57 protein-coding genes (1 of these 57 running past the window's edge) are annotated in these 55,463 nt (G+C 67.1%); 25 read left to right on the top strand and 32 right to left on the bottom strand.

Features of this window, described 5'->3' with window-relative positions; all coding sequences use genetic code 11:
* The 5 genes in view from gspD to gspG are tightly spaced (at most 8 nt apart) and all read right to left on the bottom strand, a layout consistent with a single transcriptional unit that may run on beyond the window.
* Nucleotides 1–223, bottom strand: the 5' end (the start) of a protein-coding gene (gspD, locus tag QMX96_RS16020) for a type II secretion system secretin GspD (RefSeq protein ID WP_282362049.1). 2,129 nt of this gene lie to the left of the window's left edge; only the first 223 of its 2,352 coding nucleotides appear in the window; the start codon lies at nt 221–223; its stop codon lies beyond the left edge, outside the window.
* On the bottom strand, nt 220–738 hold the full coding sequence (gspM, locus tag QMX96_RS16015; RefSeq protein ID WP_078481897.1) for a type II secretion system protein GspM: 519 nt from the start codon (nt 736–738) through the stop codon (nt 220–222). Before gspM ends, gspD begins: the two co-directional genes overlap by 4 nt.
* On the bottom strand, nt 728–1,675 hold the full coding sequence (gspL, locus tag QMX96_RS16010; protein ID WP_282362048.1) for a type II secretion system protein GspL: 948 nt from the start codon (nt 1,673–1,675) through the stop codon (nt 728–730). The genes gspM and gspL overlap by 11 nt, the downstream gene beginning before the upstream one ends.
* Complete coding sequence (gspK, locus tag QMX96_RS16005; RefSeq protein ID WP_282362047.1) at nt 1,672–2,631, bottom strand: type II secretion system minor pseudopilin GspK; 960 nt, start codon at nt 2,629–2,631, stop codon at nt 1,672–1,674. Before gspK ends, gspL begins: the two co-directional genes overlap by 4 nt.
* An 8-nt stretch (nt 2,632–2,639) precedes the next feature.
* On the bottom strand, nt 2,640–3,083 hold the full coding sequence (gene gspG, locus QMX96_RS16000) for a type II secretion system major pseudopilin GspG (protein WP_054916090.1): 444 nt from the start codon (nt 3,081–3,083) through the stop codon (nt 2,640–2,642).
* A gap of 139 nt (nt 3,084–3,222) precedes the next feature.
* On the opposite strand from gspG, the gene gspI reads away from it, so the two are divergent.
* Complete coding sequence (gspI, locus tag QMX96_RS15995; protein ID WP_043860346.1) at nt 3,223–3,606, top strand: type II secretion system minor pseudopilin GspI; 384 nt, start codon at nt 3,223–3,225, stop codon at nt 3,604–3,606.
* Here the strand turns inward: gspI and QMX96_RS15990 are convergent.
* A complete protein-coding gene (locus tag QMX96_RS15990) occupies nt 3,593–4,024 on the bottom strand; it encodes a type II secretion system protein N (protein ID WP_282362046.1) in 432 nt (143 codons plus the stop codon). The genes gspI and QMX96_RS15990 overlap by 14 nt on opposite strands.
* A 118-nt stretch (nt 4,025–4,142) precedes the next feature.
* On the opposite strand from QMX96_RS15990, the gene gspH reads away from it, so the two are divergent.
* Nucleotides 4,143–4,586, top strand: coding sequence for a type II secretion system minor pseudopilin GspH (gene gspH / locus QMX96_RS15985; RefSeq protein WP_054916092.1), 444 nt, complete (start codon nt 4,143–4,145; stop codon nt 4,584–4,586).
* Nucleotides 4,583–5,194: a prepilin-type N-terminal cleavage/methylation domain-containing protein gene (locus QMX96_RS15980; RefSeq protein WP_282362045.1), complete on the top strand. Its 612-nt coding sequence runs from the start codon at nt 4,583–4,585 to the stop codon at nt 5,192–5,194. The genes gspH and QMX96_RS15980 overlap by 4 nt, the downstream gene beginning before the upstream one ends.
* On the opposite strand, the gene QMX96_RS15975 is transcribed toward QMX96_RS15980, so the two are convergent.
* The 3 genes from QMX96_RS15975 to QMX96_RS15965 are packed head-to-tail and all read right to left on the bottom strand — an operon-like array spanning nt 5,187 to nt 7,318.
* Nucleotides 5,187–6,098, bottom strand: coding sequence for a DUF4880 domain-containing protein (locus tag QMX96_RS15975; RefSeq protein ID WP_196932333.1), 912 nt, complete (start codon nt 6,096–6,098; stop codon nt 5,187–5,189). The two genes, QMX96_RS15980 and QMX96_RS15975, sit on opposite strands and share 8 nt — an antisense overlap.
* Nucleotides 6,099–6,137: 39 nt before the next feature.
* Nucleotides 6,138–6,668, bottom strand: coding sequence for a sigma-70 family RNA polymerase sigma factor (locus tag QMX96_RS15970; protein ID WP_043860351.1), 531 nt, complete (start codon nt 6,666–6,668; stop codon nt 6,138–6,140).
* Nucleotides 6,669–6,688: 20 nt separating this feature from the next.
* Nucleotides 6,689–7,318, bottom strand: coding sequence for an STN domain-containing protein (locus tag QMX96_RS15965; RefSeq protein ID WP_229589303.1), 630 nt, complete (start codon nt 7,316–7,318; stop codon nt 6,689–6,691).
* Between the two features lie 138 nt (nt 7,319–7,456).
* Here QMX96_RS15965 and QMX96_RS15960 point away from each other — a divergent pair, with 138 nt between their 5' ends.
* Complete coding sequence (locus QMX96_RS15960) at nt 7,457–7,777, top strand: hypothetical protein (RefSeq protein WP_054916095.1); 321 nt, start codon at nt 7,457–7,459, stop codon at nt 7,775–7,777.
* Nucleotides 7,778–7,983: 206 nt separating this feature from the next.
* Here QMX96_RS15960 and QMX96_RS15955 read toward each other — a convergent pair whose 3' ends face one another.
* Together QMX96_RS15955 and QMX96_RS15950 are read right to left on the bottom strand one after the other, a co-directional pair.
* Complete coding sequence (locus QMX96_RS15955; protein ID WP_054916096.1) at nt 7,984–9,282, bottom strand: ATP-binding protein; 1,299 nt, start codon at nt 9,280–9,282, stop codon at nt 7,984–7,986.
* Nucleotides 9,283–9,297: 15 nt separating this feature from the next.
* On the bottom strand, nt 9,298–9,999 hold the full coding sequence (locus QMX96_RS15950) for a response regulator transcription factor (protein WP_043859689.1): 702 nt from the start codon (nt 9,997–9,999) through the stop codon (nt 9,298–9,300).
* A 155-nt stretch (nt 10,000–10,154) separates the two neighbouring features.
* Between QMX96_RS15950 and QMX96_RS15945 the strand changes: the two genes are divergently transcribed.
* Genes QMX96_RS15945 through mobA form a run of 3 tightly spaced genes read left to right on the top strand, consistent with a single transcriptional unit; the run spans nt 10,155 to nt 15,112 of the window.
* The gene (locus QMX96_RS15945) at nt 10,155–11,333 is read left to right on the top strand and encodes an efflux RND transporter periplasmic adaptor subunit (RefSeq protein ID WP_043859688.1); all 1,179 of its coding nucleotides are present in this window, start codon (nt 10,155–10,157) and stop codon (nt 11,331–11,333) included.
* A gap of 11 nt (nt 11,334–11,344) precedes the next feature.
* On the top strand, nt 11,345–14,473 hold the full coding sequence (locus tag QMX96_RS15940) for an efflux RND transporter permease subunit (RefSeq protein ID WP_282362044.1): 3,129 nt from the start codon (nt 11,345–11,347) through the stop codon (nt 14,471–14,473).
* Nucleotides 14,474–14,533: 60 nt separating this feature from the next.
* Nucleotides 14,534–15,112 (top strand): molybdenum cofactor guanylyltransferase MobA, encoded by a 579-nt coding sequence (gene mobA / locus QMX96_RS15935; RefSeq protein WP_258659337.1) that lies wholly within the window; start codon nt 14,534–14,536, stop codon nt 15,110–15,112.
* Nucleotides 15,113–15,292: 180 nt separating this feature from the next.
* On the opposite strand, the gene QMX96_RS15930 is transcribed toward mobA, so the two are convergent.
* From QMX96_RS15930 to QMX96_RS15840, 19 genes are all read right to left on the bottom strand, one after another.
* The gene (locus QMX96_RS15930) at nt 15,293–16,870 is read right to left on the bottom strand and encodes a diguanylate cyclase (RefSeq protein ID WP_282362043.1); all 1,578 of its coding nucleotides are present in this window, start codon (nt 16,868–16,870) and stop codon (nt 15,293–15,295) included.
* Nucleotides 16,871–17,127: 257 nt separating this feature from the next.
* Entirely contained in the window at nt 17,128–18,960 is a 1,833-nt protein-coding gene (locus QMX96_RS15925; RefSeq protein WP_282362042.1) for a long-chain-acyl-CoA synthetase, read from the bottom strand.
* 139 nt (nt 18,961–19,099) lie between these two features.
* Entirely contained in the window at nt 19,100–19,762 is a 663-nt protein-coding gene (locus tag QMX96_RS15920) for an iron-containing redox enzyme family protein (RefSeq protein WP_043859798.1), read from the bottom strand.
* 69 nt (nt 19,763–19,831) lie between these two features.
* Nucleotides 19,832–20,230: an ester cyclase gene (locus QMX96_RS15915; protein ID WP_043859797.1), complete on the bottom strand. Its 399-nt coding sequence runs from the start codon at nt 20,228–20,230 to the stop codon at nt 19,832–19,834.
* Between the two features lie 38 nt (nt 20,231–20,268).
* Nucleotides 20,269–20,898 carry a hypothetical protein gene (locus QMX96_RS15910; RefSeq protein ID WP_229589306.1) on the bottom strand — a complete coding sequence of 210 codons (630 nt, stop codon included), beginning with the start codon at nt 20,896–20,898 and terminating at the stop codon, nt 20,269–20,271.
* 335 nt (nt 20,899–21,233) lie between these two features.
* The gene (locus QMX96_RS15905; RefSeq protein ID WP_043859795.1) at nt 21,234–21,680 is read right to left on the bottom strand and encodes an HIT family protein; all 447 of its coding nucleotides are present in this window, start codon (nt 21,678–21,680) and stop codon (nt 21,234–21,236) included.
* A 319-nt stretch (nt 21,681–21,999) separates the two neighbouring features.
* Entirely contained in the window at nt 22,000–23,004 is a 1,005-nt protein-coding gene (locus tag QMX96_RS15900) for a CDP-6-deoxy-delta-3,4-glucoseen reductase (protein WP_078480815.1), read from the bottom strand.
* 14 nt (nt 23,005–23,018) lie between these two features.
* The gene (gene dmpG / locus QMX96_RS15895; protein ID WP_043859793.1) at nt 23,019–24,053 is read right to left on the bottom strand and encodes a 4-hydroxy-2-oxovalerate aldolase; all 1,035 of its coding nucleotides are present in this window, start codon (nt 24,051–24,053) and stop codon (nt 23,019–23,021) included.
* A gap of 10 nt (nt 24,054–24,063) precedes the next feature.
* Nucleotides 24,064–25,005: an acetaldehyde dehydrogenase (acetylating) gene (locus QMX96_RS15890; protein ID WP_043859792.1), complete on the bottom strand. Its 942-nt coding sequence runs from the start codon at nt 25,003–25,005 to the stop codon at nt 24,064–24,066.
* Nucleotides 25,002–26,861: a feruloyl-CoA synthase gene (locus QMX96_RS15885; protein ID WP_088515453.1), complete on the bottom strand. Its 1,860-nt coding sequence runs from the start codon at nt 26,859–26,861 to the stop codon at nt 25,002–25,004. The genes QMX96_RS15890 and QMX96_RS15885 overlap by 4 nt, the downstream gene beginning before the upstream one ends.
* 104 nt (nt 26,862–26,965) lie before the next feature.
* The gene (locus QMX96_RS15880; RefSeq protein ID WP_282362041.1) at nt 26,966–27,748 is read right to left on the bottom strand and encodes a fumarylacetoacetate hydrolase family protein; all 783 of its coding nucleotides are present in this window, start codon (nt 27,746–27,748) and stop codon (nt 26,966–26,968) included.
* A 29-nt stretch (nt 27,749–27,777) separates the two neighbouring features.
* Nucleotides 27,778–28,749, bottom strand: coding sequence for a nitronate monooxygenase (locus QMX96_RS15875; RefSeq protein ID WP_043861080.1), 972 nt, complete (start codon nt 28,747–28,749; stop codon nt 27,778–27,780).
* Nucleotides 28,750–28,780: 31 nt separating this feature from the next.
* Complete coding sequence (gene hcaB, locus QMX96_RS15870; RefSeq protein ID WP_054916105.1) at nt 28,781–29,593, bottom strand: 3-(cis-5,6-dihydroxycyclohexa-1,3-dien-1-yl)propanoate dehydrogenase; 813 nt, start codon at nt 29,591–29,593, stop codon at nt 28,781–28,783.
* Between the two features lie 10 nt (nt 29,594–29,603).
* A complete protein-coding gene (locus QMX96_RS15865) occupies nt 29,604–30,134 on the bottom strand; it encodes a 3-phenylpropionate/cinnamic acid dioxygenase subunit beta (RefSeq protein WP_043861078.1) in 531 nt (176 codons plus the stop codon).
* 10 nt (nt 30,135–30,144) lie between these two features.
* Nucleotides 30,145–31,494 (bottom strand): SRPBCC family protein, encoded by a 1,350-nt coding sequence (locus QMX96_RS15860; RefSeq protein WP_043861077.1) that lies wholly within the window; start codon nt 31,492–31,494, stop codon nt 30,145–30,147.
* Nucleotides 31,495–31,532: 38 nt separating this feature from the next.
* Nucleotides 31,533–31,886, bottom strand: coding sequence for a non-heme iron oxygenase ferredoxin subunit (locus QMX96_RS15855; RefSeq protein WP_043861076.1), 354 nt, complete (start codon nt 31,884–31,886; stop codon nt 31,533–31,535).
* Nucleotides 31,883–32,734 (bottom strand): protocatechuate 3,4-dioxygenase, encoded by an 852-nt coding sequence (locus tag QMX96_RS15850; RefSeq protein ID WP_054916106.1) that lies wholly within the window; start codon nt 32,732–32,734, stop codon nt 31,883–31,885. The genes QMX96_RS15855 and QMX96_RS15850 overlap by 4 nt, the downstream gene beginning before the upstream one ends.
* 4 nt (nt 32,735–32,738) lie before the next feature.
* The gene (locus QMX96_RS15845; RefSeq protein ID WP_043861074.1) at nt 32,739–33,035 is read right to left on the bottom strand and encodes an extradiol ring-cleavage dioxygenase; all 297 of its coding nucleotides are present in this window, start codon (nt 33,033–33,035) and stop codon (nt 32,739–32,741) included.
* Between the two features lie 6 nt (nt 33,036–33,041).
* Nucleotides 33,042–33,857 (bottom strand): alpha/beta hydrolase, encoded by an 816-nt coding sequence (locus QMX96_RS15840; RefSeq protein WP_282362040.1) that lies wholly within the window; start codon nt 33,855–33,857, stop codon nt 33,042–33,044.
* A 294-nt stretch (nt 33,858–34,151) separates the two neighbouring features.
* Here QMX96_RS15840 and QMX96_RS15835 point away from each other — a divergent pair, with 294 nt between their 5' ends.
* The 6 genes from QMX96_RS15835 (at nt 34,152) to QMX96_RS15810 (ending at nt 41,246) form a co-directional block, all read left to right on the top strand.
* The gene (locus tag QMX96_RS15835; RefSeq protein WP_043861072.1) at nt 34,152–34,733 is read left to right on the top strand and encodes a TetR/AcrR family transcriptional regulator; all 582 of its coding nucleotides are present in this window, start codon (nt 34,152–34,154) and stop codon (nt 34,731–34,733) included.
* Between the two features lie 447 nt (nt 34,734–35,180).
* Entirely contained in the window at nt 35,181–36,218 is a 1,038-nt protein-coding gene (locus tag QMX96_RS15830) for a branched-chain amino acid ABC transporter permease (protein ID WP_043861071.1), read from the top strand.
* Nucleotides 36,218–37,984, top strand: coding sequence for a branched-chain amino acid ABC transporter ATP-binding protein/permease (locus QMX96_RS15825; protein WP_052504234.1), 1,767 nt, complete (start codon nt 36,218–36,220; stop codon nt 37,982–37,984). Before QMX96_RS15830 ends, QMX96_RS15825 begins: the two co-directional genes overlap by 1 nt.
* 5 nt (nt 37,985–37,989) lie before the next feature.
* Entirely contained in the window at nt 37,990–38,748 is a 759-nt protein-coding gene (locus tag QMX96_RS15820) for an ABC transporter ATP-binding protein (RefSeq protein WP_229589366.1), read from the top strand.
* Nucleotides 38,749–38,796: 48 nt separating this feature from the next.
* A complete protein-coding gene (locus QMX96_RS15815) occupies nt 38,797–39,933 on the top strand; it encodes an ABC transporter substrate-binding protein (protein WP_043861069.1) in 1,137 nt (378 codons plus the stop codon).
* 32 nt (nt 39,934–39,965) lie between these two features.
* Nucleotides 39,966–41,246, top strand: a complete 1,281-nt coding sequence (locus QMX96_RS15810) for an OprD family porin (RefSeq protein ID WP_078480803.1) — start codon at nt 39,966–39,968, stop codon at nt 41,244–41,246.
* 216 nt (nt 41,247–41,462) lie between these two features.
* Here the strand turns inward: QMX96_RS15810 and QMX96_RS15805 are convergent, their stop codons facing one another.
* Both QMX96_RS15805 and QMX96_RS15800 read right to left on the bottom strand, forming a co-directional pair.
* Nucleotides 41,463–43,100: a methyl-accepting chemotaxis protein gene (locus QMX96_RS15805; RefSeq protein WP_278929407.1), complete on the bottom strand. Its 1,638-nt coding sequence runs from the start codon at nt 43,098–43,100 to the stop codon at nt 41,463–41,465.
* A gap of 145 nt (nt 43,101–43,245) precedes the next feature.
* Complete coding sequence (locus tag QMX96_RS15800) at nt 43,246–44,133, bottom strand: SDR family oxidoreductase (protein ID WP_054916111.1); 888 nt, start codon at nt 44,131–44,133, stop codon at nt 43,246–43,248.
* A gap of 113 nt (nt 44,134–44,246) precedes the next feature.
* Between QMX96_RS15800 and QMX96_RS15795 the strand changes: the two genes are divergently transcribed.
* The 12 genes from QMX96_RS15795 (at nt 44,247) to QMX96_RS15740 (ending at nt 55,367) form a co-directional block, all read left to right on the top strand.
* Nucleotides 44,247–45,224 (top strand): LysR family transcriptional regulator, encoded by a 978-nt coding sequence (locus QMX96_RS15795; protein WP_088515457.1) that lies wholly within the window; start codon nt 44,247–44,249, stop codon nt 45,222–45,224.
* A gap of 42 nt (nt 45,225–45,266) precedes the next feature.
* Nucleotides 45,267–45,971, top strand: a complete 705-nt coding sequence (locus QMX96_RS15790; RefSeq protein WP_043861088.1) for a GntR family transcriptional regulator — start codon at nt 45,267–45,269, stop codon at nt 45,969–45,971.
* 152 nt (nt 45,972–46,123) lie between these two features.
* Complete coding sequence (locus QMX96_RS15785) at nt 46,124–47,056, top strand: 4-hydroxyproline epimerase (protein WP_100633773.1); 933 nt, start codon at nt 46,124–46,126, stop codon at nt 47,054–47,056.
* Nucleotides 47,053–48,168: an FAD-dependent oxidoreductase gene (locus QMX96_RS15780; protein ID WP_078480796.1), complete on the top strand. Its 1,116-nt coding sequence runs from the start codon at nt 47,053–47,055 to the stop codon at nt 48,166–48,168. The genes QMX96_RS15785 and QMX96_RS15780 overlap by 4 nt, the downstream gene beginning before the upstream one ends.
* Entirely contained in the window at nt 48,161–48,397 is a 237-nt protein-coding gene (locus tag QMX96_RS15775; protein ID WP_043861063.1) for a 2Fe-2S iron-sulfur cluster-binding protein, read from the top strand. Before QMX96_RS15780 ends, QMX96_RS15775 begins: the two co-directional genes overlap by 8 nt.
* Nucleotides 48,394–49,650 (top strand): FAD/NAD(P)-binding oxidoreductase, encoded by a 1,257-nt coding sequence (locus QMX96_RS15770; protein WP_213605810.1) that lies wholly within the window; start codon nt 48,394–48,396, stop codon nt 49,648–49,650. Before QMX96_RS15775 ends, QMX96_RS15770 begins: the two co-directional genes overlap by 4 nt.
* 74 nt (nt 49,651–49,724) lie before the next feature.
* Nucleotides 49,725–50,474, top strand: coding sequence for an AraC family transcriptional regulator (locus QMX96_RS15765; protein ID WP_043861061.1), 750 nt, complete (start codon nt 49,725–49,727; stop codon nt 50,472–50,474).
* A gap of 248 nt (nt 50,475–50,722) precedes the next feature.
* Entirely contained in the window at nt 50,723–51,541 is an 819-nt protein-coding gene (locus QMX96_RS15760; protein WP_043861060.1) for a transporter substrate-binding domain-containing protein, read from the top strand.
* Between the two features lie 10 nt (nt 51,542–51,551).
* Nucleotides 51,552–53,333: an aconitase family protein gene (locus QMX96_RS15755; protein ID WP_282362039.1), complete on the top strand. Its 1,782-nt coding sequence runs from the start codon at nt 51,552–51,554 to the stop codon at nt 53,331–53,333.
* A complete protein-coding gene (locus QMX96_RS15750) occupies nt 53,326–53,991 on the top strand; it encodes an amino acid ABC transporter permease (protein ID WP_043861058.1) in 666 nt (221 codons plus the stop codon). The genes QMX96_RS15755 and QMX96_RS15750 overlap by 8 nt, the downstream gene beginning before the upstream one ends.
* Before the next feature lie 10 nt (nt 53,992–54,001).
* Nucleotides 54,002–54,652, top strand: coding sequence for an amino acid ABC transporter permease (locus QMX96_RS15745; protein ID WP_043861057.1), 651 nt, complete (start codon nt 54,002–54,004; stop codon nt 54,650–54,652).
* A complete protein-coding gene (locus QMX96_RS15740) occupies nt 54,645–55,367 on the top strand; it encodes an amino acid ABC transporter ATP-binding protein (RefSeq protein ID WP_054916116.1) in 723 nt (240 codons plus the stop codon). The genes QMX96_RS15745 and QMX96_RS15740 overlap by 8 nt, the downstream gene beginning before the upstream one ends.
* The last annotated feature ends 96 nt before the right edge of the window (nt 55,368–55,463 follow it).

Genomic DNA, 55,463 nt, shown 5'->3' with positions numbered 1-55,463 from the left:
CGCGGTGGGCGGGGGCACGCGGGGTCGGGCGCTGTGGCTCGACCCGCGCCTGCAGGCCGTGGCGTTCCAGGCTGGTCGGCCCGGGCTGCACGTTGGCCAGCGGTCGGCCCAGCTCGCTGCTGGCCAGTGGCTGCGCAGGCTGCTGGCTGCAACCGGCCAGGGCCAGTGCCAGTACCAGGGGAGCCAGGCCGGCCAGTCGGCGCGGCAGTTGGGTGCACATCATGACGATTCCTTAGCGCCTTGCGCCTGGTCCAAGCGAACGATTCCGGAGAACGACGCCGTGGCCGAGGGGTCGGCCAGCGGGTCGCGTTGCAGGCGGCTGTGCACCACCGTCAGGCCCAGTTGTGCGGGGGCCTGCAGCAGCCAGGCGGTGGCGGCCTCGGCGGGGGCCTGGACAAGATCGAGCTGCCAGCCGCCCTCCACCGCCTGAAGCTGGTAATGGCCGCCCAGCCCGGCGTGCTCCAGGCTCTGGCGCAGGGCCGGCGCCTGTTGCGCGGCGCCCGGCAGTGAGGGGGTTTGGGCCAGCAGCCCGTCGAGGGTCTGCGCCTGGCTGCGCAGCCTGGGCGTTTCGGCCTCCCAGTGGGCGATGCGCGCCAGTGCCGGCTGCACCAGCACCAGCCACCACAGCGTGGTGCCCAGCAGCAGTGCGGTCAGGGCCACGGCGCGGCGCTCGCGCGCACTCAGGCCGTGCCACCAGGGGCGCAGGCGGCGCAGGGGGTGCCGTGCCTTACTCAACATTGGCCACCTCCTCGCCCGTGGCGGTCGCCGGGCGCAGGGTCCAGCCGTGGTCGCTGCTGCTGGCCTCGATGCCCTGCGCCGCCAGCCGTGTTTGCCAGGCGTTGTCGGCCGGGGGCCGCGGTGCGCCGGGCAGTGGCTGCAGGTCGAGCACGCCGTCGTGGTAGGTCAGTTGCTCGACTGCGCCGGCCAGAAACGGCATGGCGCTGCCGGCGGCTTGCAGCAGGTGGTTGAAGGGTGCGACCGCGCCATTGTCGCCGGCGGCGAGCTGCTGGCGTACCTGTTGCAGCGGGTTGAGGATCACCTGCAACTGCGGGTAGGCAGCGCGTACCTGCTGGTGCATGTGCTGGCGCAGTTGCTGGCCGGTGTCGGCCAGTCGCGCGGCGTAGAGGTTCAGGCCCAGGGTCCAGATCATGGCGGCGCTGGCGCACAGGGCGAGTGCCCGTGGCCAGCCGTGCTGTGCGGCGGCAGGGGCGCGCAGGCCGCTGTGCAGGCTCGCCACCGGGCATGCGCCGGCCCTTGCCGGGGTCGGGTACAGGCCCCGGGGTTTGAGGCCGGCATTCGACAGCCACTGCGCCAGGCCCTGCAATGCCGCCTGCCCCAGCCATGCCACCGCCACCTTCCCGTCCGCTGCGCGTGGCCCGTGGGCGATATGCACGGCGCGCACATCGCCCAGTATCAGGCCCTGCACCGCGCACTGCACCGCCGCCCCCAGGCGCGCCGCCGGCAACGGCGGCAGTACCAGCTCGGTGCACAGGCTGTCGTCCGGGTGCAGCCACGCCAGCACCTCGCGGCCCCGCGCCAGGCTCTTGAGCTGCGCCTGCGCCGCCTCGCCCTCGGCCTCGGTCCGGCCCTGGCGGTCCAGTTGCCGATAGCCGACCCGCGCCCCGCCCTCAAGCGCCGCCAGCCGCGGCAATGCCATGTGCAGTTGTGCCTTCATGCGCCCACCCGTGCCCAGACAACCTGTGCCAGGGGCGCCTGCCCGCGCAGCAGCAGCGCCTCCAGGCGCACCTCGCGCGAGCCGCTGCGGGCCGCGCCGTGCAGGCGAAACCAGTCGCTGGTAATGCCCACCGGCACGCTTTCGAGCACCACGTGGGGCATCTGCAGGCGGTTGACGAAATCCCCGCGGTTGACGAACCAGCGCCCGCCGTCGCGCTCGGCGATCAGCTGGCGCGCCTTGTCTACGCTCAAGCCCGGCACCTGCGCCGCCAGCACCTCGGCGGACGCGGTGTTGCCATTGATCCAGGTGTTGGCCGGCAGCACCGTGGCCACTCGGCGCAGGCGCGCCAACCCTTCGGCATCCAGCCCCGGCACGGCCAGCTGGTCGAGGCTGCGCAGCATCGGCCGGCGTGCCGGCACCGGGCGCGAAGCGGCACCCGGCGAGGTTGCGCGGCCACTGTCGAAGCCGTGCACCGCCTCGGCCACGGGCGCCTGCCGGCGCGGGTAGCCGTCGATCACCCGCGCCGCGATCGCCTGCGCCACCGGCGCGGCCAGGCCGATCAGTGCACACAGGCGCTCGAAGGTGGCCAGGGCCTGCTCGTCGGGTTGCTCTTCGACCACCAGGTTGCGCAGGTTGAACTTGCCCTGCTCGTCTTCCAGCCGGCCCTGAAACACCGCGCCGTGCTCGCCCACCGGCAGGCCGGCGATGGGGCGCGCCCAGCCCTGGTCGAGGCGTACCAGCGGGTCGACGCGGCGCTGCTCGGCCAGTACCTCACGGCTCCAGGCCAGGCCCGCCTGCAGCACGCCCTGCCCCTGGGCACGCTGCTGCAGGCTTTCCAGCTCACGGGTGAATACGCTCTGGCGGCTGATCATGCCCGCTGCGATCACCGCCACCACGGCGGCTATCAGCAAGGCACTGATGATCGCCATTCCGCGTTGCTGCGCGGACGGTCTCATCACGGCGCCTACAGCTGCCAGGAGCCGATATCGGCGTTCACGCCGTCGCCGTCAGGCTCGCCATCGGCGCCCAGCGAGAACACGTCGATCTCGCCGTTGGCACCGGGGTTGAGGTAGTGGTAGGGACGGCCCCAGGGGTCGTTGGGCAGGCGCTCCAGGTAGGCGCGCCAGGTGCCGGGCTTGGCCGAGGCGGGTTTTTCCACCAGTACCTTGAGGCCCTGGGCGGCGCTGGGGTAGCTGCCGTTGTCCAGGCGGTAGAGCTTGAGCGCCTGCATCAGCCCGGCGATGTCCTGGCGGGCGGCGGTGGCACGCGCCTGGTCGGGGCGGTCGAGCACCTTGGGCACCACCATCGCTGCCAGGATCCCGAGGATGACCACCACCACCATGATCTCGATCAGGGTGAAACCGCGTTGGCGACGGGGGGCAGAACGGCGTGGGCAGGTAAGCGACATCTCGGCATTCCTTGGCGGGATTCGGGGGCCGATTGTGGCAAGGGCATATGTCAGTGGTATTGAAAATCCTCGGGAGTTCCGGTCGCCAATCGGTCAGACAGACCCCCTAGGATGCAGCTTTGCCCACACCGAGATGCCCATGCGCAGACGCCGCCCGCAACAGGCCGGTTTTACCCTGATCGAAGTGCTGGTGGCGCTGGCCATCGTGGCCGTGGCGATGGCCGCTGCAGTGCGCGCGGCCGGGCTGATGACCCAGGGCAATGGCCTGCTGCGCGACAAGTCGCTGGCCCTGCTCTCGGCCCAGGCGCGCCTTGCCGAACTGCGCCTGGAAGGCCAGGCAACCCCGGGCCTGCGCCGCTTGGAGTGCGACCAGGGGCGCCTGCGCCTGCGCTGCGAGCAGCAGGTCGACAGCCGCCCCGGTGGGCTGCTGCAGGTGCGCCTGGAGGTGTTCGAGCGTGACCGTGAAGGCCCGCCGCTGGCGCGCCTGGAGAGCTGGCTGGGCCAGGCGCCTAGGGGCGAATGAGGCGCGGCAGCGCGGGGCCTTCGGGCAGTCGGGCGATGCCGATGCGGCTGCGCTCCCCGGCGCGCTCGATCACCAGCGCATCGGCTTCTATGGCCACCAGTTGCACCCCCTGCGCCAGTTGCTCGCCCACCTGCACGGCCTGTGGCGCGCCGCCGTTGAGCGAGACGATGGCCACCGCACCGGCACTGCCGGCCAGCAGCCCGCTGAGGCTGATGTCGACCTGCGCCGGCAGGTTGGCGAACCACTGCCCGGCGGCGGCCGGGGGTGCCGATAGGGTCTGCTCCATGGCAGCCGGCACCGGTTGGGGGGTGGGCGTCCAGAGCAACGTGCCCCAGGTCGCGAGCCCGGCCAGCGCCGCGAGCAGCGCCGCGCCCTGGACCAGTTGCGGGGCAGCCACGGGTTTGAATGCTAGTGCCATGGGGAACGGTCTCCGTGTGGTTCCTGGCCCGAGCATACGCGCCGATTCTCACGCTTTTGTTTCACACGACGATCATCTTCGCCGTGCACGCTGTCACCAGCCAAGGAGGCATCGCCCCATGCAACGCAGCCATCCACAACAGGGCTTTACCCTGATCGAACTGATGGTGGTGCTGGTGATCGTCGGCATCGCCAGCGCCGCCATCAGCCTGAACATCCGCCCCGACCCGGCCAGGGCGCTGCGCGAAGACGCCGAGCGCCTGGCGCAATTGCTGCTGGTGGCCCAGAGCGAGGTGCAGGCCGATGGCCGCGCCCTGCTCTGGCAGGCCGACCGCGACGGCTACCGTTTTGTGCGGGCCGGCGCGGCGCTGGACAGCGACCCGCTGCTGCGCCCGCGCCCCTGGCAGGCCGCGCCGGTGACGGTGCAGCGCACCCCGCAGCGGGCCGTGCGCATCGACCCGGAATGGATCGGCGAGCCGCTGACCCTGCGCCTGGTCAGCGGCCAGCAGCAGATCGAAGTGCGCCGCGATGCCGCCGGCCGTGTCGAGGTGCACCAGCCATGAGGCGCCACCCGCAAGGCGGGTTCACCCTGATCGAGGTGATGGTGGCGATCCTGTTGATGGCCATCGTCAGCCTGGTGGCCTGGCGCGGGCTGGACAGCGTCAGCCGCGCCGACCGCCACGTCAAGGACAGCACCGAACAGGCCCGCGCCCTGCTGCGGGTGTTCAACCAGCTGGAGCGGGACCTGGCCTTGCGTGCCAGCAGCGAACTGGCCGAGCCGGTGCTGGCGGGCATGGACCCGCCCAGCGAAAAACCGCTGCCTGCGGTGCGGGTGCAGGCCAGCGACGGGCGCCCGGCACGCCTGGAGCTGATTCGCAGCAGCACCGCCGACGACGGCCTGATGCGCGTGCGCTGGTGGTTGCAGGGTGGCACGCTGTACCGCGCCGCGGCGCCGGCACGCGACCGCTTCCCGCTACCGGCGCCTGCCGGCCGGGTGGCGGTACTGGAGGATGTGGCTGAATTCAACCTGCGGGTGTGGGAGCCGGGCAAGGGCTGGCGGCACCTGACCGGCGAGGCCCGGGACAATCCGCCGGGGCTCGAGATCGAACTGCTGCGCCAGAGCGCCCAGGGCCCGCAGCGTTACCGCCAGGTACTGGGGCCGCTCAACTGAGCAGCACCACGCCACCGGGCAGTTCGGTGCAGCGTGCGCCGTAGGCATCGCGGATCAGCTGCGCCACCCCTGGCAGCTGCGCCAGGCTGAAGCGCGCCTGCACCTTGCGTCGCCCCAGGCTGGGGTTGAGCAGCACCAGCATGCCAGGGCGGTAGCGGTTGATTTCGTCGATCACCTGGCTCAGCGGCGCGTCATGGAACACCAGCCGCTGCTCGCGCCAGGCCATTACCTGTTCGGCATCGAACGGCTGCGCGCTGCCGGCGCTGCGGGCGTCGTAACGCAGCTGCTGGCCGGCGGGCACGGGCAAGCTGCGGCCCTGCCAGAGAATCTGCACCTGGCCCTGCAGGCAGGTGACGCACACGGCCGAATCGGTGTGGCGCACATTGAAGCGCCCGGCCTGGGCCGACACCCAGGCCTGCCCGGCCTGCACCTGCACCGGGGCCTGGGCCAGCACCTCGACCTCGCCTTCGAGCAGGGCGATTGCTTCGCCGCTGCGGTTGATGCGGGTCTGGGTGTTGAGCTCCAGCGCGATGCCCTGGGTCAGGTCGATGCGCCGCTGCTCGCCGACGCCGGTGTGAAAGTCTGCCGCTGGCGTGCCGAGCCCGTCCACCAGGTTGCTGCGCAGCAGCACGAAGGCTGCCGAGGCCGCCAGCGCGCCACCCAGAAACGCACGGCGCCCCAGGGTACGCAGGGGCACCACGCGCTCGGCCTGGCGCGCCGCCGGCTCCAGCTGCTGCCACAGCTGGCGGGCCTGCTCGAAGGCCTGGGCGTGCGCCGGGCTCTGTGCGCACCACTGGCGCAGGGCGCGTGCGTCGGCGACGGTGGCGCGCCCTGAGGTAAGCAGCAGCAACCAGTCCTGGGCCTGGCTGTGCAGGCTGGGTTCAGCCGAAGTCTGGGGTGTCATGGTCTGAGGGGCCTGCATCAAAATGGCGCTGTGTATTGTTCAAGACGGTTTTCCCGCACCGGGACCGAACCGCTGGAACACTTTTCTTTCCAGCCGCGTGGCGCAGTAACCCAGTGCGGCCTTGAGCTCCTTCTCGACCATGCGCGTGGAGATGCCGAAGCGCTGGGCGATTTCCAGGTGCGAGGCTTCCTCCAGGCGCGCGGCAATGAAGATACGCCGGCGCCGTGCCGGCAGTTCGTAGAGTGCGCCGAGCAGGCACTGGATTTCCTGCTGGCCGCCGACGATGCGCGCCGGGTCCTGGTCTTCGGCCACCTGCAGCAGGTCTTCGACCTCGGCGCCGGTGAGCAGCCGGGCGTCGGCCTGGCGCCGGTCGGCGGCGATGTTCAGGGCCATCCGGTACAGGTAGGCATTGGGCTTGTGCAGCGCGTGGGTGGCCTGCATGCGGTCGACCCGCAGGTAGGTTTCCTGGAGCACGTCGCAGGCCAGGTCGTCCGAACCCAGGCGGCGTTTGAGGCGCACCTTGAACTCGTCGTAAGAGGTCAGGAACAACGTGACCAGAGGTGTATTCATACTGCCTAGCCTCCATGCGATTAAGGGCAGTCCATGCGTGTATCGGGCAACAGCAGCAGCGTCACCGGTTGCGCCAGCGCCGAGGGCGGTGGCCGCTCCAGGCGCAGGGCGCGCAGGCTTTCGACCAGCGCGCTGTCACGCCGGTGATCGCCGGTGGAGGCCAGCAGGCGGCTCTGGGCCAGCACCCCGCGGGCGTCGATCCATACCTGCACCGCGGCCCGGTAATGGCCTGGGCGTGCCAGCGCGCTGGCACACAGCGCCTGTTCCACGGCGCGTTGCAGCGTGCGCGCATAATTGCCGGCCGCGCCGGCCCCGCCTGTGGCACGCGGGTTCGGCGCGGCTGCCGGCAGTGCCACGCGCTGCACGGTGAAGGCCTCGGCGCCGCTGTAGCGGGCCATCAGCCCGGTGCCTTCGAGCAGCCTGCGCAGGCCGTCGCGGGCGCTGAACGCGCCGCTCAGCGGCATCGAGCGCTGGCGTGCGGTCAGCTCCCGGTCCACCAGTACCGCCATGCCGCTCTGCTGGCCGAAGGCGTGCAGCGCCTCGTCCAGTGGCTGGGCCGGTATGTCGAAACGGATCGGGCCTGCGCCGTGCACCGGCATCGCCAGTACGGCCAACAGCAGCACGGCGATTCTGGCAAGGCAGTGGCGCAAACCGGTGTCTCCCCCGAAAGTCGCCATCGTGGGGCCTGTGTATGAATCTGATGTGACAGCGGTAGGCAAAAAACCTTAACGATGTGGGAAGTCGCCTGGGGCTAGACTGGGGGAAACCGCTTCAGGGAAGGCATGGACATGGGCTGTCGAATCGCGGGGTTGTGGCTGGTTGCCGGTCTGCTGAGTGGCCTGTCGAGTGGCGTGGTGCAGGCGGGTCAGGACGAGGGTTGCATCGACGTGCAGGTGGGCCAGGCGCGGGCGCTGGCGTACGACTGCCTGACGCGCCAGTTGCAGAACGGCAATGGGCAGCGCGCGGCGCAGGCCAACCGCAAGGCGATGGAGGTGGATGTGAGCCGGCGCGCGCCGAACCAGCTGGGGTTGTTCAACCAGTCGGCCACGGGGCAGCGCATGGGCAATGCGTTCGGGGTGTCGGTGCGGCCGCAGCGGCCGGGGCCGTGAATTCGACTGCGGGGGGTTGTCAGTGCCGCCCTCTTCGCTGGCAAGCCAGCTCCCACAGGTGGTGACTCAAGGACCGCGTAAAGATCTGCAAGATCGTGGTGAGCCCATCGCGGGGCAAGCCCGCTCCCACAGGTACCGTGGGGACCCGGGGCCTGTGCAAAACCTGTGGGAGCGGGCTTGACCCGCGATGGGCCGCGCAGCGGCCCCTACCGCCCCCGCGGCAAGCAGATGCGAAACTGTGCCCCCCCCAACGCCGACTGCCCCACCGTCAGGGTGCCACCCTGCCCCTCGATCACCCGACGGCTGATCGCCAACCCCAGGCCAAACCCGCCCGTGGCACGGTCCCGACTGCGATCCAGGCGGTAGAACGGCTGGAAGATGCGCTCGCGCTCCTCCTGCGGAATGCCAATGCCGTCATCCTCGACGGTCAGCACGCACGCGCCCTTGGCATCCACGCTCAGGCGCAGCAGGATGCGCTGCCCGCAATAACGCATGGCGTTGCGGATCAGGTTCTGCACCGCCCGCGCCGTCAACCGCGGGTCCAGCACAAAGCGCGGCAGATCCGGCTCGGCACGCACCTCCAGGCTCACCCCGCGCCCATCCAGCTCTTCGGCATAGCTGCCCAGGATGCTGTCGACGAACTCGGGCAGCGCCACCTCCACCCGCTCGCCACCCTGGCCATTCTGCAAGCGGTTGTACGACAGCAGCTCAAGCACCAGCGCATCCAGCTCGCGCACGTGCCCCACCAGTTCCAGCAGGCGCTTGCGACTGGCCGGGGGCATTTCGTCGTACAGCAGCACCAGGCCGAAATCCAGGCGGGTCAGCGGCGTGCGCAGCTCATGCGACACCGCATTGAGCAACTCGCGCTGCTGGGTCAGCAGGCATTCGATATCCGCCGCCATGGTGTCGAACACCTTGGCCAGCGCGCCGATGTTCGAGCGTGGCGAGATCAGCGTGCGCTCCGCCAGGTTGCCTTCGCCCAGGCGCTGCGCCGTGGCCTTGAGCCGCTGCAGGTCACGCCAGTGCGGGCGCACCCAGAACAGCAGGCAGCCCAGCAGCGCCGCACCGATCAGCACGGTGATGCCCCACGACAGCAGGTAGATGTCCGCCGGGTCCGGCGGGTTGCGCAGCACCACCATCCACTCGCTGTCCAGCGGCGCCAGGGCGGTTTCGTAATAGCCCCACTCCCCCAGGCGCACCACGTACTGGCCGGCCTGCAGGTGCGCCTGCTCCTCGGCGTTCAGGTCCAGGTCGGCGCGCCGGCGCAGCTCGATGCTGAGGGGGGCGAAATCGGTATTCAGCGCCTCGGCCACCTGGGGCCAGCTGTCGCGGTGCTTGAGGTGGAACTGGTTGACGATCAGGCGCTGCACGCCCCGCGCCTGGTCCTGGTTGTAGGCGATGTAGCGGTCATGGAACACATGCAGGATCAGTTCGGGGATCAGGAAGATCGACCCGGCATACGCGACGATGGTCACCAGATACAGGCGTACCAGAATTTTCAGCATGGCCGTGGCCGCTCCTCAGAATTCCCACTCGACTCGGCTGAACAGGTAGCCCTTGCCCCACACCGTCTTGATCTTGCGCGCCTCGCCGGCGCTGTCGTCGAACTTGCGCCGCAGCTTGGAGATGGCCACGTCCACCGAGCGGTCGGTGCCGTTGAACTCGATGCCGCGCAACTGCTGCAGGATGCAGTCGCGGCTGAGCACGCTGCCGGCATTGCGCGCCAGCACCACCAGCAGGTTGAACTCGCCGCTGGACAACTCCACCGTCTGGTCGCGCCACAGCACGGTGCGTTCGGCCAGGTCGATGCGCAGCCCGCCGATCACGATCAGGTCGCTCTCGAGATGCGGCTCGTTGATGCTGCTGCGCCGCAGCAGGGTCCGCACCCGCGCCAGCAGCACGCGCGGCTCGCACGGCTTGCTGACGTAGTCGTCGGCGCCCATCTCCAGGCCCAGCACCTGGTCGTGGCTGTCGTCGCGGGCGGTGAGCATGAGGATCGGCAGCAGCAGCGATTCGGCGCGCAGTTGCCGGCACACCTGCAGGCCGTCCAGGCCCGGCAGCATCAGGTCGAGGATCACCAGGTCGGGTTTGCTGCGCCGCGCCTCTTCCAGCACGTGGTCCCCCCGCGCAATCACGCTGACGCTGAAACCATTGCGTTGCAGGTAGCTGGCGATCAGTTCGCTCAGGGCGCAGTCGTCTTCGACCAGAAGGATAGTGGGCATGGGTAGTTTGAAAGGCCGGGAAAGTCAGGCAGGATATAGCGCTTATTCGCAGGTCGCGAAATTCTTCACACTTTTTCACACTCGCCCTACATAGCTTAACAACTGCCTGTAGCGCGGCTGCCTTAGCATTGCCGGGTCATTTATGGAAGATCCGCATGCCCAGTTCAAGCCCCGTCCGTCTGCGTACCCTGGCGCCCCTGTTGCTGCTGAGCCTGGCCCTGGCCGGCTGCGACAGCAAGCCGCCCGCCGAAGAACAAGCCCCCAAGCCCGCCGTCAGCGTCGAAACCGTGCGCGAGCAACCCCTGGCCATCAGCACCGAGCTGTCGGGGCGCATCCTGGCGCCACGCATCGCCGAGGTGCGCGCGCGGGTGGCCGGGGTGGTGCTCAAGCGGGTGTACCGTGAGGGCAGCGACGTGAAACAGGGCGACGTGCTGTTTCGCATCGACCCGGCACCGTTCAAGGCCGACTACGACAGCGCCCGCGCCAACCTGGCCAAGGCCGAGGCCACGCGCTTTCAGGCGCGCCTGCAGGACCAGCGCTACGCCGAGCTGATTTCGATCGACGCGATCAGCCGCCAGGAGCACGACAACGCGCGCGCCGCCGCCATGCAGGCCGACGCCGAAGTGGCAGCGGCCAAGGCCGCGCTCGAGCGTGCGCGCCTGAACCTGGGCTATGCCACCGTGACCGCGCCGATTTCCGGGCGCGTGGGCCGTGCCCTGGTGACCGAGGGCGCGCTGGTAGGGCAGAACGAATCGACCCCGCTGGCGATCATTCAGCAGCTCGACCCGATCCATGCCGACCTGACCCAGTCGACCCGCGAGATCAACGCCCTGCGCCGTGCCCTGCGTGCCGGCGAGCTCAAGCAGGTGGGCCAGGACCAGGCCCGCGCCACGCTGATCCAGGATGACGGCACCCCTTACCCGCTGGCGGGCAAGCTGCTGTTCTCCGACATCAGCGTGGACCCGAGCACCGGCCAGATCACCCTGCGCAGCGAGTTCCCCAACCCCGACCTGGACCTGCTGCCCGGCAGCTTCATCCGCGTGCGCCTGGAACAGGCAGTGCAGCCCAAGGGCATCAGCGTGCCGCAGCAGGCCATCCTGCGTGACAGCGCGGGCCTGCCGCGGGTGCTGCTGGTGGACGCCGAGCAGCGCGTGAGCGAGCGCGCCGTGGTGCTGGGCAGCGTGCAGCAGGACCGCTGGATCGTCACCGAGGGCCTGGCCCCGGGCGATCGCATCGTCACCGAAGGCCTGCAGCACGTGAAGGTGGGTGACCAGGTGAGCGTGACCCCCGCCACCGACACGGCTGCCCCCATCGCCCAGACCACCGCCCAGTGAGGCCCTGATCCATGCCGCAGTTCTTTATTGACCGCCCGGTGTTCGCCTGGGTGGTCGCGCTGTTCATCCTGCTGGGCGGTGCGCTGGCCATCCCGCAGTTGCCGGTGGCCCAGTACCCCAACGTGGCGCCGCCACAGATCGAGGTGTACGCGGTATACCCCGGTGCCTCGGCGCAGACCATGGACGAGAGCGTGGTCAGCCTGATCGAGCAGGAGCTCAACGGCGCCGATCACCTGTTGTACTTCCAGTCCACCAGCAGCCTGGGCAGCGCCACGGTAACGGCGACCTTCCAGCCGGGCACCAACCCGGAACTGGCCCAGGTCGATGTGCAGAACCGCCTGAAGATCGTCGAGTCGCGCCTGCCGCGGGCGGTGACCCAGCAGGGCCTGCAGGTGGAGAAGATCTCCACCGGGTTCCTGATGCTGGTGACCCTGACCGCCGACGATGACCGCCTCGACGAAACCGCGCTGAGCGACTTTCTGGCGCGCAACGTGATGAACGAGGTGCGCCGCGTACCGGGCGTGGGCAAGGCGCAGCTCTATGGTTCGGAACGCGCCATGCGTATCTGGCTCGACCCGCAGAAGCTGATCGGCTTCAACCTCACCCCCGAGGACGTGAACCTTGCGATTGCCGCGCAGAACGCCCAGGTGGCCCCTGGCAGCATCGGCGACCTGCCCGGCAGCCCGACCCAGGAAATCACTGCCAACGTGCTGATCAAGGGCCAGCTGTCGACGCCCCAGGAGTTCGCCGACATCGTGCTGCGCGCCAACCCGGATGGCTCGCGGGTCACCGTGGGTGATGTGGCGCGGGTCGAGATCGGCGCCCAGGAGTACCAGTACGGCACGCGCCTGAACGGCAAGCCGTCCACCGCCTTCAGCGTGCAGCTGGCGCCCGGTGCCAACGCCATGCAGACCGCAACCCTGGTCAAGGCCAAGATGGACGAGCTGTCGCGCTACTTCCCGCCCGGGGCGGTGTACGACATCCCGTATGACACCTCGCCGTTCGTCAAGGTGTCGATCGAACAGGTGATCAACACCCTGATCGAGGCCATGGTGCTGGTGTTCCTGGTGATGTTCCTGTTCCTGCAGAACATCCGCTACACGCTGATCCCGACCCTGGTGGTGCCGGTGGCGCTGATGGGCACCTTCGCGGTGATGCTGACGCTGGGCTTCTCCATCAACGTGCTGACCCTGTTCGGCATGGTGCTGGCCATCGGCATCCTGGTGGACGACGCCATCGTGGTGGTGGAGAACGTCGAGCGGATCATGGCCGAGGAAGGCCTGCCGCCCAAGCAAGCCACGCGCAAGGCCATGCAGCAGATCAGCGGCGCCATCGTCGGCATCACCGTGGTGCTGGTGGCGGTGTTCGTGCCGATGGCGTTCATGCAGGGCTCGGTGGGGGTGATCTACCAGCAGTTCTCGGCGTCGATGGCGGTATCGATCCTGTTCTCGGCGTTCCTTGCCCTGAGCCTGACCCCGGCGTTGTGCGCCACCCTGCTCAAGCCGATCGCCAAGGGCGAACACCACGTCAAGCGCGGTTTCTTCGGCTGGTTCAACCGCAAGTTCGAAGGCATGAGCAACGGTTACCAGCGCTGGGTGATGCACGCGATCCAGCGCAGCGGCCGCTACCTGGTGGTGTATGGCCTGCTGCTGGTGGCGCTGGGCTGGACCTTCAGCCAGCTGCCCTCCTCGTTCCTGCCCACCGAAGACCAGGGCTACACCATCACCGACGTGCAGCTGCCGCCCGGCGCCAGCCGCAACCGTACCGTGCAGGTGGCCGAGCAGATCGAGGCGCACAGCGCAGGCGAACCTGGCGTGGGCAACACCACGGTGATCCTGGGCTTCAGTTTCTCGGGCAGCGGGCAGAACGCGGCGCTGGTGTTCACCACGCTCAAGGACTGGTCCGAGCGCACCGCCAAGGACAGCGCCGAGGCCATCGCCGAGCGCGCCAACATCGCCTTCAGCCAGTTCAAGAACGCGGTGGCCTATGCGGTGCTGCCGCCCTCGGTGGATGGCCTGGGCACCTCGACCGGTTTCGAGTTCCGCCTGCAGGACCGTGCCGGCGTGGGCCATGCCGGGCTGATGGCGGCGCGTGACCAGTTGCTGGCCGAGGCCGCGAAAAGCCCGGTGCTGGCCAACGTGCGCGAGAGCGCCCTGGCCGAAAGCCCGCAGGTGCAGTTGCTGATCGACCGCAAGCAGGCCAACGCGCTGGGCGTGTCGTTCGACGACATCGGCACGGTGCTCAACACGGCCATCGGCTCGACCTACGTCAACGACTTCCCCAACCAGGGCCGCATGCAGCGAGTGGTGGTGCAGGCCGAGGGCGACCAGCGCAGCCAGGTCGAGGACCTGCTCAAGATCCACGTGCGCAACACCAGCGGCAAGATGGTGCCGTTGTCGGCCTTCGCCCAGGCGCAGTGGGTATCGGGGCCGGTGCAACTGACCCGCTACAACGGCTACCCGGCCATTGCCGTGTCGGGCGAGCCGGCACCGGGCTACAGCTCGGGCGCGGCGATGGCCGAGGTGCAGCGCCTGGTCGATGCCCTGCCGCTGGGCTTTGGCCTGGAATGGACCGGGCTGTCGCTGCAGGAGCAGTTGTCCGGGGCGCAGGCACCGATGCTGATGGCGCTGTCGCTGCTGGTGGTGTTCCTGTGCCTGGCGGCGCTGTACGAAAGCTGGTCGATCCCTACCTCGGTGCTGCTGGTGGTGCCGCTGGGCGTGCTCGGTGCGGTGCTGGCGGTGACCCTGCGCGACATGCCCAACGATGTGTTCTTCAAGGTCGGCCTGATCACCCTGATCGGCCTGTCGGCGAAGAACGCGATCCTGATCATCGAGTTCGCCAAGAGCCTGGTGGACGAAGGGCATGACCTGGTCGAGGCCACCGTGCAGGCCGCGCGCCTGCGCCTGCGGCCCATCGTGATGACCTCGCTGGCGTTCATCCTGGGCGTGGTGCCGCTGGCGATTGCCACCGGCGCCAGCTCGGCGAGTCAGCAGGCCATCGGCACCGGGGTGATCGGCGGCATGCTCAGCGCCACGCTGGCGATCGTGTTCGTGCCGGTGTTCTTCGTGGTGGTGATGCGCGTGACCGGCTGGCGCCGGCGTGACGCCCAGGCCGACCCTGCGGTGGTCGAACAAAGCTGATGGACAGCCGCGCGGCGGTCATGGGATGGTGCTAGCCCGCTTATGGACTGGAACCCTGCAATGACCGCCGCCGTACTTCCCCCCTGCTCCATTCTTTTGCTGGCCGGCGGCCGTGGCCAGCGCATGGGCGGGCAGGACAAGGGCCTGCTGTCCTGGCAGGGCCGCCCGCTGATCGCGCACGTGCACGCCGTGGTGCGTGACCTGAGCGATGACCTGATCCTTTCCTGCAATCGCAACCAGCACGCCTATCGGGCGTTTGCCGACCAGTTGGTGGGCGATGCCGAGCCTGGGTTTCCCGGGCCGCTGGCCGGGGTGCTGGCCGGGCTTGCGGTGGCGCGGCATGCCTGGCTGGTGGTGCTGGCGTGTGATGCACCGCTGATCGAGCGCGGGTTGCTCGAGCAGTTGCTGAGCGTGGCGGTCACCGGGGACTGCGCGGCGATGGTGCGTCAGGGCCAGCAGTGGCAGCCGATGTTCTGCGTGATCCCGGTGCGCCAGCAGGCGAGCTTGCAGGCGGCATGGCAGGCCGGTGAGCGCAGCCTGCTGCGGGCGTTGCTGGAGCATCCGTTGCAGGCAGTGGAGTGTTCAGAGGAGGACCGGCGCCTGAGCAACTTCAATACGCCGCAGTGGTTGGGGCAATAAGGCTTTTTGTGTCGTCTGTGAGGGCCTCTTCGCGGGCCAAGCCCGCTCCTACAGGGGAAGGCGGTGACCTTTAGGCCCGTGCAGCACCTGTGGGAGCTGGCTTGCCAGCGAAGGGGGCAGTTCAGGCGCCGGAGATTCGAGGCACATCGCGGGCCAAGCCCGCTCCTACAGAGGCTTGCGCTAGCCCTGTGGGAGCGGGCTTGACCCGCGATGGGCGGCACCGCCCCCCTCGAACACCACACACCGATTACGCCCCGCCGCCTTGGCCGCATACAGCGCCTGATCGGCCGCCGCCACCAGCGCCAGGGGCGTTTCGCCCTGCCCCGCCATGCCTGCCACGCCGATACTCACCGACACCCGCCCGAACGGGCTGCCAGCATGCACGATGTTCAGCTCGGCCAACCGCGCCAGCACCGTCTCGGCCACCACCACCGCGCCCGCCACCTCGGTATTGGGCAGCACCATCGCCAGCTCTTCCCCGCCATAACGCGCCACCACATCCGTCGGGCGGCGCACGCACTCGCGCAGCAAGGCGCTCACCGCCTTGAGGCATTCGTCACCGCCAATGTGTCCGTAGGCGTCATTGAAGCGTTTGAAATGATCGATATCGATCAGCAGCAGCGCCAGCGGCTGGGCCTCGCGCTGGGCACGCCGCACTTCGCTGGCCAGCACCTCGTCGAAACGCCGGCGGTTGGCCAGCCCGGTGAGCGTGTCGTGGGTGGCCAGCACCGCCAGCTGCCGGTTGGTGGCCAGCAGTTCTTCGCGCGCCACCAGCAGTTGCGCATCCATCTCGGCACGATGGCGCATGTCACGGATCAGCAGCCGACCAATCACCGCAATCACCCCCTGCAACGCCAGCACCAGCCCCACCGTCAGCCACGCTTCCATGCGCCAGGCGTCCAGGGCCTCGCGCTTGCCGATGGCCACGGTGGTCACCAGTGGCAGGTGCTCGTTCTTGCGAAACGCATACAGGCGCTCCACCCCATCCAGGCTCGAGGCAAACGAAGCCGTGCCCACCGAGTTTTCCACCAGGTAGCGGGTGTAGATCGGCGACCGGGAAAAGTCGCGGCCCATGTCCTGCTCGCGAAACGGGTAGCGCACCAGGATGCGCCCACTGGTGTAGGTGAGCGCGATCGCACCGTCCTTGCCCACGTCGATCTTGCCGAACAGGCGCAGAAAGTTCTCCACCCCCAGGGTCACCGCGATTACCCCGGCGAACTGCCCCCCGGGCTGCTCGAAACGCCGGCTGACGGTGATCACCCAGTCCTGGGTGGAGCGGCTGCGGATCGGCGGGCCGATGAACACCTCGCGGGACGGGTTGTCGCGATGGTGGATGAAGAACTCGCGGTCGGCGCTGTTCGCACCGTCCGGAATCGGGCCGTTGGTCGACATCAGCCATTCGCCCGTCGGGCCATAGATGGTCAGCCCATGCAGTTGCGTCAGCAGTTCGTTCTGCTCCTCCACCAGCCCGGCCAGGCGCGCCAGTTGCTGCGGCCCGCCGCCATCGACTTCGAGCCGCTCGCTCAGGCCCAGCAGCATCATCGAGCTCTGGCGGATGATGCCCTCGGCATAGGTGTCCAGTGCCTGGGTCAGGTTGAGGCTGTGTACCTGAACCTCGTTCAGCGCGCGCTGACGTGCAGCCCATATCTTCCAGGCCGTCAGCGATGCCAGCGATACGCAGATCACCAGCAACAGCAGCACGGCCAGGCGCACGTCACGCTTGTGCGGCAGCGGCACCGGCAGTAAGGGGGTCGACATCATGAAACGCTCCTGCGATGCCACAACTGAAGGCATCCTGCCATCAGCTGTACTCCGGAATGCCCTGTACCGCAAGGGGCAGAGCATCAGGCGCGCAATCAAGCGGTGGGGGTCACGACGGGCTGCTGCAGAGTCCGGCAGGCAGAAGTTGCAGGGCGGTGAAGCTGAAAGTGGATCGCAAGGCCGCCCGCTCCAGTGAGCAGCCTTGCGCATGCATGCAGGCAGGCCTCGCGGTGCGCCGCTGGCGCGGTTGCCCTTCAGTAGCGGAACTTGCCGCCATGAATGTCCTGCAGCACCTGATCGGTCACCCGCACGTAGGTTTCGGTGCCCGGCAGCCAGGCATACACCGGGTCTTCGCCGGTCTGGCTGGGGTCGAAGGCTTCGCTTCTGAGCTTGGTCTTCTGGTACTTGAAGGTGCCGGTGGTTTCCATGCAGGTCTTGACGCGCAGGAACATCGGCACCGCGTAGTGAGGCATCTGGCTCTTGACGAAGCGCAGCAGGTCGCAGAAATCCAGTTGCTCCAGCGGCGTCGACGGGGTGATGGCGGCCATCCCGGCGCGACCGTTGGTGTTCTTGATTTCCACCCCGTAGGCCACGGCTTCGGCAATGTGGGGGTGCTGCACCATGATGTTCTCGACTTCGGTGGTGGAGACGTTCTCGCCCTTCCAGCGGAAGGTATCCCCCAGGCGGTCGACGAACTGGGCATGGCCAAAGCCGATATCGCGAATCAGGTCGCCGCTGTTGAAGTAGCGGTCGCCCTTTTCGAACACGTCGTAGAGCACCACCTTCTTGCTCTTCTCCGGGTCGGTGTAGCCATCGAACGGGGCGTCGTCGTCGATCTTGGCCAGCAACAGGCCCTGACCGCCCTTGCCGACCTTCTGCATGAATCCGTCGGCGTTGCGCCGTGGTTCGCCGGTGTCGTGTTCGTACTCCACCAGCGACCAGGCGTTGATGGCAAAGCCGATGGTGTTCTCGAAATTGAGGATGTTGGTAAAGCCGATGTTGCCGTCACTGGCGGCGTAGAACTCGCAGACCCGCTCGATGTTGAAGCGTTTCTTGAAGTCGAGCCACACGCCCGGACGCAGGCCGTTGCCGATCATCTTCACCACCGGGTTATCGCCATCGTTGCCGGCCGCAGGCTGATCGATCAGGTAGCGACACAGTTCACCGACGTAGCAGATGGTGGTGGCCTTGAATTTGCGCGTGTCTTCCCAGAACTGGCTGGCGCTGAACTTGCGGCGGATGGCGAAGCCCGAGGCACCGGCCAATGCCGAACCCCAGCTCACGCACAGGCCGGTGCCGTGATACAGCGGCAAGGTGCAATAGACGATGTCATCGGGGCGCATGTCCAGGGCGATCATGCCGAAGCTGCCGTAGACCTTCATCCAGCGCCCATGCTTGAACACCCCGGCCTTGGGCAGGCCGGTGGTGCCGGAGGTGTAGATGTAGAAGCAGGCGTCGTCGAGGTAGACCTGCTGGGTAGTCGCCGGATTGGCCGTAGCGTGCCCCTGACTGGCAAGGGTCAGGTTGACGTAGCCCTCGGGGGCGGTGCCGGCATCGCGCGTGGTGTCGGTGTCGGCCAGGAAAAAGGTGCGCTGCCTGTCGATGGCCACCTCGTCGCGCACCGCCTCGAACGATGGCACCAGCTCCTGGCCGACGATGATCGCCGACGGGTTGACCAGGCCCAGGCTGTGGATCAGCACGTTGTTGGTCTGCGAGGTGTTGAGCATGGCGCAGATGCCGCCGATCTTGCTCACGGCCAGTACGCTGACCAGCAATTCGGGGCGGTTCTCGATGAAGATGCCTACCACATCGCCTTTTTTCAGGCCACGGGCCAGCAGGTAGTGGGCGAAACGGTTGGCCCACTGGTTGACCTGTTCGTAACTGAAGCGCGTGTCCTTGTAGAGCAGCGCCGGCCCTTGAGGGTTGCGCGCAACCGCCTGTTCGAAGGCCCAGCCCAGGCCACAGGGCTGATCGGCCTTGAGTTTGGAAACCTTGAGGCCCCTGACGAGCCGAGGAATGGCCCGAGTGATCGAGGGAATTTTGCGCAGCATCATGCCCCAGGTAATCATGTCGCTATTACTACTCATGGCACCTCCTGGTGGATTGACCGTGGCCGCCAGGCGGTTCGACAAACGCCATGACCAGCCAATCGTTTTTATTGTTGTGCACGCCATGTGAAAAAGTCCTCGCGCAGCGGGGTGCGCGAGGACGCCTGGTGCCGATCAATCAGAACTCGTCGGCGACCGACTCGAGGATCTTGCCCATCAGGTAGACCGTGGTGCGGGCCACTTGCTTGACCGCCTCTTTTTCTTCGTCGGTCACGACCCAGCGGTCGATGGCGGCGTTGACCTGCTCGGAGTGCTTCTCGTCGATGATCGCGTGGGCGACGAAGAAGGTCAGTTGCTGGTCGGTCAGCTTGAGATGGTTCTTGCACACGTCCATCAAAGGTTCGAGGTGCTCATAGCAGTCCTCGGCCCAGAAGCTGTAGCCCAGGCGCGGAATGATGCCGCGGCATACGGAAACGAAGTCCAGGTAGCCGTAGAACGCCTCGGTGGCCGGCAGCATCGGTTTCTCGAACTCCGACGGGTCCACGCCAATGGCGATCAGGTCGTTGTACGCCATGTTTTCGTGGCCCAGTTCTTCCAGCGCATGCTTCATCGCGAAACGCAGCAGGCCGACCTTCTTGTGGTCCTGGTTCCAGCACGCCACCGCCTGGTTGATCGCGTTGTTCTTGGTGTAGTGGTACACCTGGACAATCGACTTGATGTACAGCTCACGCTGCAGTTCGGGACGCTTCATCATCTGGAAGAAACGGCCGGCCTTGATCTTTTCCCATTCGGCGTCACAGATGGCTTTGAGCTCTTTGCGAAACGCGGTCACTTCAGTCATTTCACTCTCTTCCTTGGCGTGTTGATAAATCGTTCATGACACGTGTTATACGGTCAGGCGAATACGGCGTTACAGGCGCAGCACGGACTTGATGATGTAGATGAACTTGGAAAAGAAGCCCAGGCCTTCGATAGTGTCCCAGTGTTCCATCAGCACACCATTTTCAACACGGTAGATATCGATCACCTTGTAGTTCACCGTGAAGAACCTGTGCTTGGCCCAGTGCTTGGCATACAGGAAGACATAATCGCCTTCGGCGCAGACCCGCTCGATACTGGTACCCGACTCGGGGAACGTCTTGAAGAACTGCGTGAAGTAGGTCTTGAAGCCTTCGCGGCGCGGGGGAATGAACACGTTGTTGTGCTGCACGTAGTCCTCGGCAATCAAGGTATCGGCAACCGCCAGTTCACGCTGACCAAACATGCGCTCGTAAAACTCGATGACCACTTCTTTGTTCCTGGCTTCCATCTTGGATCAACCTCAATGTTGTCGTTATTGTGTGATGCTTATCCCGCCAGTGACTGCCTCGCGTGACGGGCGGCCAAGGTATGGCGAATCAGGTCATCGACGTCCTTCAGGTCTGCCGGGCAGCTGGGCAGGCCGAAGAAGGGCGTGACCGACGGCATCAGATCGCCCTTGTACAGGGCGTAGTAGTGATCGCCACGGGCCTTGATCTGGAAGAAGATGCCGTCCTGATCGAACACGAAGCTGTCGAACTTCGGCGCCAGCCGTGGCTTCACATAGGTGATGAACGTCTTGTAGCCGCCTTGCAGGGCCACCAGCGAGGCACCGGTCATGGCCAGCCCGTTGACCACGTTCTTGACCGGGGCATGCTTGTCGACGATCAGGCGTGAAAGTTCGACGCACTCGTGCTCGTAGTTGGGCCCGGAGAACTGCACCAGTTGTTCATGGCTGATGAACTCACCCGACTCGTGAGGGAACGGCGTAATACGCTGAGTGCCGATGATTTCACCATCATGATAAAAGGCAAACACATAGGAACGCGGGTCGTATTCATCCAGGCACACGGTGTTGTCGACCGAGTTGCCAAACAGCGTCTTGTAATAGATCTTGCGCTGCCCATACAACCGGCTACGGGCACGAGAAAGTTCGATGAATTGCGCAGGCGTTACCACCTGCCTGACCTTTACCTTGTCAGACTGGCACAACTCCTGGAGGACTGAATCATAGAAACTGTAGATGGCCGAACCGGCGGAATCATCCTTGACCAACTGCATACTTGCCGAAGGCAAGTCAGCCTTGTTACTGGCGAGTGACGGCATGAGAAATCCCTTCTTATTGTGATCTGTAGTATTCAACTCAGCCCAGCGCACGACTTAAGTTTCCACAGGACAATACATAGCTTCGCCTCCTTGCGTAGATAGCCATAGGTTGTTGATTTACGGGCTGCGCACAGCCAGACACTCACCCGCTAGTGGCGGGCGTGCCGTTGAACCAGAGCGAGGTGCAGTCAGTTCGGTGGTAGCGAGGCCAAGGCTCGGCGGATCTGCTCGGCGCGCTCGCCCAGCACCTGTGGCGTGGCGATCGGGAGGTCCGCATGACCCAGGTTGAAACCGTCACCGACAAAGCGGGCCAGCACATGCAGGTGCGCGTGACCTACGGTCTGCCCGGCCACTGCGCCATCGCACAGCAGCAGGTTGATACCTTCACAGGGCTGTTCTTCGAGGCTCAGGCCGCTTTCACGCAGGGCGGCCGCCATCCGTTGACCCACACGCATCATGTGGCCACAGGTTTGAGGAGGGATATCACCCAGGCCGCTTGCGTGGGCCTTGGGAATGACCAGGACATGGCCAGGAGTGATCGGCTGAATCGAGAGAAAGGCCAGGCACTGCTCGTCTTCGTAGACAACGGCAGCCGGTGCTTCTTTCTTGGCGATTGCACAGAAAATGCAGTTCACGGATAGCTCCCTCTATTGTTGTAGGTGCAACCCCGGTGGAGGCATGAAGATCCGGGATGCTACAGGCTGCATTCCATTGCAGAGTTGACCGCGCAGCTTGTAGGAGAAATTACCCCTGGCCTTCCTCAGCTGTACACGGGAGTTTTGAAATTTTTTGTATCTGAATCCCGTAAATTTCCTAATGGGTTGATTTGAATGGGTTTTCCCAAGGTAACTTTTTGTATCCGGGCTGCATGGGGGCGTCACCGGCCAGGGCCCTGAAGGCCGAGGACGGTGACGCGATCACCCACCCGCTGTGCGTGGGGTCGCCCGGCCTGAGCTACACGAACGCATCGGCATGAAAATGCGCGGGCTCCAGCCCCCGCTGCTCGACGAAATCGCGTCGCGCCGAGTCGACCACGATCGGCGCGCCGCAGGCATAGACCTCGAAGTCCTTGAGGCTATGAAAGTCCTGCAGCACCTGGCGGTGCACGAAGCCGGTGGCACCCTGCCAGTCGCAGGCCGGGCCCGGCTCGGACAGCACCGGGGTGTAGCGCAGCCACGGCAACTGCGCCTCCCAGGCCAGCAGCTGTTCATGCCGGTAGAGGTCCTCACGGCGCCGCCCGCCCCAGTACAGGTACACCGGGCGGCGGTTGTCGCCGCGCTCGCGCAGTTGCTCGAGCAGCGCCTGCACCGGAGCAAAGCCGGTGCCGCTGGCCAGCAATACCATCGGCCGTTGGCTGTCGCGCAGGTAGAACGAACCGAACGGCCCCTCCATGCGCAGGATCGCCCTGGGCTGCAACGCATTGAACACATGCCCGCTGAACACCCCGCCCGGCATGTGCCGGATGTGCAGCTCAAGCTGGTTGTCGCGCGCCGCTGCGGTGGCCATCGAGTAGCTGCGCCGGCTGCCGTCCTTGAGCAGCACCTGCACGTACTGCCCCGGCAGGTAGGCGAATGCGGTGCCCGGCGCGAGCATCAGGCGCAGCACCGCCACGTCGTGGCTGACCTTGTCGAGGCTGGCCACGCGCACGCCCATCTGCTGGATGCCGATGCCGCGCAGCTCGGTGACTTCCGGCGCGTCGATGACCAGGTCGGAACGTGCCCTGGCGCAGCAGAACAGCGCCAGGCCCTGGGCCCGCTCGGCTTCGCTGAGCACTGCCAGCGGGCTGTCGGCGTGGTCCACCTCGCCGCTGAGCACCTGGCCCTTGCAACTGCCACAAGTGCCGGTGCGGCAGCTGTGCTTGAGCATCAGGCCATCGGCCAGGGCAGCGTCGAGCACGCTCTGCCCGGCGTTGACCGGGCAGCTCAGGCCGACCGGCTGGATCTGCAGGGTGAAGCTCATGTGCGTACCCTCCGTCACTGCGCGCGTCCGGCGGCGGCCAGCAGGTCCAGCGCCACGTCGACGATCATGTCCTCCTGGCCGCCGACCATGCGCCGCTTGCCCAGCTCGACCAGGATGTCGACGGTTTTCAGGCCATAGCGCGCCGCGGCGATTTCGGCGTGGCGCAGGAAGCTGGAGTAGACCCCGGCATAGCCCAGCGCCAGCGATTCGCGGTCGACCCGCACAGGGCGGTCCTGCAACGGGCGCACGATGTCGTCGGCTGCATCCATCAGCGTGTAGAGGTCGGTGCCGTGGTTCCAGCCCAGGCGCTCGGCGGCGGCGATGAACACTTCCAGGGGCGCGTTGCCGGCGCCCGCGCCCATGCCGGCCAGGCTCGCATCGATGCGATCGCACCCCTCCTCCACCGCGGTGATCGAGTTGGCGACCCCGAGGCTGAGGTTGTGGTGGGCATGCATGCCGGTTTCGGTCTCGGGCTTGAGCACGGCCTTGAACGCGCGAAAGCGATCACGCACGTCCTGCATGTTCATCGCACCGCCGGAGTCGGCCATGTACACGCAGGTGGCGCCGTAGCTTTCCATCAGCTTGGCCTGGGCGGCCAGCTGCTCGGCCGGGATCATGTGGCTCATCATCAGAAAGCCCACGGTGTCCATGCCCAGCGCGCGCGCATACTCGATGTGCTGGCGGGCCACGTCGGCCTCGGTGCAGTGGGTGGCCACGCGCACCACGCGGGCGCCGGCGTCATATGCGGCCTTGAGGTCGTGCACCGTGCCGATGCCGGGCAGCAGCAGGGTGGTGATCCTGGCGTGACTGATCACGTCGGCCACGGCCTCGATCCACTCCAGGTCGGTGTGGGCGGCAAACCCGTAGTTGAAGCTGGAGCCCTGCAGGCCATCGCCGTGGGCCACTTCGATGGAATCGACCCTGGCCTTGTCCAGCGCACGGGCGATGTCCTGCACGTTCTGCAGCGAGTACTGGTGGCGCACCGCGTGGCTGCCGTCGCGCAGGGTCACGTCGCTGATGTAGAGCTTCTTGGCGGGATTGAACGTCATGCGGGCATCCTCAGTTGTGCGCCATGGCCTGGGCCATGCGCTCGGCGGTCGCCATCGCGGCGGACGTCATGATGTCGAGATTGCCGGCGTAGGCCGGCAGGTAGTGGGCGGCGCCTTCGACTTCGAGAAACACCGAGGTCTTGAGCCCGCTGAAGCGGCCCAGGCCCGGGATCAGCAGCGGCGCCTGGGGCTCGATCACCTCGAACTGCACCTGCTGCTTGAGCCGGTAGCCGGGCACGTAGGCCTGCACCGCCTGGGCCATCTCGTGGATGGAAGCTTGCACGCGGGCCTGCTCGCAGGCTTCGGAGAGCACGAACACGGTATCGCGCATGATCAGCGGCGGCTCGGCCGGGTTCATCACGATGATCGCCTTGCCCCTGGCTGCACCGCCGATGGCTTCGATGGCCTTGGAGGTGGTTTCGGTGAACTCGTCGATGTTGGCGCGGGTGCCGGGGCCGGCGGACTTGCTGGCAATCGAGGCGACGATTTCGGCGTAGTGCACCTTGGCCACCCGCGACACCGCGGCCACCATCGGGATGGTCGCCTGGCCGCCGCAGGTGACCATGTTGACGTTCAACTGCGCCAGGTTCTGCTCCAGGTTCACCACCGGCACGCAGTACGGGCCGATGGCTGCCGGGGTCAGGTCGATCAGGCGGATGCCGGGCTTGCGTGCGCGCAGGTAGGCGTCGTTGCGTACATGGGCGCCGGCCGAGGTGGCATCGAACACGAAGTCGATATCGGCGAACTCGGGCATGCGCGCCAGGCCCTCGACCCCTTCGTGGGTGGTGGCCACGCCCAGGCGGCGGGCGCGTTCCAGGCCGTCGGAGGCCGGGTCGATGCCGACCATCACGGCCATTTTCAGGTGCTTGCCGTGGCGCAGCAGCTTGATCATCAGGTCGGTGCCGATATTGCCGGAGCCGATGATGGCGACATTGAATTTTGCAGGGTTCATACGGCTTCTCCGTAGACTTCGGCGAGGAGGATGACGCTCGGGTCGAGGCTGTCGGCGTACAGGCGCTGCACGGCCTCGGCGCGCAGGCTCAAGGCGGTGCGCTGGTTGATGTAGCCCTTGTCGGTGATCTCGCCGTCGTTGAGGCTGGGCGGCGAATCGAGGATCACCAGGCGCACGGCATGCTGGGACGAGGCCGGGTACTCCCGGGCCAGTGCCTGCAGGCCCGCGCACAGCGCCAGGCGCACCTCGGGCTGCAGCGCCAGCTGGGCACCGCTCATGTGCTGGCCCTCGGCGCCGAGCAGGTCGCGCAGGGCCTGGGACGGGTAGACCAGCGCGCCGATCATGTCGCGGTCATGCCCGCCGATCACGCAGTCGCTGGCATACGGCGCCAGCGCGCTGACCAGGCGTGGGCGCAGCGTGCCCACCGACACCCAGGTGCCGCTGCTGAGCTTGAAGTCCTCGGTCACGCGGCCGTCGAACTGCACGCCCAGCTCGGGGCGCGCCGGGTCGACCAGGCGCCCGGCGTCGCCGATACGGTAGAAGCCCTCTTCATCGAACGCCGCCAGGGTGCTGGCCGGGTCGCCCAGGTAGCGCGGGAACACCGAGGGGCCGCGCACGCGCATCTCCAGCTTGTCGCCGGCCGGCACGAACTTGAGCTCGGTGCCCGGTACCGGCAGGCCGATGATGCCGGCCTTGTCGGCGGCAAAATGCACGCTGGTGACCACCGGCGAGGTTTCGGTGGAGCCCCATTCGGTGGCAAAGAACAGCGGCGTGTCGCGCACCTTCCCGGCACACGCCACCAGCCGGCTCCAGCTGCTTTGCGGCAGGGCGGCAGCGGCATAGAACAGCATGCGCAGGCGCCCGAACAGGGCCTGGGCCAGCGCCGGGTCGCGCTCCAGGTGCGGCAGCAGCATCTCGTAGCCGCGCGGCACGTTGAAGAACAGCGTGGGCCTGACCGAGCGGATGTTCTCCAGCGTGCGGTCGATCTGCCCCGGCACCGGCAGGCCGTCGTCGATGTACAGGGTGCCGCCGTTGCGCAGCACCAGGTTGAAGTTGTGGTTGGCGCCGAACACGTGGCTCCAGGGCAGCCAGTCGAGCACGATCAGTTCGCCCTGCTCCAGAAAGCGCCAGCACTGGGCAATCGCCTGCTGGTTGGCGCAGAGCATGCCGTGGGTGTTGACCACGGCCTTGGGCGCACCGGTGGAGCCGGAGGTCATCAGGTAGCGCGCCGGTGTGTCGCCATCCAGGCGCGCGAAGGCGGCCATCACCGCCGGCGTCTCGGCCTTGTACAGGTGCGGCAGGGCCAGCGCACCGGGGATTTCCTGGGCGTTGCGCGCCGCCACCACCGGGCAGTCCGGGTCGACCAGGGCGATGGCGCGGCCATAGGCATCGCCGTCGTTGACGAATATCAGCCCCGGCTTGAGCACCTCGACAATCGCCTTGAGCTTGGCGCAGCCGCTGCCGGTATTGCGCGAGTAGGCCACCGAGATGGTCGACACCGGGATGCCCACGTGCATCGCCGCCAGGGTCAGCAGCGCCTGGTCCAGGTCGTTTTCCGAGAGCATCAGCAGCGGCCGGCCGGCTGCGATGTCCAGTTCCAGCAGGCCCTGGGCCAGGGCGCCGACGCGCTGGCGCACCTGCTCGTAGGTCAGGCTGAACCAGCCCGCGCCGCGCCGTTCGGCCAGGTAGGCACGCTGCGGCGCCTGCTCGGCCCAGTGTTCCAGCCACTGGCCGATGCAGCGCGCATAGGGTTGCAGCGGCTCGGGCGAGCTGAGCACAAAGCTGCCGTCGGCACGCGGTTCGTACAGCACCTGGGCGGGGGCCAGCTGGGTGGGGTCGTTGAAGAAGTCGTACATTGCACGCCCTCGTGAGCGCGGCAGACCGTCGGCCCGCTGCTCACTGGTTTTATTGTTGTAGGTACCGGCGGTCGGTCAGGCCGCCGGGTTCAAGCCGGCACGGCTCAGGTGAAGCGACAGCTCACTTCGCCCAGGCGGGTCAGGCGCAGGCGCAGGCTGTCGCCCGCCACCACCGGCACCATCGGCCCCAGCGCGCCGGACAGCAGCACGTCACCGGCCTGCAGCGGGCGCCCGGCCAGGGCCATCGTGCGCGCCAGCCACAGGCAGGCATCCAGGGGGTTGCCCATGCACGCGGCGCCCACGCCGATGGCGGCCTGGGCACTGTTCTTCTCCAGCAGCATGCCTTCCAGAGCCAGGTCCAGGCCGTGCAGGCTGACCGGGGTCTTGCCCAGCACGTAGAGGCCCGAGGAGGCGTTGTCGGCCACGGTGTCGACCAGGGTGATCTTCCAGTCCTCGATGGCCGAGTCGACGATTTCCAGCGCCGGCAGCACATGGTCGACCGCGCGCAGCAGCTCGCCCAGGGTGGTGTCGGGGTCGGGCAGGTCGCGCCCCAGCACGAAGGCGATCTCGCCCTCGGCCTTGGGCTGGATCAGCCGCGTGCTGTCGATGGCCTGGCCATCGTGGCATTCCATGTCGGCGAACAGCATGCCGAAGTCGGGCTGGTCGACGCCCAGTTGCTGCTGCACCGCCAGCGAGGTGAGGCCGACCTTGCGCCCGCTCAGGCGCCGGCCGGCGGCCAGCGCGGCCTGGGTGGCGAGTTCCTGCACGGCGTAGGCGTCGTGCAGCGACTGGATGTCGAAACGCTCGGAAATGCGCCCGCACGGGGTGCGGGTCGAGCGGGCCTGGGCCAGCGCTGCGGCGGCGGCCTGAAGGTTGGGGTGGGTCATGGGGTTGCTCCTGAACGGGTCCGGTTGGCTTACAACGCGCGCGCGCGACTCTGGCGATAGCCCTGGTGCAGTTCGTCGACCAGCTCGGCCACGCTGCAGGTGCGGGTGATCTGGCCCACGCCCTGCCCCGCCGACCACACGTGCTTCCACGCCTTGTTGGCAGTGGCGATGTCGCCGGAGAAGTCGATGCTGGGGCGGGTTTCGCTGCGCGGGTCGATGCCGGCCTTGTCCAGCGACGGCTGCATCCAGTTGGCCAGCACACCGCTGACCGCCTTGGTGGTGGTCACCTGGTCCAGCGAGCACTCCACCAGCATGTCGCGGTAGGCGTCCTCGACCAGGCTTTCGTGGGTGGCGATCAGGCGCGTGCCCACCAGCGAGAAGTCGCAGCCCAGCACCTGCGCGGCATGGATGTCGCGCCCGTTGGAGATCGCCCCGGCCAGGCCCAGCGGGCCGTCCCAGAACTCGCGCACTTCGGCGACGAAGGCGAACGGGTTGTAGTTGCCTGTATGCCCGCCGGCGCCGTTGCACACCAGCACCAGGCCATCGACGCCGGCGGCCACGGCCTTGCGTGCCAGGGCCGGGCTGATCACGTCGGCGATCACCACCCCGCCATAGGCGTGCACGGTGTCGAGCACGCGCTTGGGGCTGCCCAGGGCGGTGGAAACGATCGGCGGCTGGTAACGGCGCACCAGTTCAAGCTCGGCCTCGAAGCGGTCGTAGGTGCTGTGCACGATCATGTTGAGCATCCACGGCGCCCACTGCTCGCCACGCTGCTGCGCGGCGTCACGCTCGCCGACGATCTGTTCCAGCCATTGCTGCAGTTGCTCGACGGTGCGCGCATTGGGCGCCGGCAGGCTGCCGACGATGCCGGCCTGGCAGCTGGCGGCGAGCAGGCGCGGGCCCGACACCAGGAACATCGGCGCGGCCAGCACCGGCAGGTCGAGCCCGGCGAACAGGTTCAGGAGTTGCTGTTGCGGTGCACTCAGGCTTGTTGTTGTCATCACGCATCTCTCTTGTTCTGGTTATCAAGGCTCAGGCCTTGCGCGACCGCGTGGGGCCGGCGCTGCGAATCTCCCAGCCGCCATCGCTGTGGATGATGTTGGCGGTGGTCAACCCGGCATTCTCGCGCGAGGCCAGCAGCACGTAGTGCCCGGTGTGGTCCTCGGGCTCGGCAATCCGTTGCAGGGGCACAGCCTGCGCGGCACCGGCCTCGAACCCGGGGATCTGGTTGAGCGGTACGCTGCGGCTGTTCAGGCCATCCAGGCTTTTCATCGGCGTGTTGGTCGCCCCCGGCGCCACGCCGTTGACCCGGATGTCCGGCGCCAGCTCGTAGGCCAGCTGGCGGATCATGCCCACCAGCGCATGCTTGGCGGTGACGTACAGAATGCCACCACCGCCGGCATAAAAGGCACTGTTGGACAAGGTAAAGATCATGCTGCCACGGGTTTGGCGCAGCGCCTCGATCGACGCCTGCGCGCCGAGCAGGTAGCCCTGCACGTTGGTGGCGAAGAGTTTCTGGAACGCACCCTCGAAATCCTGCGGGGCGATGCGGTCCAGGCGGGTGAAATAGTCGAACACCGCAGCGTTGCCGACGAAGGTGTCGAGCCTGCCGAACGCCTCCAGGGTGGCGGCCACGGCGCGCTGGTTATCCTGATAGCGCGCCACGTCGCCCTGCACGGTGATCACCGCATCGCCCAGCTCGGCAGCCAGCGCCGCCAGTTGCGCCGCGTCGCGGCCCATTACCGCGACCCTGGCGCCTTCGGCCACGTAGCGGCGCACGATGGCGCTGCCGATGCCGCCGGTACCGCCGGTGACCAGTGCCACCTGCCCTTTCAACCAAGCCATGTGCAGGCCCTCATAGGAACGTGTTGATGTTCTTGCACAGCAACATCGCGTTGGGGATCAGAATCTTGCGCTTGAGCAGCTTGAGGCCCTCGGCCTCCAGGCGCAGCACGTCCTCGCGCCGCCCGGCCAGCTGGGCGTGTTCGTCCAGGCCGCGGCTGCGCACGTTGACGAAGCACGAGTACGCCAGGTACTCGCCCGGCTCGGCGCCGGCGTACACCTCGATGTTGCTGACCAGGTGCACGTTGCGCGTGGGCGGGTTCTCGGCCCAGGCCGAGGGCTGCTTGAAGCGCGCCACGCGGCGCTTGAGCTCGCGCATGCCGTCATCGAAGAAGGCCATGTGCTCCAGGCGGTAGGGCCCGGACTTGTCTTCGCGGCGACGGTTCTCGATGCCGGGCATCCAGTAGTGAATGGCTTCGCTCAGGCTCAGCAGCCATTGGTCCCAGCACTCGTTGTCGAGCAGGCGCGCCTCGCGCAGCAGAAACTGTTCGACCCGGCGGGCCTCGTCGATGGACACCGGGGTGTCCTGCAGTTGGTGTGTCATCTCGCCCCCCTCAGCGCAGCGTGCCGTTGCGGTCTGGTACGTCGGCCCAGGTCGGTGCCTGCAGCAGGTCTTTCCAGCGCTGGTAGAACGCCCGCGCGTTGCATTCGTTGAGCTGGCCCTTGAACACGTTGCCCGGCAGCTCGCTGTCGTCCAGGCGGGTGTGCATGCCCAGGCCCACGTACAGGTCCTGGTAGCGCGTGACCACGCCCCGGCTGGTCTTGGTGCAGTATTCCCAGTTCTCGCCGTCGTCCATCTCGAACACGCCGGTGGGCGAGAAGGTCATCATCGCGCCACGGCGCCATTTGTCCTTGATGTCCTGCGGGGCGTTCTTGTTGACGATGACCCAGGTGAACAGCTCGATCTTGTGCGGGCCACGCGGCTGCCAGATGCGCACGGTGTTCTGCCCCGGCAGGAACGAGAAGTTGGGGAACACGGTGAACGAGGAGATCGCGCCGATCAGCTTCGAGCGGAACTCGCCCAGGCGCTCGGCGACCTTGGGGCGCAGCACGTGCAGGTACTTGTTGATGTCCTTTTCGCCCAGGGTGGCGGCGTTGCCGACCACGTCGGTGGCGAACTCGTAGCCGTGGCCGTTCCAGTTCACCGAGTAGGATTCGGGCAGTTCGCCGACATTGGCCACCGGGCCGCCGAGCATGGCCTTGGCCGCCGAGTCGTGGGTCCAGCCGCCGTGCAGGATGTCGCCGACGAAGTTTTCGGCGGCGATCTTCCAGTTGCACTCGATGGTGGAGCGGATGCAGCCGCCCAGGAACTCGCTGCCGCCCTCGTCCATGTCGAGCATCACGTCCATGTACCAGGTCATCGGCCCGAGGTACTCCTCCAGGGTCGGCGCATCGCTGGCAAAGGTGGCGAACACCAGGCCCTTGTAGCTGGCCACGCGGGCTTCGCGCAGTCCATGCCTGGACTTGTCGAACTGGCTTTCTTCGTAGCACTTGGATTCGTGCATGCCCATCAGGCGCCCGCCATCGGCGCCGAACGACCAGCCGTGGTAGTTGCAGATGAAGCCGCGGGCGTTGCCGGCCTCGGCAAAGCACACCTTGTTGCCGCGGTGCGGGCAGGCATTTAGGAACACCTTGATCGAGGCGTCCTTCTGGCGTACCACCAGCACTTCGTCTTCACCCATCGAGGTGGTCAGGTAGTCGCCGGACCTGGGCAGCTGGGATTCGTGGGCGACGAACAGCCAGCAGCGCGCGAAGATCTTCTCCAGCTCCTGCTCGTAGATCGCCTCGTCCCAGAACACCTTGCCCGACAGGCGCCCCTCCTGCATGTCACAGAGGCGGTCGAGGTTGCCCAGGGCGGGCGTGCTTTCGAGGGTTCTGAGCGGTATGTGCTTGTTGTTATCCATGGTTCAGACTCACAGGTATGCGGTTGGACGGCGCCCGGTCAGACCGGGCTGTCGGCGTCGGCCAGCGCCTCGTCGGCTTCCAGGGCCGTGTCGGCATACACCTCGCGGTCGGTGACGATGACCTTGTAGGTGCGCAGGTGCCGTTCGCAGGGGAAGGTCACAGCCTTGCCGCTAGGGATATGGAACTGGCCCCAGTGCACCGGGCAGGTGATCAGGTCGTCTTCCATGTCGCCTTCGGCCAGCGAGGCGGTGGCGTGGGTGCACATGTCGGTGGTGGCGTAGAAGGTGCCGCCCAGGTTGTAGACGCACAGGGCATCGCCATCGCCGTTGGCGACCTTCTTCAGTTCGCCCGGCGCCAGCTCGTCACGCTGGCAAAGCAGTACGCGGCTCATGCCGGCTCCTCGTTGTTGAGTTGCACAAAGCCCAGGCCGGTGACCCAGGCGGGCACGGCTTCATAGGCGATCACTTCACCGCGCGGACGCTCCAGGGCGGCCATGGCGCAGGCGAAGTTGCGGATTTCCATCGCGCCGTTGCCGGCCCGACGCAGGATGTCTTCGTCGCGGTAGGCGCACAGTGCCTGCAGGTCGCCGTTGACCCCGTGGGCAAGGATTTCGCGGTCGAAGTCCTCGGCCACCTGGCCCATCTCGACGGTGCCTACCCAGTGGCTGATGCCGCCGCTGCCGATGATCACCACGCGCTCGTCGGCGTCGAACGCCTCGACTGCCGCGCGCAGTTGCCGGCCCAGGTCGGCCGAGCGCTCCAGCGAGATGTACGGGTCGACGCCGCACGCCAGGTACACCGGGATGCTCGGCAGCTCACGGCCCAGCAGGGCCTCGGCCGGCTTGACCACCAGCTGGTGCGGGATCGAGAACGAATGGTCGACGGTGAAGCTGCGCGCCACGGTCCAGTCCACGCCCTGCCCTTCACCGTGATGGACGATGTGCTCGGCCAGCGCCTGGTGGTTGCGCACCACGCCCCGGTCCAGGCCCGGCAGGCGGTCGATGGGGCCGTCCACGTCGCCGGTGCCGATCACGTAGCGCGGCAGGCAATGGGGGCCGAACAGGATGTAGTGATCACAGCCGACGATGATCACCGCCGTGGGCTGCAAGGCGGCCAGGCGCTCGGCGCATTGGGCATAGGCGCCCCATACGGCATCGCGTTGTGCGGCCGGTGGCGCTTCGGGCGCCACGAACATCACCGGGTCATGCGGCATCCAGAAGCCGCCCACTATCTTGCCCATCGGTTCACCCCTTGAGCGCGGCGGAAAACCCCGCGCCTTGTTCATCGGTACAGCCCAGGCGCTGCTTGTAGACGCGCATGCTGCGTTGCGGCGAAAGCTCCTGCCAGAAGCCCATGGTCAGCATCGGGTTGACCCCGGCCGCCTGCAGGCCGGCCACGTCGAAGTCGAGGATCATCTGCGCCTCGTCGGGGGCCAGGGCAAAGCGCTGCACGAAGCCTGCGGCGTCTTCACGAAAGCGCTGCTTGGCCGCGCGCTCCACGCACAGCTGCCACAGCACCCGCTCCATCACGTTTCTGCTCATGCCGGACTACTCGCCGAGAAAGTCGCGAACCAGCGCGGCAAAGCGCCGTGGCTGCTCGCTCTGGACCCAGTGACCGCAGCGCCCGAACAGGTGCAGGTCGGCGTCGGCAATGCTGTTGGCGATCAGCAGCCCGCACTCCGGCGGCACCACACGGTCTTCGCGGCCGTGTACCACCAGCGTCGGCGCCACGATCTTGGCCAGCGCGGCGGCGGGGAAGCCCTTGACCATCGTCTGGCCTTCGGCGGCGGGCTGCGGGATCAGCTTGCGCAAGGCGGCCTGGGCACCGGGCCGGGCACTGGCCTCGTAGCGGGCCTGCACCATGGCGTCGGTGATCAGCGCCTGGTCGTAGGGGAACAGCTCCATCAGCTGGCGCATGTTGGCCAGCGACGGCTCGTACTCCCAGGCACCGCGCAGGCCGGGGGTCTGCACGAACTCGCCGGCCGGGGTGCCGAGCAGCACCAGCTTGTTGACGCGCTCGGGGGCGAACACCGCCAGGCCGATGGCCAGGGCGCCGCCGAACGAGTTGCCGATGAAGGAGGCCTTCTGGATATCCAGGGCATCCATGATGCCGATCAGGTGGCTGACCCACAGCTTGATGTCGTACCGGGCGTCATCCTTGAACTCGGTGAAACCGAAGCCGGCGATGTCCGGCACGATCACCCGCCAGCGGTCGGCGAACACCGGCACGCTGGCGGCCCAGTTGGCCCAACCCGAAACACCCGGGCCCGAGCCGTGCAGCAGGAACAGCGGCTCGCCCTGGCCGGCCTCGTGGTAGTGGGTGTGGTGCCCTGCTGCGAGCAGAGTCTTTGCAGTTGCGCTCATGTCGGCCTCCGGTTTTTATTCTTAACATACAGTTGTGTATCTGCATGCTATTTACCGTTTTGACCTGAGTCAATGAAAAAACATGACTATTTTCAAATAATGAGCAGCCGTACCTACACCTATGTACTGTCATGTATGGCAGGATGCGGACACCCGGCACTGGCCTTGTGGCCAATGCCGGCAATAGCTTCGCCGTTGCGGCGGGCGTTAGAATGACGGTTTGCTGCCAAGGCCAAGCGTCGAAACCTGCGCTGCCCTGGCGCTTATCCAGCTTGTTGGACAAGGCCCTACACAATGTCATCACGCACCAACCTCACGCGGGAAGATTGGATTCATGCGGCACAGGAAGTGCTTGTCACCAGCGGCGTCGACGCCGTGCGCGTCGACACCCTGGCCAAGGAACTGAAGATCACCCGTGGCAGTTTCTACTACCACTTCAAAAGCCGCGGCGAACTGCTCGAAGGCATCCTGGGCAACTGGCGCGCACGCGCCACCGAGGATGTGATCCTCAACCTGCGCACGGCCCACAGCTCGCCGCTGCAGCAGTTGCAGCGCCTGCTGGAGCTGCCTTCCCACGGCCAGACCGCCAAGGACGCCGCCTCGATCGAACTGGGCATCCGCGGCTGGGCGCGGCGCGACAAGCAGGCGCGCCAGGCCATCGACGAGGTGGACAGCCATCGCCTGAACTACATCGAGGGGCTGCTGATTCAGGCCGGCGTGCCCAGCGACGAAGCCCAGGACCGCGCCTACCTGATCTACGCCTACCAGATCAGCCTGTCGCTGCTGCACAGCGAAGACACCCCGCAACAACGCCTGGCGCGCAGCCAGCGCATGGCCGGCATCCTCCTCCCCGCGTGCAGCCACGCCCCGGCCTGAGCGCCTGTGCCGACCCGTTCGGCACATTGCAAATACACAAATGTATCTTTGTATATCCAATACCCGCCATCCAGCGGGTATTGGCACGCCCGTCTTGAAAAATATTTATTCAATAAATTCAAATAGATAATCGAATAAATCGGCGAATGCAGGCGCGCCGCTGCGGCGCCTGTTGACAAGCCGCCCACCTTCCCGCGTAGTCTATACATACACATGCACATGTGTATTTAAACGCCTTGCATGTTGCCCTGCCCCGGGCAGGGGCGCACCACAATAAGAATAGAAAACGAGTACTTCACTATGCACGCGCCTGCACGCTCTCGCCGGGTCCCGCCCTGCGCGCCCGACCCGTCACGCCCCCGGTACGGCACCGCCGCACCGACGCCGACCGCCCTCTGCGACCGGCATCCCACCTCCCCCTTGCCCACTGCTCGCTGAGGCCTGCCCATGGATTTCTCGATACTGGCGTTTCTTGCCCAGGACGGCCTGACCACGGGCGCGATCTACGCACTGGTGGCGCTGGCCCTGGTGCTGGTGTTCTCGGTGACGCGCACCATCCTGGTGTGCCAGGGCGACTTCGTCACCTACAGCGCCCTGACCCTGGCCACCCTGCAGCTGGGCCTGATGCCCGGCACCGTGTGGCTGCTGCTGGGCTGCTCGCTGGCCGCCTGCGCACTGGACTGCACCGACGCCGCACGGCGCCGTCAATGGCGCCGGCTGCCGGGCCTGCTGGCGCGCTACCTGAGCCTGCCGCTGCTGTTGTGGGCGGTGCTGGGCAACCTCGACCTGGCGAGCCTGCCGGCGCTGCTGCAGATTCTGCTGACCCTGGCCCTGGTCACGCCGCTGGGGCCGTTGCTGTACCGCCTGGTGTACCAGCGGGTGGCCGAGACCTCGGTGCTGTTGCTGTTGATCGTGTCGGTGGCGGTGCATATAGCGCTGGTGGGCGTGAGCCTGCTGATGTTCGGCGCCGAGGGCGTGCGCACCGAAGCCCTGGCCGAGTCGGTGTTCATGCTCGGCGAGCTGCCGGTGGGCCTGCAGAGCCTGCTGGTGATCGGCAGCGCGCTGCTGCTGATCGGCCTGCTGTATGCCTTCTTCGGCCACAGCCTGTACGGCAAGGCGCTGCGTGCCACTGCGCTCAACCGTACCGGCGCGCAGCTGGTGGGCATCCCCACCCAGCTGGCCGGCAAGGCCGCGTTCGGCCTGGCCGCGCTGATCGGCGCGATCTCCGGGGTACTGATCGGCCCGCTGACCACGCTGTATTACGACTCGGGCTTTCTGATCAGCCTCAAGGGCTTTGTGGCGGCGATCTTCGGCGGCCTGGCCAGTTACCCGATAGCCGCGGCCAGTGCGTTCTTCGTCGGCGTGCTGGAGAGCTTCGCCAACTTCGGCGCCTCGGCCTACAAGGAGGTCATCGTGTTCACCGTGGTGATCCCGGTGCTGCTGTGGCTGTCGCTGAAAAACCCGCATCTGGAGGAGCAACACTGATGGCCCTGCGACTGATCCCCCTGTTGGCCCTGCTGCTGGTGGCGGGCCTGGCGCCGCTGGTGCTGCCCGCGTTTCACGTGACCCTGCTCAACTACATCGGCCTGTACAGCCTGGTGGCCCTGGGCCTGGTGCTGCTGACCGGCATCGGCGGCATGACCTCGTTCGGCCAGGCCGCATTCGTGGGCATTGGCGCCTACGCCAGCGCGGTGCTCACCACCCAGTACGGCCTGTCGCCGTGGCTGGGCCTGCTGGCGGGGCTGGCGATCACCCTGGTGGTGGCCACCAGCCTGGGCCTGCTGACCCTGCGCCTGGCCGGGCACTACCTGCCCATCGGCACCCTGGCCTGGGGCCTGGCGCTGTTCTACCTGTTCGGCAACCTGCCGGGCCTGGGCGGCTTCGGCGGCCTGCAGAACCTGCCGAACATCGAGCTGCTGGGCTGGCAGATCAGCGGCTCGGCCGATTTCGCCGTGCTGATCGGGTTGCTGCTGGCGGCCAGCCTGTGGCTGCTCGACAACCTGCTGCACAGCCGCCAGGGCCGTGCCATCCGCACCCTCAAGGAATCGGCCGGGATGGCCGAGGCGATGGGCATCGATACCGCACGCAGCCGCCTGCAGGTGTTCATCATCGCCGCCCTGCTCGCGGCCCTGTCGGGCTGGCTGTACGCGCACCTGCAGCGGGTGGTCAACCCCACGCCGTTCTCGGTGGTGATGGGCATCGAGTACCTGTTCATGATCGTGTTGGGCGGCGTCGCCAGCCTGTGGGGCGCGCTGCTGGGCGCAGCGTTGCTGACCCTGATCAAGCAGGTGCTGCAGGACGTGCTGCCGCAGCTGTTCGGGCACGCCGACAACGTCGAGATGATCTTCTTCGGCGTGCTGGTGATCCTGGTGCTGCAGTACGCCCGCGGCGGCCTGCTGCCGGTACTGCGCAGCGTGCTGCCGGCCAGCCGCCCGCGCACCCTGGCGCTGGATGACGCGCCGGCCCTGCCCCGGCGCAGCATGCCGGCGGCCGGCAAGCCGCTGATGGTGGCCCAGGGGCTGCTCAAGCAGTTCGGCGGGCTGGTGGCCAACAAGAACATGGGCCTGTCGGTGAATGCCGCCGAGGTGACCGCGCTGATCGGCCCCAACGGCGCCGGCAAGTCGACCCTGTTCAACCTGTTGTCGGGGGTGCTGACGCCCAATGCCGGGCAGATCACCTTCAACGGCCAGCGCATCGAAGGCCTGTCGCCGCGCGCCATTGCCCACCTGGGCGTGAGCCGCACCTTCCAGCACGTGCGCCTGCTGGGCGAGATGAGCGTGCTGGAGAACGTCGCCCTCGGCGCCCATGCCCGGGGCAAGGCCGGGCTGCTGCGCTCGATGCTGCACCTGGAACGCAAGGAAGAAGCCGCCCTGCTCGCCGAGGCCACGCGTCAGATCCAGCGGGTGGGCCTGGGCGAATACCTGCACACCCCGGCCGGCAGCCTGCCGCTGGGCCAGCAGCGCATCGTCGAGATCGCCCGCGCGCTGTGCAGCGACCCGTTGCTGTTGCTGCTCGACGAACCCGCCGCCGGCCTGCGCCATGGCGAGAAACAGGCGCTGGCGCAACTGCTCGAGCAGTTGCGTGGCGAGGGCCTGGGCGTGCTGCTGGTGGAGCACGACATGGAGTTCGTGATGGGCCTGGCCGACCACATCGTGGTGATGGAATTCGGCCAGCCCCTGGCCAGCGGCACCCCGCTGCAGATCCAGCAGAACCCTGCGGTGCTGGCCGCCTACCTCGGAGGTGTCGAATGAGTCGCCTGCTGGATGTGCGCAACCTGTCGATCAACCACGGCAAGGTCGAGGCGGTACGCAACCTCGACCTGCACCTGGAGGAAGGCCAGATCGTCAGCCTGATCGGCCCCAATGGCGCCGGCAAGACCACCCTGATGGCGGCGCTGATCGGCCTGCTGCCCTGCCAGGGCCAGGTGACCTACGCCGGCCAGGCGTTGCTGGGCCACCACGACGTGGCCCAGCGCATCGACCAGGGCATGGTGCTGGTGCCCGAGAGCCGCGAGCTGTTCGGCCTGATGAGCGTGGAAGACAACCTGCGCCTGGGCGCCTTCAGCCGCCACCGGCGCGGTTTTCGCGACCATCAGCAGACCCTCGACGAGGTGTTCGGGCTGTTCCCGCGCCTGCTCGAACGGCGCCAGCAGGCCGCCTGCACGCTGTCGGGCGGCGAGCGCCAGATGCTCGCCATCGGCCGCGCGCTGATGGCCAAACCGCGCCTGCTGATGCTCGACGAACCGAGCCTGGGCCTGGCGCCGCGGGTGATCGGCGAGATCTTCACCATCTTCGACACCCTGCGCCAGAGCGGCGTGTCGATTCTGCTGGTGGAGCAGAACGCCCGCGCTGCGCTGAAGATTTCCGACTACGGCTACGTGCTGGAGGTCGGCGAGATCGTGCTTGAAGGCGACGCCCAGGCGTTGGCCAGCAACCCCCGGGTGGTCGAAAGCTACCTGGGCCGCGCACCCGCGCCCACCGCCACCACGGAGGTGATCAGCGCTACCGGCACGTAGCGCCCCGCAGCACTTGCCACACCCATAAAAACAATATCAGGAGCTTGCATGAAACCGATTCTTCCCTTGCTGTTGCTGGCCACGCTGTCGACCGCTGCACAGGCCGACATGACCGTCGGCGTGATTCTCTCCACCACCGGCCCGGGAGCCTCGCTGGGCATCCCCGAGCGCAATACCGTGGCGCTGCTGCCCAGGGAGATTGCCGGGCAGGCCGTCAAATACGTGGTACTGGACGATGCCAGCGACAGTACCGCCGCGGCCAAGAACGCGCGCAAGCTGGTCAGCGAGCACAAGGTCGACCTGCTGATCGGCTCGACCACCGTGCCCACCTCGGCAGCAGTCGCGCAGATCGCCAAGGAGAGCCAGACCGCGCAGATCGCCCTGGCACCGTTCAGCCCCGCCAGCGGCGAGCAGAGCTGGATCTTCACCATCGCCCAGACCAACACCCTGATGGCCCAGGCGCTGATCGAGCACATGCAGCAGAACGGTGTAAAGACCCTCGCCTACATCGGCTACAACGATGTGTGGGGCGAAGACTGGCACAAGGTGCTCAGCGAAATGGCGCCGGCGGCAGGCATCACGCTGGTGCGCGACGAGCGCTTCAACCGCACCGACTCGTCGGTCAGCGGCCAGGCGCTGAAGGTGATGAGCAGCAAGCCCGACGCGGTGCTGATCGGCGCCACCGGCACCCCGGCGGCACTGCCGCATACCGAGCTGCGCCGGCTGGGCTACAAGGGCACCGTGTACCACACCCACGGCGCGGCCAACAGCGCGTTCCTGCGCATCGGCGACAAGGCGCTCAACGGTGCGATACTGCCGGTGGGCCCGGTGGTGGTGTGGGACAAGCTGCCCGCCAGCCACCCCTCCAAGGCCATCGCCAGCCAGTACGCGCAGGACTACCAGGCCAAGTACGGCGACAACAGCCTGTCGCCGTTCGGCGCCTACCTGTACGACGCCATGCTGCTGGTGCAGGCGGCCACCCCGGCGGCGCTCAAGGGTGCCGAGCCCGGCACCGCGCAATTTCGCCAGCAACTGCGCGACCAGCTGGAGCAGACCCGCGACGTGGTCGGCACCCATGGCGTGTACAACCTCAGCGCCACCGACCATTTCGGCCATGACCAGCGCGCGCGTGCACTGGTGAGCGTGCAGGACCAGCAATGGGTCCTGCTGCATGCCCCTGAATAAACCCCCACAACAATAATAAAAAAGGCAGATCCATGAGCACTCTGAAACGGGTCAACACCACCCTCGCCCTCGGCACCCTGTGCGGGCTCAGCCCGGCACTGCTGGCCCAGGGTTTCATTGAAGACAGCAAGGCCACCCTGACCGCGCGCAACTACTACTTCGACCGTGACTACAAGGGCGAATCGGCGCAGTCGGCGACGCGCGAATGGGCCCAGGGCTTCATCCTGCGCTTCACTTCCGGCTACACCCCGGGCACCGTCGGCTTCGGCCTGGATGCCCAGGCCATGCTGGGCCTGAAACTGGACTCCAGCCCCTCGCGCACCGGCACCGGGCTGCTGCCGTTCGACCCCAGGGACCGCGACCCGCGCGACGATTATTCGGAGCTGGGCCTGACCGGCAAGGTCAAGGTCTCCAGGACCGAACTGCAGGCCGGCACCCTGGCACCGTTTTCGCCGATCCTGTTCGCCAGCCCCACGCGCCTGCTGCCGCAGACCTTTCGCGGGGTGCAGTTCAAGTCCCAGGACATCGACAACCTGACCCTCAGCGGCGGGCGCCTGGACCGCATGAACCAGCGCGATTCCACCAACTACCAGAAGATCACCGTCGCCGCGCCCAACCGGCGCTTCAATGGTGCAGCCGAGTCGGACAGCTTCACCTATGGCGGCGGCGACTATCAGTGGTCCGAGCAGCTGGTGCTCAAGTACTACCATGCGCAGCTGGAGGACATCTATCGCCAGGACTACGTCGGCTTCGTCGACAACCGTGCGGTGGCGAACGGGCGCCTGAAGACCGATGTGCGTTACCACATCAGCGGCGAGGACGGCCCGGCCAGGGCCGGCAAGGTCGACAACCGTACCTTCGGCGTGATGAGCACCTACAGCCTGGGCGCACACAGCCTGGGGCTGGGCTACATGCAATTGAGCGGCGATACGGCGATGCCGTACATCGCCGGGTCCGAGCCGATGGTGGTGAGCGAGGGCGCATTGAGCAGCGAGTTCCTCAACCCCAAGGAGCGTACCTGGCAGGTGCGCTATGACTACGACTTCGTCGCCCTGGGCGTACCGGGGCTCAAGGGCATGCTGCGTTACCTGGACGGCAGCCGCATCGAATTGCCGAATGCGCTGGGCGGCAGCGGGCGCAGCGAGAGCGAGAAGGACATCGAGTTGTCGTACGTGGTGCAGAGCGGCACGTTCAAGAACGTTGCATTGCGGTTGCGCCATGCGTGGTACCGCAATGACTTTGCCTCGACTGCGGCGTTCAGGGATGACAACGAGCTGCGGGTGAACGTGGATTACACCGTGGCGCTTTGGTAACGCGCTGGCATCGTGTGTAGATGAACAAACGCCCCGGCTTGCCGGGGCGTTTTGCATTCCAGGGTGGCCATGACAGTCCGATTGTCTTGCAGTGCCTGGTCAGGCCTCTCGCGGGTCAAGCCCGCTCCCACAGGGTCTTGCGGTGCGTCCAAAATGCTGGCGTGGCGGGTGAGATCCTGTGGGAGCGGGCTTGACCCGCGAAGGGGCCCTCACAATTTACCCCGTAACCACCTGCCCCACCTGCTCCTCCAGCTGCTGCGCCAACGCCCTCAGCTCATCACACGACTGGCGCGTCTGCTCGATGGTGCGCGCGCTCACCGTCGAGGCGTCGTGGATGCGCGTGACGCTGCGGTTGATACCGTCTGCCGTGGCCGCCTGCTGCTCCGCCGCACTGGCAATCTGCAAGGTCATCTGGCTCACCGTGGACGCCGACGCATCGATCAACGCCAGCGCCTGCCCGGCCCGCGCCGAGGCAGCCACCGGCTGCTGCGCCGACTCGACGTTGGCGCCGATCTGCGCCGCCGCCTGGCTGGCACCGGCCTGCACGCGGTTGATGATCTGCTGGATCTCAAGCGTCGACTGCTGCGTACGCCGCGCCAACGTGCGCACCTCGTCCGCCACCACCGCAAAGCCACGCCCATGCTCACCCGCGCGCGCCGCCTCGATGGCAGCATTCAACGCCAGCAGGTTGGTCTGCTCGGCAATCGCGGTGATCACGTCCAGTACGCGCCCGACACTGCCCGAGTCGGTGGCCAGTTGGTCCACCACGCTGCGGCTGTGCTCCAGCGCCTCGGCCAGCGCACCAATCGCCTCACCGGCATCGCGCACCGTGGCGCTGCCGGCCGTGGCCTGTTGCTCGGCATCGCGGGTGGCGCTGGCGGCGACGCTGGCGTTGTGCGCCACGTCCTGCACGGTGCTGACCATCTCGCTCATGGCCGTGACCACGCTGTCGGTCTCCAGTTGCTGGGCCTGCATGCTGCGCTGCGCCGCCTCGGTGATCTGCCCCAGGCTGTCGCTGGTGCTGGAGATGCGCTGGCTGGCCTTGGCCATGCTGCGGGTGACGCGGTGCGCAGCCTCCACCAGGCGGTTGAAGCTGTGCGCCACCTGGGTCAGCTCGTCGAAGCCGTCGGTGGGCAGGCGCAAGGTCAGGTCGGTGTGGCCATCGGTGGCGCGGGCCAGCGCCTGCACGGTGTGGTTGAGCGGCCGGGTGATGCTGCGAATCAGCAGCCAGGCGCACAGCGCCATGCCGAGCAACGCCACCAGCACCAGCAACGCCGGCATGCGCAGTACCGTGTTCACTTCGTGGCGCACGTCCTGCGGGTGGATGCCGCTGGCCAGCACCCAGCCCCAGGGCTTGAACAGCACCACCTCGGACACCTTGAATTCCGGCGTCTGCCCGGCTGCCCGCGGGAACCAGTACTCGACCGTGCCGCGCCCCTGGGCCACCGCCCGGTCGATCATTTCGCGGGCGAACGGCTTGCCGTTGACGTCCTTGAAATCGGCCTGCGACTTGCCCACCAGGGCGGGTGCCTTGGGGTGCATGAGCATGCGGTGCTGCAGGTCGAGAATCAGCAGGTAGTTGTCGCCCAGGTAGCGAATGCGGCTGACCATTTCTGCCGCCTGGCGCTGCGCCTCGGCGCGGCTCAGGTGGCCTTCCTCGGCCTGCTTCTCATAATGCGCCAGCAGGGTGGATGCGGTGTCCAGCGCAGTGCCGACACCGGCCATCTTCTCCTGCAGCAGGCTGCGTTGCAGGGTCAGCCCCAGCCAGCCACTGAGCAACACGACAAACAGGGTGATACCGATCACCAGCACGGTGATGCGGGTGCTGATACGCAGATGTCTCAACCCGATCATAGGGGGCAATACCTCATTTTATTGTTATGCACGACGGCGCAAGGCGCACCGCGCACAAACATACACTATTGTATTTTAAAATGAAGATTGACCCGCCTCTAATCTGGCATTTACCTCTTACAAAAAGATTCAGACATGTATTCGATCAGTAGGCGAATGCAGCCCGGTGCTTGCGCACGAAATCCACCCAGCGCACCGGTTCGCGGCCGGTGATGGCCTGGAAGTTGTCGAACACCTGGTCGACCCCGGGGATGGTGCCGGCGGCCATGCGCGTGAAGTTGTCGTGCACGCAGCTCATGTAGGCCATCTCGGCGCCGGCGGCGCGCATGTTTTCGAGAAACACGTCGGGTGATTGCGCGTCATAGCGAAACGGCTGGCCGAGTACCTCGCTCATCACCTGTGCCACCTCGTCGTAGGACTTCACGTCGTAGCCCAGGCGGTAGGTCTGCCCGGCATGGCGCTGCGGGTGCAGCAGGGCCTGCGCCGCCACCCGCGCCACGTCTTCGCCGTCGACCCAGCTGAACCGCGTGTGGCCGGTGTACTGTTCGATCACGCCGTTGCGCACGGCCTGGGTGCCGTCGTAGCTGAGCAGGTTCTGCATGAAGCACTCCGGGCGCAGGTGGGTGAAGCTGAAGCCGCACCATTGCACATAGCGCTCCACGAACTGGTGCCAGGCCCAGTGGCCGATGGTGGCGTCGTCGTCGCCACAGGCCCCCAGGTGCACCACGTGCTGCACCCCGGCGTGGCGTGCGCGGTCGAGAAAGGCCTTGCTCTGGCGCAGCATGTCGACGCTGTAGCCGGTCACCAGCAGCACCCGGTCGACGCCCTGCAGGGCCGGCGCCAGGGTGTGCTCGTGGTCGAAGTCCATGATCACCGTGCGGATGCCACGGGCCTCGAAGGGCTGCGCCTTGGCCGGCGAACGCACGGCGGCCACCAGTTCGATGGTGTCGTCGCCTTGCAGAAAGCGCAGGGTGTCGCCGCCGATCTGGCCGGTGGCGCCGGTGATGAGGACGGTGGGCTTGGTGTCGTGCATGGTCGCAACCTGTTGTGCAATAGAGGTTGAATCAGGCTACTCGGGAACAAACGGCGTATTGGCGATATGTTTTACCGGGTAAAGTGACTGCAATTCATCAATGGGGTGGGCACATGTATTCTTCGGAACGCCTCAAGGGCATCGACGTGTTCGTCTGCGTGGCCGACCTGGGCAGCTTCAAGGCCGCGGCCGAGCGCCTTAACCTGACCGGCTCGGCAGTCAGCAAGAGCGTCGCGCGGCTCGAGGCGCGGCTGCACACGCGCCTGTTGGCACGCACAACACGGCGCGTGGCGCTGACCGAAGCCGGGGCGGCGTTCTATCGCACCTGCACCGGCGTGCTGGCCGAGCTGGAAGAGGCGGAGCTGGCGCTGAGCACCCAAGACGCCGAGCCACGCGGCCGGGTACGCATCGACCTGCCGGCGGCCTTCGGGCGCCTGCACGGGCTGCCGGCGATTCTGGCCTGCGTGCGCGAGCATGCGCTGCTGATGCCGCACGTGACCTTCTCCGACCGATTCGTGGACCCGGTCGAGGCCGGCATCGACCTGTTCGTGCGCATCGGCGGGCCGCAAAGCTGGCCGGCGGCGGTGGGGCACCATTACCTGGGCTCGCAGCGCGTGGTGTTCTGCGCCGCCCCCGCGTACCTGGAGCGCCATGGCGAGCCCGGCAACGAGCTCGAACTGGAACGCCACAGCTGCATCGTGTACGGGCTCAATGACGGCATGGTCGGCCCGTGGCACTTCCCTACCGCCCGCCCCGGGCATACCGAGCGTCGGATCATGCCGGCACGCATGGCGGTGGGCGATGCCGAGGGCCAGGTGGCCGCAGTGCTGGCCGGGCATGGCATCGCACAGCTGCCGACCTGGCTGATTCGCCGTCAGCTGGAAGACGGCAGCCTGGTACAGGTGCTGGCGCCGCTGGCCACCGACGGCCTGCCGATTCACCTGGCGTGGCTCAAGAGCCGGCAGGCGCAGCCCAAGGTCGCGACGCTGCTGACGCACCTGCGCCAGTGCCTGTCGGGGGACGGTTTCGAGCCGCCGTCGCCGTCATCGTGTGGCAACGCGTCGCGCTCCCGAGCGAACGTTTCCAGATAATTCGTATACCATATCCCTAAATCCCCTCGAATGATTGCCACCGTGAACCTACCCAAACTCAACGCGCCGGACCTGGGCAACACGCCCTCCACGTCCGAGATCATCACCCGGCACCTGCGCGATGCCATCGTGGCCGGGCACTTCGACGAAGACGAGCCAATTCGCCAGGACGACATCGCGCGTCAGTTCAACGTCAGCAAGATCCCGGTGCGCGAGGCGCTCAAACGGCTTGAGGCCGAGGGGCTGGTGATGTTCCAGCGCAACCGGGGGGCGATGGTCACGCGCTTGTCGGATTTCGAGCTGGCGCAGATGTTCGAGGTGCGCATGTTGCTGGAGGACAAGGTGTTGCGCCTGGCCATCCCGAACATGACCGAGGCCACGTTCGAACAGGCCGAGCGCATCTGCCAGGAGTTCATTGGCGAGAACGACGTGGGGCGCTGGGCGCAGTTGAACTGGGAGTTGCATGCGTGCCTGTACGAGCCGGCGCAGCGGCCGTTTCTGGTGAGCATGATCCGTTCGGTGAACGACAAGCTGGAGCGGTACCTGCGCATGCAGATGAGCCTGTCGGCGGGCAAGGAGCGTGCCGACCACGAACACCGCGAGATCCTCGATGCATGCCGGGCGGGTGATGTGGAGCGCGCGGTGGGCTTGCTGGATGAGCATATTGCGGGGGTGTGCGAGACCTTGCTGGAGCACTTGCCGATGGCCAAGCCCCACCCCAGTCTGGAGCCGGGCCAACAGGGCTGACCACTCAAAACCCCCAGGCCATGGCGCGTTGCAACAGTTCGGACATGTCATGGCACTATGCCGATTTCGTCATCCACACCGCGCAATTCCATCAAGACGCCACCCCCCACCAACCGCCACCCTTGCGTCCATACCCCCAACGGACGCGCCCCATGAAACGCATCACCGTGATCGACTCCCACACCGGCGGCGAACCCACGCGCCTGGTCACCGCAGGCTTCCCCGACCTGGGCCACGGCAGCATGGCCGAACGCAGGCAACAGCTGGCCGAACACCACGATCAGTGGCGCGCCGCCTGCATGCTCGAACCCCGCGGCAATGATGTGCTGGTGGGCGCACTGCTCTGCGAACCGGTCGACCCCAGCGCCTGCGCCGGGGTGATCTTCTTCAACAACACCGGCTACCTGGGCATGTGCGGCCACGGCACCATCGGCCTGGTGATCTCGCTGGCCCACCTGGGCAGGATCGGCCCCGGCACCCACACCCTCGAAACCCCCGTGGGCAACGTGCAAGCCACCCTGCACGACGACCACTCGGTCAGCGTGCGCAATGTACCCGCCTACCGCTATCGCCACGCCGTCAGCGTGCAGGTGCCCGGCATCGGCGAAGTGACCGGCGATATCGCCTGGGGCGGCAACTGGTTCTTCCTGGTGGCCGAGCACGGCCTGCGTGTCAGCGGCGACAACCTCGACGCGCTCACCGCCTACACCGTTGCCGTGCAGCAGGCCCTGGAAGATCAGGGCCTGCGCGGCGAGGACGGCGGCCTGATCGATCACGTCGAGCTGTTCGCCGACGACCCCGACGCCGACAGCCGCAACTTCGTGCTGTGCCCCGGCAAGGCCTATGACCGCTCGCCCTGCGGCACCGGCACCAGCGCCAAGCTGGCGTGCCTGGCCGCCGACGGCAAGCTGCAACCGGGCCAGATCTGGCGCCAGGCCAGCGTGATCGGCAGCCAGTTCGAAGGCTCGTTCGAAACCGCAGGCGATCGCATCGTGCCGACCATTCGCGGCCGCGCGCATATCAGCGCCGAAGCCACGCTGATCATCGAGCAGGACGACCCGTTCGCCTGGGGCATCCGCCTGTGACCCAGGGCCTGGCCGCCGATGTGATCGTGGTGGGCGCCGGCATCATCGGCGCGGCCTGCGCCCAGGCCCTGGCCCGGCGCGGCCTCGACGTGCTGGTGCTGGATGCCGGACTGCCCGGCGCCACCGCCGCCGGCATGGGCCACCTGCTGGTGCTGGACGACAACCCCGCCGAACTGGCCCTGAGCCAATACTCGCTGCAACGCTGGCGCGACATTGCGCGCAACCTGCCCGAAGGCTGCGCCTACCGCAGCAACGGCACCCTGTGGCTGGCCGCCAACGCTGAAGAAATGGCCGTGGCCGAGCACAAGCATGCCAACCTGCGCGCCCATGGGGTGATCTGCCAGCTGGTTGGCGCACCTCGATTGCGCGAACGCGAACCGCTGCTGCGCGAAGGGCTGGAGGGCGGCCTGCTGATCGAGGACGACGGCATTCTGTATGCCCCGGCCACCGCACGCTGGATGCTCGACCAGCCGCGCATTCGCCAGCGCCAGGCACGGGTCGCCGAGGTGGATGGCGCCCGCGTGCGCCTGGACGACGGCCAGTGGCTGGCCGCCACGGCCGTGGTGCTGGCCAACGGTATCCAGGCCACCGAACTGTGCCCCGAACTGCCGATACAACCCAAGAAGGGCCACCTGCTGATCACCGACCGTTACCCCGGCCAGGTCACCCACACCCTGGTGGAACTGGGCTACGTGACCAGTGCGCACAACGCCAGCGGCCCGTCGGCCGCGTGCAATATCCAGCCGCGACCTACCGGCCAGCTGTTCATCGGTGCCTCACGCCAGTTCGGCACCACCGACCCGCAGGTGGAAGGCTGGATGCTTGCCAGGATGCTCAAGCGCGCCACCGAATACGTGCCGGCGCTGGCCCAGCTCAATGCGATTCGCGCCTGGACCGGCTTTCGCGCCGCCAGCCCCGACGGCCTGCCGCTGGTGGGCCAGCACCCACAACGCCCCGGCCTGTGGCTGGCGGTGGGGCATGAAGGGCTGGGCGTGACCACGGCCCCGGCCACCGCCGACCTGCTGGTGGCGCAACTGTTCGACGAACACCCGCCCCTGGCCGCACAGGCCTACCTGCCACAGCGTTTTCTCGGAGAACCGACCCATGCCTGAACTGACCCTGGACGGACGTGCCCTGCGCGTGGCCGAAGGCACCAGCGTGGCCGCTGCACTGGCCCTGGCTGGCGACGGCTGCACGCGTACCTCGGTGAGCGGCCAGCGCCGCGCACCGCTGTGCGGCATGGGCATCTGCCAGGAATGCCGGGTGAGCATCGACGGCCGGCGCCGCCTGGCCTGCCAGACCCTGTGCCGCGACGGCATGCAGGTGGAGACCCGCGCATGAGCGCCCGTGCCGACGTACTGATCATCGGCGCCGGCCCGGCCGGCCTCAATGCCGCACTGGCCGCTGCCCCCAGCGGTGCACGCATCGTGCTGCTGGACGACAACCCCTGGCCCGGCGGGCAGATCTGGCGCGACGGCCCGCAGGCCAGCGTGCCGACGCAGGCACAGCGCCTGCGCGAGCACGTGGGCGCCTTGAACAATGTGCAGCACCACCCGCAGACCCGCGTGATCGCCGCCACCGGCCCGCGCCAGTTGCTGGTGGAAGACGCCGAGCGCGGCTGGGTGATCGACTACGACACGCTGATCCTGTGCACCGGCGCACGCGAACTGCTGCTGCCCTTCCCCGGCTGGACCCTGCCCGGCGTGACCGGTGCCGGTGGCCTGCAGGCACTGATCAAGGGCGGCCTGCCGGTGCGCGACCAGCGCGTGGTGATCGCCGGCAGTGGCCCGCTGCTGCTGGCCAGCGCTGCCACGGCGCGGCACAACGGCGCGCAGGTGGTAGGCGTTGCCGAACAGGCAACCCGCGGCGCGGTGGCGGGTTTTGCCGCACAACTGCCGCGCTGGCCAAACAAGCTGCTGCAAGCGTTCGGCCTGTTCGACCGCCACTACCGCACCGACAGCCATGTGGTGGAGGCACTCGGCACCGAGCGCCTCGAAGGCGTGCGCCTGCGCCAGCACGGCAAGCTGATCGAGCTGGCCTGCGAGCGCCTGGCCTGCGGCTTCGGCCTGATTCCCAACAGCCAGCTCGGCCAGGCCCTGGGCTGCACACTCCATGGCCAGGCGCTGGCCGTGGATGCGTGGCAGGCCACCAGTGAGCCGGGCCTGTTCGCGGCCGGGGAATGCACTGGTTTTGGTGGCAGCGAACTGGCGCTGGTGGAGGGCACCATTGCCGGGCTGGCGGCCGTGGGCGACCGCCAGGGCGCCGCCCGCCACTGGCCGCAGCGAGCGCGCTGGCAGGGCTTCGCCAAGGCGCTCAACCACGCCTTCGCCCTCGCCCCGCAGCTCAAGCAACTGGCCCGCCCCGACACCCTGGTATGCCGCTGCGAGGACGTGCCCTACAGCAAGCTCGCCGGCCAGCGTGACTGGCGCGAGGCCAAGCTGAGCAGCCGCTGCGGCATGGGTGCCTGCCAGGGCCGGGTGTGCGGCGCCGCAGCGCAGCACCTGTTCGGCTGGCAGCCCTCGGCGCCGCGCCCGCCGTTCAGCCCGGCGCGCATCGAGACCCTGCTGTGCCTGGACGACACCCCGCCCGCATGAAACGCACCCCGGGGCTTTCGAGGCGGGCGCCGGATCTCTATGATCCCGAAGGTGCCCACCAGACCGTCAGCGCCATGTACGTATCGCTCAACAGCTTCCAGCCCTGCGACCTGCCCAGCCTGCTGAGCAGCCTGCAGCCGATCGCGCCGCTGCTCGATACGCTGAGCGACGTGGTGTTCTTCATCAAGGACACCCAGGCCCGCTACGCCTTCGTCAACCACACCCTGGCGCGGCGCTGCGGCTTCAGGCACAGCCACGAGCTGCTGGGGCTGACCGCCGACAGCGTGTTCCCCGAGCGCTTCGGCCCGCTGTACACCGCGCAGGACCGCCGCGTGCTCGACAGCGGCCGCGAGCTGGCCGACCAGCTCGAACTGCACCTGTACTTCGGCAACCAGCCGGTGTGGTGCCTGACCCACAAGCTGGCACTGTTCGACACCCAGGGCCAGATCGTCGGCCTGGCCGGCATCTCCCGCGACCTGCAGGCGCCCCAGGCCAGCCACCCCGGCTTCGATCGCCTGGCGGCGGTGGATGCGCACATTCGCGAGCACTTCGCACGGCCCGTGAGCCTGGCCGAGCTGACCGCGATTGCCGGGTTGTCTGCCGCGCAGCTGGAGCGCAACTGCAAGCGTGTGTTCCAGCTCACCCCGCGCCAGATGATCCACAAGGTGCGCCTTGAAGAAGCCTCGCGACTGCTGCACCACAGCGACCTGCCGATCACCGAGATCGCCCTGCGCTGCGGCTACACCGACCACAGCGCATTCAGCCGCCAGTTCCGCGCCCTCACCAGCCTGTCGCCAAGCCAGTACCGCGATACCCGCCGCTAGACGCGGTGTGTTCCTTTAGGGTGCGCCGCCGCGCCCACTGCTCCCATATGTAACACCGCCGGCACCGGGCAGCGTTTCCTGCGCACCGCCCGCCTGCCCTGCCGGATTCAACGCAAGTCCTCTGGCTCAAGGGCCGCACAGCAATTGCATCGCCCGGGCAAAAACAGGCACGCGCATTGCTATAAAAATATCGTATACGAAATTCACAATACGCCCGCTACCAGCACCTTCCGACAAACGAGGCTTCCATGAAAAACCCCGCTTTTGTTGTAGCTCTCAGCGCTGTGCTCAGTACCTCCTTCATCGCCACCGCCCAGGCCGACAAGCTCGATGACATCATCGGCTCCGGCAAGCTGCGCTGCGCCGTGACCCTGGACTTCCCGCCCATGGGCTTTCGCGACGACGCCAACAAGCCGGCCGGCTTCGACGTCGACTACTGCAACGACCTGGCGAAGGTCCTCGGGGTAGATGCCGAGATCGTCGAGACGCCGTTCCCGGACCGTATCCCGGCGCTGGTCTCGGGGCGGGCCGACGTGATCGTGGCGTCCACCTCCGACACCCTGGAGCGAGCCAAGACGGTCGGCCTCACGGTGCCCTACTTTGCCTTCCAGATGGTCGTGCTGACCCGCGACAACACCGGCATCAACAGCTTCGACGACATCAAGGGCAAGGCCCTGGGCAACACCAGCGGCACCTATGAAGCCATCGCACTGGAGAAGGACGTGAAACAGTGGGGCAGCGGCAGTTTCCGCGCCTACCAGTCGCAGAACGACACCATCCTGGCCGTGGCCCAGGGGCACATCGATGCCACCGTGGTGACCAACACCGTGGCCGCCGCCACGCTCAAGTCGGGCAAGTACAAGAACCTGAAGATCGCCGGCAACGCACCCTACGTGATCGACTACGTGTCGCTGGGGGCCAAGCGCAACGAGTACGGCCTGCTCAACTACCTCAACCTGTTCGTCAACCAGCAGGTACGTAGCGGCCGCTACAACGAGCTGTTCGTCAAATGGGTAGGCACCGATATCCCGCCGACCGACCTGACCGTGCCGAAGGTCTACTACTGAGGTGCCCGGCATGCCCAGCCCTTCCACTGCCCTGAACGGGCGTAGCCTGGTCGATGGCGCGGCCAGTGGCGAGTTGCTGTTCGCCGACATCGGCCTGAGTTTCTGGGGCGGTGTCGACGCCTTCAGCGGCGAGGTCATCGACCGCCATCACCCGCTCAGCGGCGCACACCTGGCCGGCCGCGTGCTGGCCATTCCCAGCGGGCGCGGCTCGTGCACCGGCAGCAGTGTGATGATGGAGCTGATCAGCAACGGCCATGCACCGGCGGCACTGGTGCTGGCCGAGCCGGATGAGATCCTGACCCTGGGCGTGCTGGTGGCGCAGTTGCTGTTCGGGCGCTCGCTGCCGGTGCTGTGCATCGGCCAGCAGGCCTTTGCCGCCCTGCGCGGCAAGGCCTTTGCGCAGGTGCAGGGCGAGCGCCTGGTGCTGTTCGACCAGGCCCCCGCCGAGGCGCTGCCGGCAGCCCCGGCCAGCCCGCCGGCGGCGACGCGCCCGACCACCCTCACCCTTACCGACCACGACCAGGCCTTGCTCGCGGGCGACCTGGGCAAGGCCGCGCAGGTGGCGATGCAGATCGTGCTGCGCATGGCCGAGCTGCAGGGCGCACACAGCCTGGTGGACATCAGCCAGGCGCATATCGACGGCTGCATCTACACCGGCCCCGCCAGCCTGCGCTTTGCGCAGCAGCTGGTGCAGTGGGGCGCCAGGGTGCGGGTGCCGACCACCCTCAATTCGATTTCCGTGGACCAGCGCCGCTGGCGCGAACTGGGTATCGACGCGGCGCTGGGCGAACCTGCCAGTGCGCTGGGCGATGCCTACATGGCGATGGGCGCGCAGATGAGCTTTACCTGCGCCCCCTACCTGCTCGACAGCGCGCCGAAGCTCGGCGAGCAGATCGTGTGGGCCGAGTCCAACGCCGTGGTGTACGCCAACAGCGTGCTCGGCGCGCGTACCCTGAAGTACCCCGACTACCTGGATATCTGCATCGCCCTGACCGGCCGCGCGCCGCTGATCGGTTGCCACCTGGAGGCCCAGCGCAAGGCGCGGGTGCAGATCGACCTGCCGGCGCTGACCCACCTGGACGATGCGTTCTACCCGCTGCTGGGCTATCACATCGGCGCCATGGTCGGCAGCCGGATCCCGCTGGTGACAGGCCTGGAGCGTTTTGCCCCGACCCACGACGACCTCAAGGCCTTCGGCGCCGCGTTCGCCACCACCTCGGCGGCGCCGCTGTTCCATATCGCCGGGGTCACCCCCGAAGCGCTGGACCCGGTTCAGGCGGTCAGCGCGGGCGAGGTGCTGCCGGTAAAACGCATTGCCCTGGCCGACCTGCTGGTGAGCTGGCGCGAGCTGAACAGTGCCCGTGACAGCCAGGTGGACCTGGTGTCGCTGGGCAACCCGCACTTCTCCCTGGGCGAGTTCGCGCACCTGGCACAGCTGTGCCGCGGGCGCACGCGCAACCCGGCGGTCAGCCTGGTGATCACCTGCGGCCGTGCGGTGCTGGAGCAGGCCCGTGACGCCGGCCACCTTGCCCCGATCGAAGCCTTCGGCGCGGTGCTGGTGACCGACACCTGCTGGTGCATGCTCGGCGAGCCGGTGATCCCGCCCGCCGCCCGCACACTGATGACCAACTCGGGCAAATACGCCCACTACGCCCCCGGGCTGGCGGGCCGGGCGGTGCATTTCGCCAGCCTTGGCGAGTGCGTCGAGGCCGCCTGCACCGGCAGCGCCAGCGGTCGCCTGCCGGCCTGGCTGCAACCGGCCGCCCCACAGGAGAGCCCCGCGCATGTTTGACTACACCTTCCAATGGCGCTCGGCCCTGCGCGCCCTGCCCGACATGCTGGCCGGCGCCTGGGTCACCTTCGAGACCGCCGCGCTGTCGATGATCTTCGGCGTGCTGATCGCCCTGGCCTTGACCGTGATGCGTGAAGCGCAGCAGCCGGTGTTGCGCGGCATCGGCAATGCCTGGGTATCGATTGCGCGCAACACCCCTTCGCTGTTCCAGATCTACATCCTGTACTTCGGGCTTGGCTCGCTGGGGCTGCACGTGAGTTCGTGGTTCGCGCTGCTGGCCGGCATCACCTTCAACAACGCCGGGTACCTGGCGGAGAACTTTCGCGGCGGGCTCAAGGCAGTGCCGACCACGCAGATGCGCGCGGCACGCTCGCTGGGCATGAGCGCGTTCCAGGCCTACCGCATGATCATCGTGCCGCAGCTGCTGAGGGTGGTGTTCTACCCCTTGAGCAACCAGATGGTGTGGGCGGTGCTTATGACCTCGCTGGGGGTGATCGTGGGGCTCAACAACGACCTCACCGGCGTGACCCAGGACTACAACGTCAAGACCTTCCGCACCTTCGAGTACTTCGCCATTGCAGCGGTGCTGTATTACCTGATCGCCAAGCTGATCGTCGCGGTGGCCCGGCTGATGGCCTGGCGGCTGTTCCGTTACTGAGGAGCTGTCCATGTTTTCTACAAGCTTTACCTGGAACGACATGCTGTTCCTGCTCGACGGGGCCTGGGTCACCCTGCAGCTGACCTTCTGGTCGATCATGCTGGGCTCGGTGGCCGGGCTGGTGTTCGGCCTGCTGCGTGCGCTGCTGCCACGCGCCAGCCTGCCGCTGGCCTGGGTGCTGGATGTGTTTCGCAGCGTGCCGCTGCTGATCCAGTTCGTGCTGTTCAACTCGTTCAAGAGCATCGTGGGCCTGAACATCAGCGCCTTCAGCGTGGGCTGCATCGTGCTGGGGGTGTACGCCGCGGCGTACTTCACCGAGATCGTGCGCAGCGGTGTGCTGGCGGTACCGCCCAGCGTGCGCCGGGCCAGCCGTTCGCTGGGCCTGAGCTACCTGCAGGACCTGCGCTGGATCGTGCTGCCGATGGCCTCGCGGGTGGCCTTTCCGGGCTGGCTGAACCTGGTGCTGAGCGTGATGAAGGACACCGCGCTGGTGATGTGGATCGGCATCGTCGAATTGCTGCGCGCCTCCCAGACCATCGTCACACGGATTCAGGAACCCCTGCTGGTGCTGTGCATCGCGGGCCTCATCTATTACGTCATGAGCCTGGTGGTCGCACGCCTGGGCGCCCGACTGGAAAGAAGGTGGCAAGAAAATGATTGAGATCGACAACGTACACAAATCCTTCGGCGACCTGGAAGTGGTCAAGGGCGTGAGCCTGACGGTGAACAAGGGCGAGGTGGTGTCGATCATCGGCGGTTCGGGCTCGGGCAAGTCGACCCTGCTGATGTGCATCAACGGCCTGGAGCCGATCCAGAAGGGCAGCATTCGCGTGGACGGCATCGAGGTGCACAACCGCGCCACCGACCTCAACCGCCTGCGCCAGAAGATCGGCATCGTGTTCCAGCAATGGAATGCCTTCCCGCACCTGACGGTGCTGGAGAACGTGATGCTGGCGCCGCGCAAGGTACTGGGCAAGAGCCGCGAGGAAGCCGAGGCACTGGCGATCCAGCAACTGACCCACGTGGGGCTGGGCGACAAGTTCAAGACCTTCCCCGGCAAGTTGTCCGGTGGCCAGCAGCAGCGCATGGCGATTGCCCGGGCGCTGGCGATGTCGCCGGACTACATGCTGTTCGACGAGGCCACCTCGGCGCTCGATCCGCAACTGGTGGGCGAAGTGCTGGACACCATGCGCATGCTTGCCGAAGACGGCATGACCATGGTGCTGGTGACCCACGAGATCCGCTTTGCGCGGGATGTGTCGGACCGGGTGGCGTTCTTTCGCAACGGGCTGGTGCACGAGATCGGCTCGCCGGACCAGGTGATCGGCAACCCGCAGCAGCCGGAGACGGCGGCGTTTCTCAAGTCAGTGAAGTAACCAGGGGCCTCATCGCGGGTCAAGCCCGCTCCCACACAGATCAGCCCATACCCTGTGGGAGCGGGCTTGACCCGCGATGGGCTGCGCCGCAGCCCC

The organism is Pseudomonas sp. PS01300 (assembly GCF_029960155.1).
Classification (GTDB): Bacteria; Pseudomonadota; Gammaproteobacteria; order Pseudomonadales; family Pseudomonadaceae; genus Aquipseudomonas; species Aquipseudomonas palmensis.
Note: the sequence above shows the minus strand (reverse complement) of the source record. Positions and strands in the feature narration are given on the sequence as shown.

Bases quoted from the DNA above. Each gene is read 5' to 3' on its own strand.
- QMX96_RS15865 (WP_043861078.1), bottom strand. From the start codon at position 30,134: ATGACACACCAACTGCAGGACACCCCGGTGTCCATCGACGAGGCCCGC.
- QMX96_RS15855 (WP_043861076.1), bottom strand. From the start codon at position 31,886: ATGAGCCGCGTACTGCTTTGCCAGCGTGACGAGCTGGCGCCGGGCGAA.
- QMX96_RS15805 (WP_278929407.1), bottom strand. From the start codon at position 43,100: ATGATCGGGTTGAGACATCTGCGTATCAGCACCCGCATCACCGTGCTG.
- QMX96_RS15840 (WP_282362040.1), bottom strand. From the start codon at position 33,857: ATGAGCGCAACTGCAAAGACTCTGCTCGCAGCAGGGCACCACACCCAC.
- gspG (WP_054916090.1), bottom strand. From the start codon at position 3,083: ATGTCGCTTACCTGCCCACGCCGTTCTGCCCCCCGTCGCCAACGCGGT.
- gspM (WP_078481897.1), bottom strand. From the start codon at position 738: ATGTTGAGTAAGGCACGGCACCCCCTGCGCCGCCTGCGCCCCTGGTGG.
- QMX96_RS15900 (WP_078480815.1), bottom strand. From the start codon at position 23,004: ATGAGCTTCACCCTGCAGATCCAGCCGGTCGGCCTGAGCTGCCCGGTC.
- hcaB (WP_054916105.1), bottom strand. From the start codon at position 29,593: ATGGCTTGGTTGAAAGGGCAGGTGGCACTGGTCACCGGCGGTACCGGC.
- QMX96_RS15915 (WP_043859797.1), bottom strand. From the start codon at position 20,230: ATGGAAGCCAGGAACAAAGAAGTGGTCATCGAGTTTTACGAGCGCATG.
- QMX96_RS15815 (WP_043861069.1), top strand. From the start codon at position 38,797: ATGAAACCGATTCTTCCCTTGCTGTTGCTGGCCACGCTGTCGACCGCT.
- gspK (WP_282362047.1), bottom strand. From the start codon at position 2,631: ATGAGACCGTCCGCGCAGCAACGCGGAATGGCGATCATCAGTGCCTTG.
- QMX96_RS15980 (WP_282362045.1), top strand. From the start codon at position 4,583: ATGAGGCGCCACCCGCAAGGCGGGTTCACCCTGATCGAGGTGATGGTG.
- QMX96_RS15850 (WP_054916106.1), bottom strand. From the start codon at position 32,734: ATGGGCAAGATAGTGGGCGGCTTCTGGATGCCGCATGACCCGGTGATG.
- QMX96_RS15940 (WP_282362044.1), top strand. From the start codon at position 11,345: ATGCCGCAGTTCTTTATTGACCGCCCGGTGTTCGCCTGGGTGGTCGCG.
- QMX96_RS15930 (WP_282362043.1), bottom strand. From the start codon at position 16,870: ATGTCGACCCCCTTACTGCCGGTGCCGCTGCCGCACAAGCGTGACGTG.
- QMX96_RS15770 (WP_213605810.1), top strand. From the start codon at position 48,394: ATGAGCGCCCGTGCCGACGTACTGATCATCGGCGCCGGCCCGGCCGGC.
- QMX96_RS15880 (WP_282362041.1), bottom strand. From the start codon at position 27,748: ATGACCCACCCCAACCTTCAGGCCGCCGCCGCAGCGCTGGCCCAGGCC.
- QMX96_RS15795 (WP_088515457.1), top strand. From the start codon at position 44,247: ATGTATTCTTCGGAACGCCTCAAGGGCATCGACGTGTTCGTCTGCGTG.
- QMX96_RS15925 (WP_282362042.1), bottom strand. From the start codon at position 18,960: ATGAGTAGTAATAGCGACATGATTACCTGGGGCATGATGCTGCGCAAA.
- QMX96_RS15835 (WP_043861072.1), top strand. From the start codon at position 34,152: ATGTCATCACGCACCAACCTCACGCGGGAAGATTGGATTCATGCGGCA.
- QMX96_RS15760 (WP_043861060.1), top strand. From the start codon at position 50,723: ATGAAAAACCCCGCTTTTGTTGTAGCTCTCAGCGCTGTGCTCAGTACC.
- QMX96_RS15875 (WP_043861080.1), bottom strand. From the start codon at position 28,749: ATGACAACAACAAGCCTGAGTGCACCGCAACAGCAACTCCTGAACCTG.
- QMX96_RS15830 (WP_043861071.1), top strand. From the start codon at position 35,181: ATGGATTTCTCGATACTGGCGTTTCTTGCCCAGGACGGCCTGACCACG.
- QMX96_RS15785 (WP_100633773.1), top strand. From the start codon at position 46,124: ATGAAACGCATCACCGTGATCGACTCCCACACCGGCGGCGAACCCACG.
- QMX96_RS15750 (WP_043861058.1), top strand. From the start codon at position 53,326: ATGTTTGACTACACCTTCCAATGGCGCTCGGCCCTGCGCGCCCTGCCC.
- gspL (WP_282362048.1), bottom strand. From the start codon at position 1,675: ATGAAGGCACAACTGCACATGGCATTGCCGCGGCTGGCGGCGCTTGAG.
- QMX96_RS15945 (WP_043859688.1), top strand. From the start codon at position 10,155: ATGCCCAGTTCAAGCCCCGTCCGTCTGCGTACCCTGGCGCCCCTGTTG.
- gspH (WP_054916092.1), top strand. From the start codon at position 4,143: ATGCAACGCAGCCATCCACAACAGGGCTTTACCCTGATCGAACTGATG.
- QMX96_RS15990 (WP_282362046.1), bottom strand. From the start codon at position 4,024: ATGGCACTAGCATTCAAACCCGTGGCTGCCCCGCAACTGGTCCAGGGC.
- QMX96_RS15950 (WP_043859689.1), bottom strand. From the start codon at position 9,999: ATGCCCACTATCCTTCTGGTCGAAGACGACTGCGCCCTGAGCGAACTG.
- QMX96_RS15825 (WP_052504234.1), top strand. From the start codon at position 36,218: ATGGCCCTGCGACTGATCCCCCTGTTGGCCCTGCTGCTGGTGGCGGGC.
- QMX96_RS15845 (WP_043861074.1), bottom strand. From the start codon at position 33,035: ATGAGCAGAAACGTGATGGAGCGGGTGCTGTGGCAGCTGTGCGTGGAG.
- QMX96_RS15860 (WP_043861077.1), bottom strand. From the start codon at position 31,494: ATGGATAACAACAAGCACATACCGCTCAGAACCCTCGAAAGCACGCCC.
- QMX96_RS15740 (WP_054916116.1), top strand. From the start codon at position 54,645: ATGATTGAGATCGACAACGTACACAAATCCTTCGGCGACCTGGAAGTG.
- QMX96_RS15975 (WP_196932333.1), bottom strand. From the start codon at position 6,098: ATGACACCCCAGACTTCGGCTGAACCCAGCCTGCACAGCCAGGCCCAG.
- QMX96_RS15885 (WP_088515453.1), bottom strand. From the start codon at position 26,861: ATGTACGACTTCTTCAACGACCCCACCCAGCTGGCCCCCGCCCAGGTG.
- QMX96_RS15800 (WP_054916111.1), bottom strand. From the start codon at position 44,133: ATGCACGACACCAAGCCCACCGTCCTCATCACCGGCGCCACCGGCCAG.
- dmpG (WP_043859793.1), bottom strand. From the start codon at position 24,053: ATGACGTTCAATCCCGCCAAGAAGCTCTACATCAGCGACGTGACCCTG.
- QMX96_RS15970 (WP_043860351.1), bottom strand. From the start codon at position 6,668: ATGAATACACCTCTGGTCACGTTGTTCCTGACCTCTTACGACGAGTTC.
- QMX96_RS15775 (WP_043861063.1), top strand. From the start codon at position 48,161: ATGCCTGAACTGACCCTGGACGGACGTGCCCTGCGCGTGGCCGAAGGC.
- QMX96_RS15810 (WP_078480803.1), top strand. From the start codon at position 39,966: ATGAGCACTCTGAAACGGGTCAACACCACCCTCGCCCTCGGCACCCTG.
- mobA (WP_258659337.1), top strand. From the start codon at position 14,534: ATGACCGCCGCCGTACTTCCCCCCTGCTCCATTCTTTTGCTGGCCGGC.
- QMX96_RS15890 (WP_043859792.1), bottom strand. From the start codon at position 25,005: ATGAACCCTGCAAAATTCAATGTCGCCATCATCGGCTCCGGCAATATC.
- QMX96_RS15745 (WP_043861057.1), top strand. From the start codon at position 54,002: ATGTTTTCTACAAGCTTTACCTGGAACGACATGCTGTTCCTGCTCGAC.
- QMX96_RS15755 (WP_282362039.1), top strand. From the start codon at position 51,552: ATGCCCAGCCCTTCCACTGCCCTGAACGGGCGTAGCCTGGTCGATGGC.
- QMX96_RS15955 (WP_054916096.1), bottom strand. From the start codon at position 9,282: ATGCTGAAAATTCTGGTACGCCTGTATCTGGTGACCATCGTCGCGTAT.
- QMX96_RS15960 (WP_054916095.1), top strand. From the start codon at position 7,457: ATGGGCTGTCGAATCGCGGGGTTGTGGCTGGTTGCCGGTCTGCTGAGT.
- QMX96_RS15765 (WP_043861061.1), top strand. From the start codon at position 49,725: ATGTACGTATCGCTCAACAGCTTCCAGCCCTGCGACCTGCCCAGCCTG.
- gspI (WP_043860346.1), top strand. From the start codon at position 3,223: ATGCGCAGACGCCGCCCGCAACAGGCCGGTTTTACCCTGATCGAAGTG.
- QMX96_RS15920 (WP_043859798.1), bottom strand. From the start codon at position 19,762: ATGACTGAAGTGACCGCGTTTCGCAAAGAGCTCAAAGCCATCTGTGAC.